This window comes from Roseobacter denitrificans OCh 114, assembly GCF_000014045.1.
In the GTDB taxonomy this organism is placed as follows: Bacteria; Pseudomonadota; Alphaproteobacteria; order Rhodobacterales; family Rhodobacteraceae; genus Roseobacter; species Roseobacter denitrificans.
The window spans coordinates 457439-514948 of sequence record NC_008209.1 but is presented as its reverse complement, the minus strand read 5'-3'; the positions used below and the strand labels follow the sequence as shown (position 1 = coordinate 514948).

Here is a 57510-nt window from a genome sequence, read left to right as displayed (position 1 = left end):
GGCAAACGCCCGATCATCGCGGGCGGCAATTCCGACGGCGATTTCGCGATGCTGGAATATACCACGGCGGGCGACGGGCCGCGTCTGGGGATACTCGTGCACCACACGGATGCGGAACGGGAATTCGCCTATGACCGCGAGGGGCATATCGGCGTGTTGAACCGGGGGTTGGACGAAGGACCGGACCGGGGTTGGGTCATTGTCGATATGGCCCGGGATTGGGAACAGGTCTGGCCAGAATGAGCGCGCGCACCGATATCGACACGCTGATCGAGCGGATGGGCGAGGCCATCATCGGTCAGCGCGATGTGATCGAGCGGTTGGTCATCGGCCTGTTGGCCAACGGCAACCTGCTGGTCGAAGGGCTGCCGGGGCTGGCAAAGACGCGTGCGATCAAGGCGCTGGCCAAGAACCTGCAGTGCGATTTCAGCCGCATTCAGTTCACGCCGGATCTGCTGCCCTCCGACGTCACGGGCACCGAAGTGTACTATCATAAAGAGGGCGGTTCAGAGTTCAAATTCGAACCGGGGCCGATCTTTGCCAACATCGTGCTGGCGGATGAGATCAACCGCGCCCCCGCCAAGGTGCAGGCGGCCCTGCTTGAGGCCATGGAAGAACGGCAGGTGACGGTTGCCGGCACCACCCACCCGATGGAGCCGCTCTTCATGGTGATGGCCACCCAGAACCCGGTCGAGCAGGAAGGCACCTATCCGCTGCCCGAAGCGCAGATGGATCGCTTTTTGATGCATGTGAACATCACCTATCCGCCTGTCGAGGACGAGGTTCTGGTGATCCGTCTGGTCCGTGGCGAAGAGGCGGCGGCCTCGGCCGCACCAGACGACAAGGTCAAGTCCGAGAAACCGGCGCCGATCTCGCAATCGACCGTGTTTGAAGCGCGGCGCGAGATTGTCGCCATCCATGTCTCTGACGCGATGGAGCGGTATATGGCCGACCTCGTGAACGCCACGCGCATTCCGGAAGCCTTTGGCGATGACCTCAAGCGATGGATAGAAATCGGGGCGAGCCCGCGTGCATCGCTGGCGCTGGATAAATGCGCGCGCACCCATGCCTGGCTCAAGGGTCGTGATTATGTCGATCCGCAGGACGTTCGGGCGATCGCGCCCGATGTGTTTCGCCATCGCCTCGGCCTGACCTATGAGGCGCAGGGCGAAGGGGTCTCCCCCGATCAGGTCGTCGCGGAGATACTGACACAGGTGGCTTTGACCTGAGGGGGCCTGCATGAGGGATATTCCGGCACGCATTCGCACCAATACCCTGCCCGACCCTGCACCCGTGCCCAAGGGCTTGGATACGCGCATTCATGTGACACTGCCTCATCTGCGCGGGCTGGAAGGCCCCGCGCGTGGTCTGCATTTCCTGCCGCGACAACCTGCGCGGTCAGTGTTGAACGGGCGGCACACATCGCGCCTGCGGGGCCGGGGCCTCAACTTTGAAGAGCTGCGCGATTACATGCCGGCGGATGACGTGCGTTCCATAGACTGGAAGGTCACGGCGCGCACCGGCAAACCCTATGTGCGCGTCTTTACCGAGGAACGCGACCGCCCCACCCTGATCGTCGTTGATCAGCGCATGTCGATGTTCTTTGGCTCCGTGTTGAACATGAAATCGGTGACGGCTGCCGAATGTGCAGCCCTTGCCGCCTTTGCCATCCTGGAACAGGGCGACCGTGTGGGCGGTATCGTCTTTGGTGACGACTTGCGCGCAGAGATCAAACCAGCGCGCAGCCGTGCCGCGCTCAACCGGTTTCTGAGTGCGCTTGCCTCGGCCAATCAATTGCTGCGCCCCGAGGCCCCCACCGTGCCACCGCAATCGATCAATCAGGTACTGGGCGCAGTCGCCCGGATCGCGCCACGCAACCATCTGGTCATCGTCCTCAGCGATTTTGACGTGATTGATGACCAGACCCGCAAACTCGTGCGCGGTCTGTCGCGCCACAATGACCTGATCCTTGGGTTGGTGACCGACCCTTTTGCCGACAACCTGCCACCGGATGCAAAACTTGTGATCACTGACGGGGTTTTGCAGGCGGCGGTGGATATGTCTGACTCCCAAGTACACCGGGACCTGACTGAATTCGCAAAACGCCGGGTAGCCGAGATTGTTGACTGGCAACGGCAGTTCGGCATTTCCGTTTTGCCGCTGACCTCGGCAGAGGACAGCTTGGTCCAGATGCGCCGTCTCATGGGGCTTGGTCGGCGATGAGTGAAAAGACCCCGTCCACCAACGCACCGACCAGCCTTGTCGATCTCATCAATAAACTGGTTGAACCGGTCGAACCGGCGCCCATTTCCATGGTCCCGCAAACCGGCGGTTGGGTGGTACTGGCAATCGTGTTGATCGTGCTCGCACTTTATGGCGTCCTTCGCATCCGCGCCCATTTGCGGCGCAATGCCTACCGCAAGGCAGCCTTGTCCGCGCTTGAGCAGGCAGGCGATGACGCGGCCGCAATCGCGACCATTCTGCGCAGCACGGCACTGGCCGCCTTTCCACGTGCACAGGTCGCCAGCCTGAGCGGCCCCGAATGGCTGGCGTTTCTGGATCGTTGTGCGGGTATGGATGACTTCACGAACGGCGCAGGGCAGGTCTTGGCCACCGCCCCCTACGCATCGTGCGCGCGCGCCGATCCGGCACTGCGGGAGGCTGCGAAGAACTGGGTGCGACGACACCAAAGGCAGGTTTCAGCATGATCTCATTCGTCTTCCCATGGGCGTTTCTCGCCTTGCCACTACCGTGGCTCATCTGGCGGTTCGTGCCCGCGCATAAGGAAACCGTCCCCGCCATCCGCTTCCCGTTTTTCCGGCAAGTGATCGCCGAGGCGAAACTGACCCCGGCAAAGGGCGCGGTGATCATGCGCCGAAACTGGCTTCAGATCATCGCCGCCAGCCTGATCTGGATCCTTCTGGTGATCGCCATCTCGCAGCCCGAACGGTTGGGCGCACCGATTGAGACCTCGAAATCCGCACGGGACCTGATCCTGGCAATTGACATATCCGGTTCGATGGACACGCGCGATTTTACTGATGCAAGCAACGAAAACCTGCAACGGCTGGCCGGGGTGCGCGATGTGGTGCGGGCTTTTGTCGAAGGGCGCGAGGGGGATCGCATGGCGCTGATTGTTTTCGGCAGCAAGGCCTATCTGCAAAGCCCGCTGACCGAAGACACCGGCACCATCGTCGAATTGCTGGACCAGACCGAGGTGGGCATGGCCGGGCCGCATACCGCCATCGGGGATGCCATTGGACTGTCGATCCGCACGTTCGAGGCCAGCGAAATTGAACAGCGTCTGTTGATCCTCCTGTCGGATGGTGCGGATACCGCCAGCCGGATGAGCCCGTTGAACGCCGCTGAAATCGCGCGCGGTGCCGGGGTGGAGATTTTCACGATTGCCGTTGGTGATCCCGACGGGACAGGGGAAAACCGCGTGGATGTGGCCGCCTTGCAAGATATCGCAAACCGCACGTCGGGCTCCTATTTCTTTGCGGCCGATCAGGCGGCACTGGACGAAATTTATGCACGCATTGATGAACTGGCCCCACGTCTGACCGAGACACAATCGTTCCGTCCGCGCCAGACCCTGCACCACATCCCCCTGATCCTTGCCATGTTCATCGGGATTGGAAGCGTTGCGTTGCTGCAGCTCACCTCACATCGAAAGACGAGCGTCTGATGGGGGATTTTCTGTTCATAACTGTGGCCGAAATGCTGCGGGCGTTTGATTTCATCCGACCCTTTGTCCTGCTGGCCGTTCCTGTGGTTCTGGGGCTGTGGTGGATGGTGCGCAGGGGATCGGTTCGCAAGGATCAAAACACCAAAGGCATCAGCCCCCACCTGAGAAAAGCGCTGACAGTGGGCGAGGCGCAGGGCCGCCGTCTTACGCCCATCGACGGCGTTGCCGCTGCCATGATCCTCACCGTTCTGGCAGCAGCGGGGCCGACTTGGTCGCGCATGCCTGATCCCTTTGTGTCCCCGACAGCGCCCGTGGTCATCGTGCTGAAAAACACCGCCAGCATGGAACAGACGGATGTGGCCCCGTCGCGGTTGGAACTGGCCAAATTCAAGATTCGCGATCTGCTTGAGATGCGGGCGGGAGCGCGCACGGCGTTGGTGGCTTACGCAGGTTCAGCGCACCGCGTTGTTCCCTTTACCGAAGATGTGCAGATCATGGTGCCCTACCTCGAAGGGCTGACACCCGATGTGATGCCGCAGGAAGGCAACAACGCGCAGGACGCGCTGGCTTTGGCGATGGACATTCTGGCCACCGAGGACGCACCGGGGGGTATCCTTTTTCTGCTGGATGACCTTGATGTGCAGGATGCCAGTGCCATCACGCAAGCGGGTGCAAACGCGGTCGTGCTGCATCAGATCCTGCCCAGCGGCACAAACAGCCGTGGCCTTGATATGGTGGACGGCGCCCCGGTGATCCCGGTCAGCGTCGATGATGCAGACCTGCGCCAGATTGATCGCACGTTGAACGCGGCCTATCGCGCTGCCGTTCTCGAAACGAGCACCCAGCCCTGGCAGGATCGGGGTTGGATTTTCGCGATTCCGGCGGCTTTGCTCTGTCTGATCTGGTTTCGCCGGGGGTGGACGATGAAATGGGCCATTGTCCTGCTCATCACGATGACCGGGATAAACCAGCCACAACGCACCGCCGCCGAAGGTGTCGCGGACTGGTTTCTGACCCCGGACCAACAGGGCCAGCTTGCCTATAACCGGAACGATTTCAAACGCGCCGCAGAGCTTTTTCAGGACCCGATGTGGCAGGGGTATACCATGATGCGCGATGGGCAATACGACAAGGCGGTGGAAGTTCTCGCCCGCCTCGAAACCGCAGAAGCCGCGTTTGCGCAAGGCCTCGCGCACATCCGAAATCGCCAGTACCGCGATGGGGTCCGTGCCTTTGAAACCGTGCTGGAGCGCGATCCGGACTATCCGGGTGCGGCAGAAAACCTCGCGACAGCGCGGGAAATTGTCGACTACATTGAAACTGTGCAAGAGCAATCAGATACGGGCGAAGAGGCGGGCATTGGCGCGGATGACACCGTCTTCGACAACGAATCCGGGCGCGGTGCCGAGACCGAAATCGAGACTTCGGACCCCGATGAAATGGGCATGCTTTCAACCGAGCAGTGGATGAATACCGTCGATACGCGCACCGGCGATTTTCTGCGCCAACGGTTTCTGATCGAACAAAGCAGGAGTAGCGAATGATGCAGCGGCGCGCCTTGTTTCTCGCCGTCCTTTTCGGTCTTTGGGCCGGGATGGCACTGGCGCAAGACCCTCTGGTCGAGGTGGAGTTTGAAGAAAACACTACCATCCCCGGCCAGCCGCTGTCGCTTCGTGTAACCGTTCTGGTGCCCACATGGCTGCCCAAACCGGTCGTTTTCCCGACGCTGGAGGCGCCGAACATTCTGGTGCAATTGCCCGAGGGCGCGACCGGTCCGGCCAGCCGCACAATCGATGGCGAAACGTGGTCTGGTGTCTCCCGGCGCTACCGCGTGACGCCCATGGTGCCCGGTCGGGTGCAAATCCCCGCGCAAGAACTAAGCGTGACCTGGGCCGAGCCGGGCAAACCGGACCCGTTGCAACAGACCTTCACCCTAGACCCCATCGTCGTCGAGGGCCGCGTGCCGGAAGGGGCAGAAGACCTGTCCCCCTTTATCGCCGCGCAAAACCTGACGTTGACACAGGAGGTGAGTGAGGCAGACATGCCGCTGCAGGCAGGCGATAGCGTCACCTTGACACTGACCGCCCAGATCGAGGGAACCTCGGCGATGTTCCTGCCTTCGCTGATGCCAGAGATTGATATCAAGGGCGTCGCGGTCTATCCGTCCGAACCGACCATTCAGGATAAGGAAGAACGCGGGAAACTGAGCGGAACGCGCACTCAAAGCGTCACGCTCGTGGCGCAGAGCGGTGGGGGCGGCGCGTTTCCGGCACTTGAACTCGGGTGGTTCAATCTGACGTCACAAGCGGTTGAGATCGCCAGAACCGAAGGGTTTGACGTAACAGTAGACGCGCCCCCCGCGCTGGTCCAGAACACTGATCCGCGTGTTTTGGCTGCCTATGTTGCCGGGGGTTTAGCCGCGCTTGCGCTTTGCCTTTTGGCCCTCCGCCGTCTGTCCCCAAGGTTGCGCGCGATGATGGCCGCGCGCCGGCGTCACATGGAAGCGTCCGAACACTGGGCCTATGCAAAAGCGGTTGAGGCCGCCAAGGCAAGGGATTTCGACGGGCTGCTGCGCCACCTTGATATCTGGGCGGCGCGGTGTCGCGTTGATCCAACTGCACAGGCTACGCTGCAATCAGCACTTTGCGCGCTGGGTGCCGCGCGGTATGGTCCGGGTGGAACGTCACAGAACGATGCGTGGAAAAGGGTGCTGACTGCCTTGCCGCAGGTCCGGGCGGCAGCTCTCAAGGCGGATCGCAAAAAACCAGAACTGCCCCCACTGAACCCGACCGATGCCCAAAGCCAAAGAACGGCCTAACCCGAAAGCGCCCACTGCATGTTCCGATTTAATCTATGCGTTTTGTTGTTTGCGACGCTTGCGACACTGTCCGCCGCACAGGAACAGACGCCCGCCTATGTGGGGTCGGCAGAATGCCGCGATTGCCACACCAAGGCAGCCGAGGCATGGGAAGGGTCACATCATGCCAAGGCATGGACGGCACCTACGGCCGAAAACATCGTGGCCGATTTCAACGATACCGAGTTCCGCCATGACGGCACCCTGACGCGGTTCCGTGTTGAGGATGGCAGGCATTATATCACCGTGACGGAAAAAGACGGTGTGACCACCGATTATCCCGTCCATTCCGTGGCGGGGATCGAACCGTTGCAGCAATATCTGTTGGAGACAGAGCCGGGCCGCATCCAGAGTTTCGATGTGGTCTGGGACACGATCAAACAGGAATGGTTTCACCTCTACCCCGATCAGGACCTGCCGCCGGATGACGGGTTGCACTGGACCGGGCCCTACAAGAACTGGAATGCGCGCTGTGCAGAATGCCACGCAACTGGGTTTGAAAAAAACTATTCACCCGTGACGCGCAGCTATTCATCGGTTCCGGTCGAGATTGGAGTGGGCTGCGAGGCATGTCACGGACCGGGCAGCGCCCATATCGCGTGGGCCACGGGCAAGAGCCTCGAAGAACCTCTGACCGGGCTCAGCGAATATCGCCTGACCATTGATTACGATGCGGGAACGGAAACCGTTTTGCAGCAATGCGCCAGTTGCCATTCCCGCCGCGAGGCGCATTTCGATGGCAACCCCGTGCCTGGCATCCCGTTTAATGACGCCTATGCGCTGGCGCTGCTGCGCCCCGGGGCTTATCACGCAGATGGCCAAATCCTGGATGAAGTCTATGTCTATGGCTCCTTTCTGCAATCAAAGATGTATCAGCAGGGCGTAAGCTGCTCGAACTGTCACGAGGTGCATTCGGCCGAACTCAAGGCGGAAGGAAACGGCGTCTGTACGCAGTGCCATTCTCCAGCGGGAAACCCGAGTTTCACGACGCTTGACTCCAAGAATTACGATGACCCCTCGCACCACTATCACGAGGCAGGGACCGAAGGCGCACAGTGTAAAAGCTGCCATATGATCGAGCGTGTTTACATGGGTGTGGACGGGCGGCGCGATCATAGTTTCCGGATACCACGTCCGGATATATCGCTTGAGACCGACAGCCCCAATGCCTGCACGGATTGTCACAGCGACCAGTCCTCCGCCTGGGCGGCGGCCGCGATCGAGGAATGGTATCCCGACAGTGAAAATCGCGGTTTGCACTACGGGCAGGTGCTGGCCGCAGGGCGCGCCAATGCGGTTGCGGCGCGTGTCCCCCTGACCGATCTGGCCGGTGATACCACACAGCCGGGCATCGCGCGTGCCACCGCGCTGTGGTTGCTGGAACAATCGGGCGACGCAACACTGGGGGCGGAGCTATCATCAATGCTGACGGACACGGATCCGCTTGTCCGTGCCGCAGCGGCCAGTGCGCATGGGCTGTTCCCACCAGCCGAACGCGCCGCCGCTCTGGAACCCGCGCTGGATGATCCACGCCGAATGGTGCGGATCGCCGCCGGCAAAACGCTGCTGGATGTGCCACGCTCCGCACTGACGCCCAGCGCATCCGAAAGGCTTGGTGCGGCGTTGCGGGAATGGCAGGCGGGGCTGCTGAACCGTGCGGATTTCCCGGAGACGCATATCATTCTGGCAGGCACCGCGTTGACGATGCGTAACTTTGAAGGTGCCGAACGCGCCTTTCGCGAGGTCGTCCTCATGGATCCGCAACGCGAAGAGGCTTGGGTAATGCTCGTGCGGATCGCGGATGCCATGCGCGGCCCGCAAGCCGCTGCACAGGTTTTGGATGAAGCGTTACAAGCTGTGCCCGGCAGTGACACGCTGAATTCGATGCGCTCGGAATCGCTCTTGCCACCACAATAGCGGCCAACCTTACATAAAAGTGGTGACATACGGCCGAAAATGACAACACTCCGGTGAAAGCGCCAGACCCGCGTATCTGACAAACTGGCTTGACAGCTGCGCGCCTCTTGGCCTCTATGACTTAAGTAACCGAATGGTGCATTTTGGGAGGACATCATGAAGAAAATGATAAAAGGCGCTTTGATCGCCAGCACATGCCTTATGGGAGCGGCACAGATCGCGCAGGCAGAGGATGTAGAAGTTCTGCATTGGTGGACATCAGGTGGGGAAGCTTCCGCCCTGAACGTCCTCAAACAGGACCTTGAGGGGCAGGGCATCGGCTGGACCGACATGCCGGTTGCGGGCGGTGGCGGTGAACAGGCGATGACCGTTTTGCGAGCACGGGTCACGGCAGGCAACGCCCCGACGGCGGTGCAGATGTTGGGGTTTGATATTCTGGACTGGGCTGATCAGGGTGCATTGGCGGATTTGAACGCGACAGCCGCTGAACAGGGCTGGGATGACGTGGTGCCGGACGCGCTGAAGGCCTTTGCCAAGGTCGATGGAAAATGGGTTTCGGCCCCGGTCAATGTACATTCCACCAACTGGGTCTGGGCCAATAAATCCGTGCTGGATGCCAATGGCATCGCCGTGCCGGAAACATGGGATGATTTCGTCGCAGCGGTCGATACGCTGAGCGCTGCGGGCATCACACCGATCGCGCATGGCGGGCAAGCCTGGCAGGATGCGACCGTATTTGACGCAGTCGTCATGTCCACGGGCGGACCCGAGTTCTACAAAGCTGCCTTTGTCGATCTGGACCCGGAAGCGCTGAACAGCGACACGATGGTCGAAGCGTTTAACCGGATGGCCTTTATCCGCGAGAATGTGGACGATAACTTCTCGGGCCGTGACTGGAACCTTGCCACCGCGATGGTCATGAATGGCGAAGCCGGTTTCCAGATGATGGGCGACTGGGCCAAGGGCGAATTCCTGAATGCGGGTAAAGTACCGGGCGAGGATTTCCTCTGTTTCCGCTTCCCCGGCACACAGGATCAAGTCACCTTCAACGCGGATCAGTTCGCGATGTTTGATCAGGGTGGCGAAGTCTCTGCTGAACAGTCTGCCTTGGCCAGTGCGATCCTGTCGCCGTCCTTTCAGGTGGCCTTCAACAAGGTCAAAGGCTCTGTGCCTGCGCGCACCGACGTCGATGGCAGCGATCTGGACGCCTGTGGTCAACAGGGGATGAAAGACCTTGCAGCCGCCGCGTCCAGCGGCAATCTGTTCGGCTCCATGGCACATGGCCATGCCGCGCCAGCATCTGTGAAAAACGCGGTCTACGATGTGGTCACGGCGCATTTCAATGGCGAATATGATGCGGCCACCGCTGCCGAAGAACTCGCCACCGCTGTAGAAATCGCGCAGTAACTCTAAGGGGCCTGATCCCTGCACGGGGGTCAGGCCTTTGCCAACGGGGGAGCCTATGGCGGACACGTCCAGCCCGGACATGCGCACGCGTTTGCAGAACTGGTTGCCCAAACTGGTTCTTGCGCCGTCCTTTGCGCTCGTCCTGTTCTTTGTCTACGGGTTCATCCTTTTCACGATCTATCTGAGCTTTTCCGACAGCCGGTTGTTGCCATCCTATGGGCTGGTCGGCTGGGAAAACTATTCCAAACTGTTCCGCCTCAGCCACTGGGAAACCGCGATCACGAACCTTGCGGTTTTTGCAACGCTGTACATCGTGATCTGTTCTGTGATCGGGTTGCTTCTGGCGATCCTGCTGGATCAGAAGATACGCGGCGAAGGTGTCTTGCGCCCCATCTACCTCTATCCGATGGCGTTGTCTTTTATTGTCACGGGCACGGCATGGAAATGGATGCTGGACCCTGGCATCGGCATCGAAAACACGATGCATCTGTGGGGCTGGGAAAGTTTTGCCTTTGACTGGATCAAGAACCGGGACTACGCGATTTACACGGTTGTGCTGGCGGCGGTCTGGCAAAGTTCCGGCTTTACCATGGCGATGTTTCTGGCGGGGCTGCGCGGCATCGACAATGAAATCCTCAAGGCGGCGCAAATGGACGGCGCCTCCAACTGGCAGCTATACCGGCGCATCATCATTCCGCAATTGCGCCCCGCGTTTCTGTCGGCATTCGTCATCCTGAGCCATCTGGCGATCAAATCCTATGACCTTGTGATCGCCCTGACCGGCGGCGGGCCGGGCCGCGCCACCGAACTGCCTGCCACGTTCATGTATTCCTATACCTTCAGCCGCAACCAGATGGGCATCGGCGCATCCTCAGCCGTGATCATGCTGATGACGGTCGCGGCGATCATGGTGCCCTATCTCTATGCCGAACTGAAGGAGAAGAAGTAATGGCCATCGCTTCTTCGGAAAATGCCATGCGCAGCGGGCGTTTTGCACGCACACTGATTTACCTGCTGCTGCTGCTCTTTGCGCTCTTCTACCTCTTGCCGCTCTTCGTGATGTTGGTGAACTCACTAAAACCGCTGAGCGAAATCACCGGGGGCAATATGATGGCCCTGCCCGATGTCTGGACGATCCAACCGTGGCTCTCCGCGTGGTCCACCGCACAGATCGGGGTGGATCCCACGGGGTTGAAACCCTATTTCCTCAATTCCATCGCCATGGCCTTGCCCGCTGTTTTACTCTCGACGTTTTTCGGCGCGTTGAACGGTTATGTACTGACCAAATGGCAGTTTCGCGGGCATAATATCGTTTTCGGCCTGCTGCTCTTTTCCTGCTTCATTCCGTTTCAGATCGTCCTGATCCCCATGGCGCAAAGCCTCGGTGTGCTGGGTCTTGCAGGGTCCACCACTGGGTTGATCCTTGTGCATTTTGTATACGGCATCGGGTTTACCACGCTATATTTCCGCAACTACTACGCCGCCTTTCCGACCGAGCTGGTGCGTGCCGCGCAGATAGACGGCGCGGGGTTCTTCCGCATCTTCTGGCGCATCCTGTTGCCGTCGTCAGGACCGATCATCGCGGTCAGCTTCATCTGGCAGTTCACCAATATCTGGAACGACTTTCTGTTCGGCGCCAGCTTTGCAGATGCTGACAGCCAGCCGATGACCGTGGCCCTGAACAATCTAGTCAGTTCTTCGACCGGGGTGAAAGAATACAACGTGCATTTTGCCGGTGCGATCATGGCGGCCCTGCCGACGCTGGTCGTTTATGTTGTTGCCGGGCGCTATTTTGTGCGCGGCCTGATGGCCGGGTCAGTAAAAGGATAAGACATGGGTTTTCTGGATATCGAAAACGTCACCAAATCCTATGGCAGCACTGAGGTTCTGCACCGCGTCGATGTCTCCGTGGCTGAGGGCGAATTTCTTGTGCTGGTGGGCCCGTCCGGCTGCGGAAAATCGACACTGTTGAACATGATTGCAGGGCTGGAAGACATCACCAGCGGCACGATCGCAATCAAGGGTCAGCCGATGAATGGCGTGCATCCGTCCAAGCGCAACATCGCGATGGTGTTTCAGTCTTACGCGCTTTACCCGAATATGACGGTCGCGCAGAACATCACCTTTGGTCTTGAAATGCATGGCGTGCCCAAGGCCGAACGCGCCGCTGCGATGGATAAGGTCGCGGATATGTTGCAGATCACGCCATTGCTGAACCGCAAACCCGGTCAGTTGTCCGGTGGGCAACGCCAAAGGGTTGCGATGGGCCGGGCGCTGGTGCGCAACCCGGATGTGTTCCTCTTTGACGAACCCTTGTCGAACCTGGATGCCAAGCTGCGCGTCGACATGCGTACCGAGATCAAGAAACTGCATCAGCGGCTTGGCACGACCATCGTTTATGTCACCCATGACCAGATCGAGGCGATGACCCTGTCCACGCGCATTGCAGTGATGAACGGTGGATATGTGCAGCAACTGGGCACGCCGAAAGAAATCTATGACAATCCGGCGAATGTCTTTGTGGCCAGCTTCATGGGGTCGCCTTCCATGAACCTGATCCCGGCCATCTTGCGTCGCAAAGGTGCCGCGGCCATGGTCGAGATCACGGATGCCACCGGAGCACCTGTGTTGCTGCCCGTCGCGGTGGATCAGGGCGCAGATGGCGCTGCGGTGCTGTTGGGCATTCGCCCGGAGGCCGTAACGGACCCTGACGGCGCTGACAAAAAGGCCCGCAATGTGGTTCTGGCCCGGAACCGCATTGATGTGACCGAGCCCGCCGGATCAGATACGTTCATCACAACCTGTTTCGCAGGCAAGGACGTGGTCGGTCGCATGCGCGCTGATGCAGAGGCGCATCCCGGTGAAATGGCGGAACTGGCGCTGAATATGGACAAGGCTGTCCTTTTCGATCCGAAGACCGAAAACCGCTTGCGGTGATTGGTTTTTTTCGCGCTCTGGAGCGTCTGACGAAATACCTGAACCATCACGTATCACGTAACAAGTTGAACTTTGATTTCAGGCAGCGTTACGTGATCGAGGTTTTTCGCATGACGCTCTAAAGACCGTCCGCCCGCACCAGCCGCATGATGGTGTCGAGGTTAAAGGCGAGCCGCTCTTCCAATGCGTCAGGCGTCATCAGATCCCGCTCGAACACGATCGCGCCGGTGAACCGGTTGGTCAGGTAGTAATAGCCAATCGCCGCAATCGTGATGTTCAACTGTGTAGCATCAATGCCCGGGCGAAAGACGCCTTCCTGCACACCACGATCCAGCAGGTTTTGCATCATGGATACGAATTTCCGACTGGCAACCGCGATCACTTCGGATTTCTTGAGGTGGCGCGCGCGGTGGAGGTTCTCGCTGTTGACCAGCGTGATGAACTCCGGGTTCTTCAAATAGTAATCCCAGGTGAACCGCACGAGGTGTTCCAACGCTTTTTCCGCGGGCATGCTGTCAAGATCAAGCTTTTGCTCGGCGTTCCGGATGTCGAGGTACGCGGCCTCAAGCACAGCCTTGAACAGCTTCTCCTTGGAACCGAAGTAGTGATAGATCATGCGCTTGTTGGCTTTGGCACGCTCCGCAATCTCGTCCACGCGGGCCCCGCCCAGACCATGTTTGGCGAATTCCTTCTTGGCAGCCTGCATGATACGCAGCCGGGTCGCATCTGCGTCACGTGTTTTGCGCTTCTCGGTCACTTCACTTCTACCCTGATCATTTGTGCGAAACACAGGATTACCCTATGACATCCTGTTTTGAGCGTCAAAGGCCAGAGGTTGTTTCGCGTCGCGTTGCCACGGCGGTATCTTTATGTGCTTATTGCATGAAGAGGTAACTGATAAGTGCGTTGTGCTACGGTGACCGGACTGTTCGGCACAGCGATTGAAGGGGGGACCAGAATGACGCGTGCGGCAGTGTTGAGCAAACCGGGACATTTCGAGATGCAGGAGAGGCCCACCCCGACCCCCGGCAGGGGCGAGGTTTTGATACGCGTCGCGCGTGTCGGCATTTGCGGTACGGACATCCACATCTTCAACGGACATTATGCGACCGACAATCTGCCGATGATACCGGGTCATGAATTCACCGGCACGATCGAGGCGCTCGGCCCTGATGTGACCGGGCTGCGCCTCGGGGACAAGGCGGTCGTTGACACGAATGTTGGCTGTGGCACCTGTTACTGGTGTCGCCGCAGCGAAATTCTGAACTGCCCTGACATGCGCCAGATGGGGATCAGCATGGACGGGGCCTTCGCCGAATACATCGTGGTTCCGGCCCGGCTGGTTATCCCCGCCCCTGCGCATATGCCGTTTGAGGTGCTCGCGCTGACCGAACCGCTGGCCTGCGTTGTGCGCGCTGCGCGGAAAGCCGATGTGAGCTTTGGTCAATCCGTCGCCGTGCTGGGGGCGGGTCCGATCGGGCATCTGCATGTGCAATTGCTGCGCACCATTGGCGCGGCACCCATCATTGTGACGGATATTTCGCCGGACCGGGTGGCGCTTGCGCTCAGACATGGTGCGGATGTCGGGGTCAGTGATCCGGCTGACGTCAAGGCCTGCGTGATGCAAGCGACCGAGGGGCGCGGTGCAGATATCGTGATTGAAAGCGTGGGGCTACCAGCGCTCTACCAACAAGCCCTGCACCTGATCCGCAAGGGCGGCCATGTGGCGGCCTTTGGCCTGACCGGCGCGGGCGAAGTTTTGCCCGTCGACATTCTGACGACCATTCTGCAGGAGAACTCGATCAAGGGGTCCGTTGCAGGCTCCGGGCAGGATATGCATGACGCGCTGAATTTTCTGGTGCATGGTCGGATTGATCCCGCGCCGTTTCTGGGGGCGGAATACCCGCTAAAAGACATTCAGACTGCGTTTGACACATTCGGGGATCGCCCGGATGATCTGAAAACGCAAATTGTCATGTCGGATTGAAAGAGGAACAAGATTATGCCCATCACCACCGAAAGCTACACCTCCGCTCCGAATGGCAAGATCCCCAACAGCCGCTTTCCCTTGCTGGTGCATCGCAATGCAGTGCCGGGCGGCGGCGCCGAGGCGATCAAGACACGCTTTCGCGAGAATGGATGGTCGAACAACTGGGACTATCCGGGCGTGTACGAATATGCCCATTTCCATTCGACGACGCATGAATGTCTGGGCTGTGCACGCGGGTGGATGGAGTTCAACCTGTCGGTGGGCGATGGCGGATGGACAAAGGTGCGTATCGAAGCGGGCGACGTCATTGTCATGCCCGCCGGTGTCAGCCACGAAATGATCGGCCAGTCGGAAGATATTCACATGTGCGGTGGCTATCCCGATGGGCGCGATTGGGATGACATACAAGAAGAATTCCTCAGCAATGAGGATTACAAACGCGCCTGCAAGCGCATCATGATGCTGCCCATCCCCGCCCGCGATCCGGCCACAGGCAAGGCGATGCCTGAATGGCACGGCGCGCCCTCCTCTGTGGATGGCGGGTGGAACGACTGGCGGCACGCGCTCGACAAACGGGAGTAAGCACCGGGCTTGATTATGACCAGCGTTGCCTGTACCAAATAACCATATGGTTACTTATAGGCAGCCCTGATCATGAGCACTTTCTGCATAAAAGGCCGCACAGTGTGTGCAGGGGTCGCCTTGCCTAACCCTGACGCCGACATTGACCTTCAAACGCGCAGTATGGGGGTCGCGTAAGGTGGCGCAGGGCTATGACTATATCATCGTGGGCGGCGGGTCGGCCGGGTGCGTGCTCGCCAACCGGCTGACAGAAGATGCAAGCGTCAGGGTGTTGTTGCTGGAGGCCGGCGGCAGTGATCGCCACCCGTTCATCCACATGCCGGTCGGGTTCGCAAAGATGACGACCGGCCCGCACACATGGGGCCTGATGACCGCGCCGCAGAAACATGCCAACAACCGCGAAATTCCATATGCGCAGGCGCGTGTCATCGGCGGTGGTTCGTCAATAAACGCCGAGGTTTTCACCCGTGGCCACCCCAGCGATTACGACCGCTGGGCGCGGGAAGAGGGCTGCGACGGCTGGGCATTTGACGATATCCGCAAGTATTTCATCCGCTCCGAAGGCAACACGGTTTTTGCCGGCGAGTGGCACGGCACGGACGGGCCCTTGGCGGTATCGAGCCTGAATGCGCAACCGATGACCCTTGCTTTCGTGCGCTCCTGTCAGGAACGGGGCATCCCGTTCAACCCCGACTTCAACGGGGCGGTGCAGGAAGGCGCTGGCGTCTATCAGACCACCACAAGGAATGCGCGGCGCTGTTCTGCGGCGGTGGGGTATCTCAAACCGGTGATGCATCGACCCAATCTGACCGTGCGCATGAATGTGCTGGTCAAGCGTGTTGTCGTTGAAAAGGGGCGTGCGACTGGCGTCGATATCTGGTCCGCCAAAACCGGCAGTGAGACGGTGCACGCGGATCAGGAGGTCATCGTCACGACGGGGGCAATCGGCACGCCAAAGCTGATGATGTTGTCGGGGCTGGGACCTGCGGCGCATCTCAAGGCCCATGGGATAGACGTGCAGGCGGACTTGCCGGGCGTTGGCGAAAACCTCACCGATCACTTTGGTATTGATATCGTGGCAGAGCTGACCGGGCACGACAGCCTCGACAAATACAACAAGCCGCATTGGGCGCTTTGGGCCGGCCTGCAATACTTGGCTTTTCGCACCGGTCCCGTGGCGTCCAACGTGGTTGAGGGGGGTGCCTTCTGGTATGCGGATCCCGACGCCGCAACACCCGATTTGCAGTTCCATTTTCTGGCCGGGGCCGGGGCTGAGGCGGGTGTGCCCTCCGTGCGACCCGGCGCATCCGGCATTACCCTCAACAGCTATACGCTACGGCCCAAATCCAGAGGGACGGTGCGGCTGCGCTCTGCTGACCCAAAGGATACGCCGATCATTGACCCGAATTTTCTGGGCCACCCGGAGGATCTGAAAACCTCTGTCGAGGGCGTCAGAATAAGCCGCGAGATTTTCGCGCAACCCAGCCTGCAAAAGTACATCCGCGCGGTGCGCTTTCCCGATGACAGCGTGCAAACGCAGGCAGAGTATGAGGCCTATGCACGCGCCTTTGGTCGCACCTCGTATCACCCGACGTGCACGTGCAAAATGGGGTCTTCCGATGACCCGATGGCGGTGGTTGATCCACGATTGCGGGTGCGCGGCGTGGACGGTCTGCGCCTGTGCGACAGTTCGGTCATGCCCTCTCTGATCGGGTCAAACACCAATGCCCCGACGATCATGATCGGCGAGAAAGCCGCAGATATGATCCGAGGAAACCACTGACATCGGCAGAGCATCCGGGTCAGTCGAAATCGGGTGCCCATGGCACGATATCCTTGCTGACGATACGGTAATTCATATGCGTCATCCGCTCGATCCGGGCCATGTCAACCGAGGACAGCGTGAAATCCATCACATCGAAGTTCGCCGCGATATTCTCGGGTTTGGTGGACATGGTGTTGATGCTGACACCTTTTTGCAGGATCCAGCGCAGCACGACCTGTGCCGCGGTTTTGCCATAGCCGGCGCCAATCTCGGCAAAGATCGGATGTTTGAACACCTCACCACGCGCAACCGAACAATAAGACGACAGCGGAATACCGGTTTCGGATGCGGCGGCCAGCATGACGTCTTGGTTCAGAAGCGGGTGGAATTCGATCTGATTTGTCACAAGGGGCGTTTCAATAATCCTGGTCGCATCGCGCATCATCTGGACTGTATAGTTGGACACGCCGATATTACGGGCCATGCCCCGTTTATGCGCTTGTTCCAGCAAGGTCAGCGAGCCTTCGATCTGGAAATCCGCAGGCGGCCAGTGCAGCAGCAAAACATCCACATAATCCAACTGCAAGGCTTTCAGGCTGGCCTCAACAGAAGCAAGAAATTTACTTTCGTCATAATTGTCATTCTCGACTTTTGTCGTCACGCAGAGCGTATCACGCGGAATACCCGTTTCTTTCAGAGCGGCCCCTGTCTCGGCCTCATTTCGATACATCTGCGCCGTATCAAACGCGCGATAACCAACCTCGGCAGCGGTGAGAATGGCGTCTCTGCAAGCAGTACCTTTCAGAGGATAGGTGCCAAATGAGCGTTGGTTCGAATGTTTGAAATAGATGTTCATGTCGCGCCTTTCCTGATAGCTCTGATTGTAACCCTTTAGTTACTTAATGGGAAGCATCAAAGAGTCTTGATCGCATGCTGGATTGTGGGCATAGTCTTTTAACCAAACAGTTACTTAAAGTGTGTCGCTGCAATGCCACGGAAGATTCTATGCCCAAGATTATGACAGCACGCGATGCGGCTGACCTCATTCCCGATGATGCAACCGTTGCCGTCAACTCATCCAGCGGGCTGTGTTGCCCTGATGCCGTTCTCAAGGGCATCGGTGATCGTTTTGACGCGGTCGGACACCCACGGAACCTGACCACAATTCACCCCATCGCAGCGGGTGATTTCTTTGGCACCAAGGGCGTGGATCACATCGCCAAAAAGGGCTGTCTATCGAGGATCATCGGCGGCTCCTATCCGTCGGGTCCGACCAAGGCGGAACCCCCATTGATATGGCAGATGATCGTGGCCGATGAAGTCGCCGCGTATAACGTGCCATCCGGTATTGTCTTTGACATGTTGCGCGAGGGGGCGGCAAAGCGCCCGGGTGTCTTGACCAAAGTGGGTATGGAAACCTTTGTCGATCCACGCCTTGAAGGCTGCGCGATGAACGGTGAGGCGCGCAAGACACCAATCGTTCAGCTGCGCGATTTTGAGGGCGAAGAATGGCTCTATTTCAAATCGATCCAGCCTGATGTGGCGATCATCCGCGCCACAACGGCCGATACACGCGGCAACCTCAGTTTCGAACATGAGGGGGCCTATCTGGGGGCGATGGAAATGGCACTGGCCGCGCGCAACAGCGGGGGCACGGTCATCGCGCAGGTCAAGCGGATTGCGGCGGCAGGGTCCATTCGGCCCCATGACGTAACCGTGCCGGGCATTCTGGTCGATGTGATCGTTGAAGCGCCGGATCAATTGCAAACCACCGCAACGCAATATGACCCGGCGATTTCGGGCGAATTGATCCGACCGATGGACAGTTTCGATACCGTTGATTTCAACATCGGCAAGGTGATCGCGCGCCGTGTGGCGCTTGAGTTGCAACGCGGATGGGCGGTGAACATCGGGTTCGGAATATCGGCAAATGTACCGCGTATTTTCGTTGAAGAGGGATGTCATAACGACGTCACCTGGATGATCGAACAGGGCGCAGTCGGGGGTGTGCCGCTGCTTGATTTCAAATTCGGCTGCGCGGCGAATGCCGAGGCCTTTGTCGCCTCACCACACCAGTTCTGCTATTTTCAGGCGGGGGGTTTTGATTGCTCGCTCCTGTCCTTCCTTGAGGTCGGCGCGGATGGGTCGGTCAATGTTTCGCGCTTGTCCGCCGTGCCGCACCGCACTGCAGGGGCGGGCGGTTTTGTGGACATTACCGCGCGCGCAAAGAAAATCGTCTTTTCGGGTATGTTCAATGCCGGTGCCAAAATGCGAGTCGAGAACGGCGAAATCGTGATCGAGCACGAGGGCAAGGTGGCAAAATTTGTTGATCAGGTGGATCAGGTGTCATTCTCAGGCAAACGCGCCATCGCGCAGGGGCAGCATATCACCTATATCACCGAGCGCTGCGTGATGAGGCTGGACGAACAGGGTCTGATCGTGACCGAAGTTGCACCCGGCCTCGATATTGACCGGGATGTGGTTGGTCAGGCGGCGACGCCTCTGCGCGTGGCACCGGACCTCAAGGTCATGGATGCCGGTTTGTTCCGCGACGCGCCGATTGATCTGGCCGGGCGTTTGTCGGCATGATTGATCTAAGTGTTCGGGATGGCATCGCGCGATTGGTTTTGAACCGGCCGGACAAACTGAACGCGCTGACCGCTGAAATGTGCGATATGCTTGCGGCCAGATGCCGGGAAATCGAACGCGGCACCGCCCGCGTTGTGATCCTCTCGGGTGCGGGCAAAGCGTTTTGCGCGGGCGGCGACATCGAAGCCTGGGCCGGTGAAACGCCCGAAGCCTTCGGGGATCATTGGGTGCGGGATGGGCATGCCGCCTTTGACGCGCTGGCCCGCTTGACCGTGCCAGTAATCGCGCAACTGGATGGTCATGCACTTGGTGGCGGCCTGGAACTGGCTGCCTGCGCCGACCTGCGCATTGCCGAGCAGCACATCAAGATCGGCCAGCCGGAAACCGGGCTTGGTATCATCCCGGGGTGGTCCGGCACGCAGCGCGCAGTCCGCCGGTTTGGTGCCCAAGTCGTGCGTCGCATGGCGCTCTTCGGCGAAGTCTTTGACGCTGAAGAAGCCCGCCGTCTGGGCCTCGTCGATCATGTGATTGCCACGGGTGCGGCGCATGTTCTGGCAGAAGACCTCGCCGCGCGTGTGCTGAGCCGTGGGCCGCAGGCGACGAAACTGACCAAGATGCTGATCAATGCCGCAGATCGCGAAGACCCCGAGCGGATCGCCGAGGCTTTGGCAGGGCGCATCGCAGCCGGCACGGATGAATTGCGCGAGGGTCTGTCTGCTTTTCGCGAAAAACGAAAACCGGATTTCTCCTGAAGGGACGCTGCCATGATCCGACATTCTGTTCACCTGCGTTTTCGCGCGGATGTTACCGAAGCTGAAAAAATGTCTCTCTATGATGCCCTCGCGGGCCTTTCGGGTCACATAGACGGCATCGTGGATTTTCAGCACCGCAAGAACGTCTCGGTCGAAACCCCGCTGGTGCGCGGTTTCCTCGACATGTTCTGGTTCGACTTTCGCGACACATCGGTGCGGGACACATATCTTGTCGATCCGGAACATCAGGCCATCGGGGCACGCATCGTCGCAGCACTTGAGGGTGGCCCAGAAGGCGTTTTTGTCTGTGACGTCGAGCTGTAACCGAGCCTAAAGCGTCATGCGAAAAACCTCGATCACGTGACGCTGCCTGAAATCAAAGATCTCAAAGTGTTACGTGATACTTGATGTGTCAGGTATTTCGTCAGCCGCTCTAAAGGTCGAAAATAAGACCGTTTTCGCCTTCCTGAACAATGGCGCCATGCTGGTTCATGGCCTGCGCTGTGATCTTTGTGATGCCGCGCTTTCCGTTTGCGGTCAGGCGTTTTTCGCGGATCACAAACCTTGCAGAAATCGTATCACCGACCAGAACCGGCGCGACGAACCGCCATGTCCAGCCCAGTGAGGCCAACGCGTCAAAACGGGCTGGCGCGTTGTTTTTCAATCCATCAATGACGGCCAGAACCAACAATCCATGGGCGACGCGCCGTTCGAAACCTTTGGCCTGCGCAGCCGCGTCCGACATATGGATTTCGTAGGTATCGCCGCTGACACGCGCAAAATCGTCTATCAACTCTGCCGATATCACGCGTGCGCCTGTCACAAGGCAATCACCGCTTGCCAGATCGTGATACCCGTACCTGCCGGGCGAGAGGTTCATACCGGCACCGGCGCATCGGTGCGCAGCAGCCCTTCGTGTTTCAGTTCGGCCCAGAAATCTGCAGGAATTTCGTGGCGGAACCATTTTAGGTTCTGCTCCAACTGCGCGATGGTCCGCGTGCCTGCGATAAAGGAGGGGATGGAAGGGTGTGCGACGACGAATTGCAAGGCCGCTGCGGGCAATGGCACCTGATGGTCCGCGCATACCGCCTCGATCTTTGCGACGCGCGCCATGATCTCTGCGGGGGCGGGGGCATAGTTGTATTTGGCACCTGCCCGCGCCCCCGTTGCCAGGATGCCGGAATTGAACCCGCCGCCGACAACGACTGCGGCACCGCGCGCTTCACACATCGGCAGGAACGTATCCTGCGCCTCCTGCTCCAAAAGCGTGTAGCGCCCGGCCAGCAGAAAACAGTCAAAATCACGCGCCTCAAGGGCCGCCTGACAGACCTGCCATTCGTTTACCCCGACGCCAATTGCTGAAACGACACCCTCATCGCGCAATTTGGCCAGCGCTTTCCACGCGCCATCCATGGCCTGTTTAAAAACGTCAGGCTGCGCGTCGCCACGGGTGAAAACGTCGATGTCGTGGATAAAACAGATATCCATCCGCTCAAGCGCCAGCCGTTGCAGGCTGTCTTCAAAGGCGCGCATCGTGCCATCATAGGTATAGTCAAATTCAAGATTGAAAGGCGCCGCGTTCGTCCATGGCGCAAAGTCGATATCGCCCCGCCTTGCGGGAACGAGGCGGCGCCCGACCTTTGATGACAGCACGAGATCATCGCGGTTCTTCCACCGCAGCGATTGGCCTGTGCGCAGTTCGGCAAGGCCGTGGCCGTACATGGGCGCTGTATCATAATACCGGACGCCTGCATCCCATGCCGCCTGAAACATGCCGTCGGATGTCGCTTCGTCGATCTCGCGGAAAATGTTGCCCACCGGGGCTGTGCCAAACCCGAACGCAGTGACCTCAAGATCAACCCGGCCGAATTTATTCCTTGTCGCGTGGTCCATCCCATGTCCTTCCGACTAAGTAACTATATGGTTAATCGTGGCGGAGCAGACAGTGCAAATCAAGTCTTGAATCGCTTGACGCCTGTTGGTTGTCTTCCTAATAGTAACTGAACGGTTACTATTTGACGCAGGAAGGGCGCCCTAATGTTTTCGACTGAAGTACACGCCCAGGTGCGTCAGATGACACGCCAGTTTGCCGATGAAGTGATCCGTCCCGTGGCCGAAGAACTGGACCGTGACGAACGATTTCCAACCGAGATTTACGCGCAGATGGCGCAGCTGGGATTGTTCGGCATTTGTGTCCCCGAAGCGATGGGCGGCCCCGGCATGGATACGCTGGCGTATGCAATCGTGATGGAAGAATTGTCGCGCGGCTATGCCTCTGTTGCGGATCAATGCGGGTTGGTCGAACTGATTACCACGCTGCTTGTCACGCATGGCACGCAGGCACAGCGCGACATGTGGCTGCCTGATATCCTCGCGGCGAAAACCAAGGTCGCCTACTGCATTACCGAACCCGAAGCGGGCACCGATGTCTCGGGCATCCGCACAACCGCCGTGCGGGACGGGGAGGGATGGCGGCTCAACGGCGGCAAGATATGGATTCACAACGCGCCTGTGGCCGATCTGGGGTTTGTTCTGGCCCGCACCGATCCCGAAGCCGGGCATCGCGGCATGTCGATTTTTGTGGTGGATCTGCATGCCGATGGCGTGGCGCGCGGCCCCAAGGAACATAAGATGGGTCAGCGTGCATCACAGGTGGGGCCGCTGCATTTCGATAATGTGACACTGCCGGCTCACGCCCTTTTGGGTGCAGAGGGGCGCGGTTTCCACATGATGATGTCCGTCCTTGATAAGGGCCGTGTGGGTATCGCGGCGCTGGCGGTCGGGATCGGTCAGGCCGGTCTTGACGCTGCGGTGGAATACGCAGCACAGCGCCGACAATTCGACAAGGCGATCTCGGAATTTCAGGGGGTGCAATGGTTGCTTGCGGATATCGCCAAAGACGTGGAGGCGGCGCGATTGCTCGCCCATTCGGCGGCCCATAAAATCGACATCGGCGCGGACGCGACCAAGGCCTGTTCCATGGCAAAGTGTTTTGCCGGTGACATGGCGGTTGCACGTTCAGCCGATGCGTTGCAGGTTTTCGGAGGCTCAGGCTACATCAAGGGGTTTGAGGTGGAACGGCTGTATCGCGACGCAAAGATCACCCAGATTTACGAGGGGACAAACCAGATTCAACGCATGATCATCGCGCGTGAGCTTTTGGCAAAAGGGGCGGATGCATGAGACAAGTTGCATTGGTCACCGGGTCATCCCGAGGGATCGGGCTGGCCGCCGCCAAGGCGCTGGCGCGCGAGGGGTTTTCAATCGCCCTGAACGGTCCGGAGGATGACGATGAACTGGCCGCAGCCGTCGCAGCGATCAAAGAGATAGGCGTGCCAAATGTCGCCGTCCCGTTTGATGTCAGCGATCTGACCGCGCATCACGCGGCCCTGACAAAGGCCGAAGAGGCGCTTGGCCCTTTGACGACACTGATCAACAATGCGGGTGTCGGTGTGATCAATCGGGGTGACATGCTGGACGTCACAGAAGAAAGCTATGATCGCTGCATGGCCGTGAACACCAAAGCGGTGTTCTTTCTGTCCCAATGCTTTGCCAAGCGCCTGTGCGCCCGGAGCCGGCCTGCGCAGCTGTTTCATTCCATCGTCAATGTCAGCTCTGCCAATGCCATTGCCGTTGCCGCACCCCGGTCGGAATACTGTGTGTCCAAAGCCGCTGCCGCGATGGTGACGAAAACGCTGGCCGTGCGCCTCGGGCCTGAAAACATCGCCGTTTACGATGTGCAGCCGGGTTTGATTGAAACCGAGATGACAGCCCCCGTGATCGCGCAATATGAGACGCGCGCGCGCGCGGGTCTGACGCTCTTTCCCCGCGTGGGGCAACCCGATGACGTGGGCATGATTATCGCGTCGCTCGCGTCCGGGAAACTTCCCTATACCACCGGTCAGGCGATTTCGGCTGATGCAGGCATGCTCGTTCCCCGTTTTTGAGGTTTTCCATGAAAATTGCGCTTCCCGATCCTGCTGGCACCCTGAGCGATTACGCCCTGCAGGGCACGCCGATCGCACAGGCAACGCTGACACCAGATGCGGCACGCGTGGTGTTTTCGGCGGCGCATGTGGTGGCGGACCCGTTCACATCAAACGATCCAATGGGACCCGCGAGCGTGGATTGGGACGCAACGATGGCATTTCGTCGCCACCTTGCCGGGTTGGGCATGGGCATCGCCGAAGCGATGGACACCGCCCAACGGGGGATGGGCCTTGACTGGCCGGGCGCGTTGGAACTGATCGCGCGTACAAAATCCGAACTGCCCGACGCGCTGGTCTTCAATGGCTGCGGCACGGACCAGCTCGCCCCGCAGGATGCGAATACCCTTGATGATGTGATCGCCGCCTATCTGGAGCAGATCGAAGCGATCCAGAAACTGGATGGCCGCATCATCCTGATGGCAAGCCGTGCGTTGGCGCGTGTCGCGCAAAGCCCAGATGATTACCTGAGCGTTTACGCCAAGGTGCTTGATGCCTGCGATCACCCGGTGATCCTGCATTGGCTGGGGCCGATGTTTGATACGCAACTGGCGGGCTATTGGGGGGGCGCCACGTTTGAAGAGTGCCTTGAAACCTGCCTGAACATGATCGCCGCGAACACGTCCAAAGTGGACGGGATCAAGATTTCACTACTCGACAAGGACAAGGAAATCACCATGCGCAAGCGCCTGCCGGAGGGTGTGAAAATGTACACCGGTGATGATTTCAACTACCCCGAACTGATCGAGGGCGACGAGATGGGGTATTCCCATGCGCTGCTGGGAATCTTTGACCCGCTTGCGCCCGCTGCGGCCTATGCTGTGTCGCAGCTGACGCGGGGCAACGCCGCACAGTTCCGGGCCACGCTGGACCCGACCGTGCCACTGGCGCGCCAGATTTTCCGCGCACCTACGCAGCATTACAAAACCGGTGTGGTCTTTCTGGCGTGGCTGAACGGTTTTCAGGATCACTTCATCATGCTGAACGGGGCGCAGGCAGCGCGCCCCCTGCCGGATTTCGTGACGATTTTCAAACAGGCCGATGCCTGTGGGCTGTTGCAGGACCCGGAATTGGCGGTGGCACGAATGAAAAGACTGCTTGCCATCTATGGAGTCCTGTGATGCGTGATTTTTCAAAAGACCTTTCGGCGCTGGCGCTCAATACGGCCTCGCTGGGCCATAACCTTGACGGTTACGGGGCCGGGTGGTCGACTGAAGCCGTCATTGATGCCTGTGGCGCGCGCGGTTTTGGGGGCATTGTGTTTTGGCGGCGCGAAATTGGTACATCCGCGCAGCAGATCGGTGATCGCGTCCGCGCCGCCGGGCTGGAGGTGGCGGGGCTGTGTCGCTCACCGTTTTTGACCGGGCCTTTGGTGCCGGGTGATGACGCCGCGATCATGGATGATTTTCATGCGTCCATCGACATGGCCGCCGGGCTTGGCACCGAAGTACTGACGGTTGTCACGGGCGGGATCGACCCGGGCACCAAAGGGCCGTTGGAAAGTCAAAAGCGCGTGGCGGATCGGGTGGCGCGCGCCGCTGAATATGCCGCCGCGCGCAATGTGAAACTGGCGCTTGAGCCGCTCAATCCGATGTTTGGTGGAAACCGAAGCTGCATATTCACCGTCAGGGATGCCCTGCACATGTGTGACTGGATCGGATTGGATAACGTCGGGCTTGCGATCGATGTCTACCATGTCTGGTGGGACAGCACGTTGACCGAGACGATGCCGCGCGCAACGGGAAAGGTGCTGGGATACCACGTCTGTGACTGGCTCGCGGAGACGCGCGACACCCTGTTGGATCGCGGTATGATGGGCGATGGTGTGGCCGACCTCAAAGCGCTGCGCCAGCTGGTCGAAGAAACCGGGTACAAAGGATATTGCGAGGTCGAGGTGTTCAGCGCCGAGGACTGGTGGAAACGGGACCCGAATGAAGTGCTGGATGTGATTGCGCAGCGGTTCCGCAGCCTCTGCTAGGATCTTTCCAACGCGTCCTTCGCCCAGACCAGCACTTGCACACGTCCATCGCGTCCGCGAATGGCAACATCAGTGGTATAGGCTGACTCCTGCGGACCGCCATCGGTCAACCCGGCGGCAAAATCGCTGCTCGCAACCACAACGGCCTTTTCCGTTTTGGCCACTTCCATCAAACGGCTGGCAAGGTTCACATTATCCCCTGTCACGGTCACCTGCTGATGGCTTTGCGCGCCCAGACGCGACAGGGTCACGGGCCCGCTGTGCAACCCGATGCGGCAGGACAGCGGCTCGTCAGGCGTTTGCGGCAGCGACTGATGCGACAACGAATGTACCAGATCAAAGGCACTGGCCAATGCATCATCGGCGTGCGATGCGTCCCCGCCCCGTTCCAGTCCGAACACCGCCAAAGCCCCATCACCCATATAATTGAACACACTGCCGCCACGCGCCTCAACCGTTTGGGCCGTCAGTTTGTGAAACATCGCCAGCAGGTTGCGGGTGCCATCCTGCCCAAGGCGCTGCGAATGCCCTGTAAAGCCGGTCAGATCAACAAACAGCACCACAAGGTCCTGTTCGATGGGTTCCATCAAATAATTGGGATCACTTTCAATTTTGGCGGCAAGGGCGGGTGATTGGAACTGTCGCAATGAGGCGACAGACTGTTCAGATTTCCGGGCCTGCAGGTTTTCCTGCATATAGCGCAGGCCGGACGCAGCGATGGCGGGCGGCAATGCGACAGCAAGCGCCAGCGCCCCGCTGAGCCAGAGGCCCGATGCAAACGCCAGCGTGATGGACGCAAGGAACACCAACACAAACCCGGCAGCAACCGGGACCCCGCGCGACAAGGGCCAGACAAGCACACTGGTGACACAGATGAGTGTCAGCGCAACCGCCAACGCGGCGTCCCACTGACGCGTCTGCGCATCGCGCCTCAGCGTTTCGCCTCCGCTGAGTTGCGAAATCGCGGTCGCGATCACCTCCATGCCCGGCGTGTTCTCGTCAAAGGGTGTCGCAAACCTGTCGCCCATGGCAGAGGCCGAAAACCCCAGCACCACCAGCTTGTCGGACAAGGCGTCCGGCAAGGTGCCACTTATCAGATCGCGCGCGCTGTAGGTGGGCACGGACCCTTCTGGCCCGATATGGCGCAGCGGCATGTTAAAGCCGAAATCGAGGGGGACATCCCGTGTACCCAATGTCAGCTGCGTTTCACCGAAAACCGCCTTTTCGCCGCCAAAGGAAAGCGATGCGAGCAGGGGAAGGGAGGGGACGAGGCTGCCTCCTGCATCAATCAGCAGGGGCGCGTATCGCGGTGTGCCGCTGGCGTCCGTGGACAGGTTGACCAGACCCGCCTCGGCCACCTCGCCGAACGCAGCTTGCGGCCAGATGATGCTGTCGGCTGATGCACTGTCCGCTCCGAAACGTGCCGCCGCCGCGATGGATGACGGGATTTCACCCAGCGCCGCCGCGAGCGCTGCATCATCTTCGGCTGGCCCCGGATCAGCAAGCAGTACATCCAAAGCCAAAACACGTGCATCGCTTTGCGCGATATTGGAGATGATCCGCGCCAAAAGCTGCCGTCGGCTTTGCAGTTCCGCCGGTGCTGCTGCGAGCGTTTCATCATCTATGGCGACAATCACGATGTCTGACGCGGCCGCGCGTGGTCCAATCAGGACGTGCCGCACATCCAAAAGACGGTATTCGAGCGGGTCGAAAAAACCCGCGCGGCCCGACATGTAGGGGATGATCAGGGTCAACACCCAGAACAGCGCTAACGTCACAGCACCAAGGGGCAAGGCCCATCGGCGCGCCCGGCCCGATATCATCTGCCAAATCGGGAGAGCAAGGATGCCGCGCGGTCGCTGGGCCACGCGGTAACGGCAAATTCAACCGCATCCCCGACATCAACACCTTCGCCCGGGCCAAGCGTCACGGTCGACGCATCAGACACCTTGCTGACCGACACGCTGCCTTCGATCACGAAAACCGATGTGCTGTCTTGCCTTGCATCCACAACGTAGGTGGTGCCCCGCACAGCAGCGATGGCGTGGGGCGTGCGAATTTGAGTTGGCGCACTGCCGGGCGTAACCTCGATCAGAATTGCGCCGTTCTTCAGCTCGATTGCGCGTGGCGGCGCATCCCCTGCCCGCTCGAAAATGGTAACATCCGTGCCGGGTTCGCGTTCCACCATCAGCGCATCGCCGCAGGTGATCTGTTGCCGGTTGGGACTGGTGAGCGCGGACCACGCGCATGTCTGATCCGCCTGTACCGGCATCGCAGCGATCATCAATCCGATCCATGCCGACGCGAAGGCGATAGTCGGGCGTGCGAGTTTCAATCTGTGGTACATTCGTATTTCCTATAGGCCATTTCAAATCTGTTTACGGACGTGCGAACCCAAAACCCTTTTCGGATTCAAATCCTTTTATCCGTGCAGCCTAGTGCAAAGCGGCCCCGCCAGCCAGTTCAATTCGCGTCATACGAGAAGGGTATCCGCCAGTTGGGCATCTAGAGCGTCTGACGAAATACCTCAAGCATCGAGTATTACGTAACGCGTTGAAATCCATGATTTCAGGAAGCGTTACGTTATTAAGGTTTTTCGCATGACGCCTTTATCAGCATGTCCTTCGAAATCGCAGGCACGGCGTGTATAGATCGCATAGCGCGTGGCCTTGGAGACAGATTTGACCGGATCAGAGAAAAAACCACTGCGCGTTCTGAGCTGGAACGTTTTCAATGAAAACCCGGATCCTGCGCGCATTGCCGAGGCACTGGCGACGCTCAATCCTGACATCGCACTTTTGCAAGAGGCCCTGCCCGCGCATATCGACGAGATCAAAGCCAGTTTTCCGCATGTCAGTGTCGCGCGGGATTATGCGCTGAAAGGTGAGTTATGCCACCTCGTAATCGCAAGCCGGTTTCCCACGAGACGCGAAACCACCCTGTTTCACGCAGATACGTCCAAACCTGCGCCAACCCGTTGGGCGCGCCATGCGGGCTGGGTCGAGTTTCTGGACAGCCTGTCGGTCGATGTGGTGGTCCCCGGCACGCGCCCCTTCAGGGTCGTCAATCTCCACACCAGTGCGGGGGTTTCACCCTCGGTCAGGCAAGCGGAACTGGCCGAAACGCAACGGCATTTCGATCACGAAGGCCCCTGCCTCGTCGCAGGTGATTTCAACAGTTACGCGGTGCCATGGCTCGCGCCGCTTCTGGCCATCCCGTTGCACTATCGTCCCAAGGACTGGCTGATTTTCGAACGCAGAGCGCTGAACGCGTGGTTTCGGCGGCGGGGTTTCGCGCCTGCGCTACATGGGGTCACGTTTCCCAAATTCCGCCTGCAAATGGATCAGGTGTTTACGCGCGATATCATGGTGGAAACCGCGGCCATAGAAAGACGCCTGTGGGGGTCCGACCACAGACCCATCCTGCTCGATATCAGCGTTTGACGGCAGTGCCTCACCCCTCAACCTCACGGCCCAGCCGCCCCTTGAGCATCTGGATCAACATCAACCCCGCCCAGATAAACGCCACCTGATAAAGCACGAAACACACCACACCCAGGATCAGCATCCTGATGGATTGCTGCATTTTCGGCCAACTCAATGGCCAGACTTTCATATCACCAAGTTTGTCACGCAGCGCTGCCTCATCAAGGCCATAGAAATCAATCACGGCCTGCTTTTTATCCGGATCGTCCAGCGCGCGGCTTACCCTGTCACGTGCCTCCTTCGCGGTATCGCGCAGAATGACCGCAAGAACGACCGTGACCATCGACAAAACGATCAGGACGAGAGGGCCGCCAACAAGGGAATTGGGGTCGCGAAAACCGGTCACATCAATCGCTGAGGTAAAGGTTTGGATGTCCCCGAAGAGATCGGCGAAAAAACCAGCGAAACTGTCAACGGAGGGTGTGAACATATCCCTTAAAGCAAGGATGAAGTCCTGAAACAGGAACTGGTAGATGTTTTCAAAATCGGTCTGGCGCAGAAACTCATTTTGGATCCGCATCGCAAAGGCGACCAGAAAACTGATGATGGTGACGTAGATGCAGGGGCGAAAAATCTGCTCAAGGTTCTCAAAACCCATGCGCCCGTTCGGATCCTGCGACGACAGCTTGGGCACCAGCCACAGGTCGAACGCACCGTTTCTGAGCCGTTGAATGGTCAGCGCGAGCGCCAGCACATAGCAATAATAAACCATCAGAAGGCACAGCTCGATCAGCATCACGGCGTATACATAAGCGGAAAACCCCCAGTTCATCGCAAATGAAGGGCTGCGCATATCCGCAGGCGCTGTGATCTGCGTGGCTTGTGCGAAAATCGCTGCGATGGACCAGTCGACCTCCTGCCCGGAGGTATCCTGACACACAGCAGGAATCGTGACCCCCGATGCCGTGAGCAAATCGCCCGTCATCAGCGGCATATGCACCACGCAGTACCAGTCCAGAACAACGACCGTGCCGACCAGCAGCGCGACCACCAACCCCGCAAGCGAAAAACAGGTCCAGATCAACCGCACCATCCGGAACACACCCCGGTTCATCTCACTGGATTGGTCCGTCAGGTCAAAATGCCAGTCGCGGTTACAGAACATCCGGTCCTGGATCATCTGACGGAACGTGCGCTGGAGGTTTTGTACAGAGGTGAAGGCAAAAAAGAAGGCCAAAGGCATCATGATGGACAGGCTGGGCCACCAATTCAGCGCATGACCATAGCCGACCTGTTTCTCAAGGCATTGGTCGCTTCCAACAAGATCGACAGGACAAGGGGCGGCCTCAGCGGTGCCCCTGAGGATGAAATGTGTCACATCTCCAAGGTTCAGAACGTAAACAGCAGCAACGATCGGCACTACGCCAAGAAACAGCGCAATGAACAGAACAACAAAGGGGTCCATCCCCCAGAAACGACGCCCGATCCGCACAAACCATGGCTGTGTGTCAAAGATTTCTTGCAGCGCGTCCATCTGATCCTTGCTCATCTCGCGACCCCCGCGGCACACCTCATCACCGCCCTAGGGCCACAGAAGTCTGAAGCCAGCTTTGCAAGGCTTGCCACGTGCAAGTTCAAAGCAAGCAGCGGCTTGGGCAGAAAGGAACATATTGTCATAGGGTCGGAGCAAAATGTCGTGACATGCAGCTATTGTCTTAGGATTGAAATATTTTCTCGTAATACACCCTGAAGCTTAGCACAGATTTCGATCAGGTGTTTATTTTTTGCCTAAACTACCGGAACATGTCGGAAATTCTTGACGGCTGGGCACGAGGCTTTGATAAACAACTTAGTATTTGAATATAAATTGAGTAATGCAAGACAGCGCAGCTGAATCCATTGCCGAAGAGTTGCTCTACATCACAGGGAAGGCCTTGCTTGAGGCCGATTTTCGGATGTTCAGTGAGTGTTTCAGGCTCCCTCAGATGATGGAGACAGTCGACGGGCGGCGGCTGATCGCGACGGAGTCCGAATTTCTCTATACCTTCAATTCAGTGCGGCGCCATTTGCACAAATGCGGCGTGGTTGATTTCGCCCGAACCGTTGTATCGGCAAAGTTCCTTGACGCCGACACGATCGGATCAACCCATGTCTCCATCCTGCTCGGTGCGGACGGACAAGAACGGGGGCGGCCCTATCCTGTCTATTCCGTGATCCGGCGGCATGGCAATATATGGCAGATTGTCTCGTCTCTTTATGCGATCCTCGACAACCCGGCCTACAACGAAGCCCTTATGGCCACGCCCGGTTTTCATTCCACCGATCACTAAAGCGTCATGCGATGAACCTCGATCACGTGACGCTGCCTAAAATCAAAGATTTCAACGCGTGACATGAGACATGATGTTTCAGGCATTACGTCAGACGCTCTGGGCGAATGTTTGTCGAAGGTGACCACCGGGGGGGCAACGTGACCTTAGAGTGACCGGCAAGGACACGTGCCTCACCCCCTAATCCCACACCATTGTTTGAAACAATCCTGCAGGACTGACCCTGACATATCCCGGACGCTTTTGAGAAAGTTGCGGGACGCTGCCAAAGACTTGTGAGTATCAGACAAATGGCAGGTTTTGACGCGCACCCCACGCGCAGGGAATTCGCCATGGACCGCGCACAATGAAAAAATCCGAAGCTCCGCAAGGAAGCTTCGGCAAACAAGGGTGATTATGATGCGCAGGCTCGCCGCATGGCGCAGAATGGCCACGCAACGCACGCACAAAGTCATGCCGATGTCTAAGGCATGACGCTGTCGTCAGCTTGGCAGCAAAACACCGTCGATGACATGGATGATACCGTTGGACGCCATCACATCCGGCGTGATCACGGTCGCCTTGTTGATCTTGACGCCGTTGCGCCCGTCATAGTGCAGGTCACTGCCTTCGACAGTAGTGACCGAACCGCGTTTGCCAACGATATTGGCAGCCGGAATACGCCCTGCAACGACATGATAAGTCAGAATTTGAACCAGCTTGTCCTTGTTCTCGGGGAGGAGAAGGTCTTCGACCGTACCCGCAGGCAAAGCGGCGAACGCCTCATCTGTCGGTGCAAAGACGGTGAAAGGACCGGGTGATTTCAACGTATCGACAAGATCTGCGGCCTGCACTGCGGCAACAAGCGTTGTGAACGATCCGGCAGCCACGGCAGTATCCACGATATCGGGTGTCCTGCCAGTGGCCATACCGCAAGCCGATAGCCCTGCGAGCCCTGCAAATCCAAGCCCTGCCTTGAGCGCCCCGCGCCGTGAAATCAAATGTGCCATTCGTCGTTTCCTTTCATTCCCGCTGCTTTCAGCTTTTCGTGTGTATTTTTCACACGTGGATAGATAACGCGCTCAAACCATCAGTCAATAAACTTGTGGAATTTTTTTACACAAAGTAGGATGGCCTTATGAATGCGACCGGATCAGATGGGTTTTTATTGCTGCTCAAAGGGCTGATGCGCCCGCTTGTGCGCACGATGATCAACCGTGGCATCACGGCCCCCGCCTTTTATAAACTGCTCAAGACAGTGTATGTTGACGTCGCCTATGAAGAGTTTCGCCTTGACGGTACGGCCCCGACAGACAGCCGCGTCACGCTTTTGACCGGAGTGCATCGACGCGATGTGCGCGCGATTTTGTCAAACGAGGACGACGCGTGGAAAACCGCGCGCGGCAAATCCGCGGCCTTTGCGACAGTGCTGAGCCAGTGGATGACACGACCCGAGTATCAGGACGACGCCGGCCACCCCATGGGCCTGCCCAGGACATCCGATGACAGTCCAAATTTCGAAACCCTCGTGCGCGAGATAAACACGGACATCCGACCGCGCACGATCCTTGATGAACTTATGCGTCAGGAACTGGTCCATGAAAGCGATGATGGCCTGTTGCGGATAAGTGATGGCGCGTTTAGCGGGCCTGTATCGGATCACGACAAGCTGGTATTTTTTGCCTCCAATGTCGGTGACCACCTCGCGGCGGCCTCGCAAAACCTGCTGTCGGAGGACGCGCCCTTTCTGGAGCGGGCGGTGTTTTACAATCGCTTGTCGCCCGGATCAGTGGACCAGATTGAACAACACGCCGGACAGTTGGCGCAGAACATGCTGGAAACGCTCAATGCGCAAAGCAGTCGACTGCAGCAGGCCGATCAGAACGAGACAGAGCCAAAGGAACGGTATCGCCTCGGCGTTTATTTTTACCGGGAATCGACAAACGCCGGTCTCGACAGAGCAAAGGACGAAACAGGTGAAACAGAAAACTAGAAGGGACATGCTTTCGCTTCTGGGTTCAACGGTTCTGTTGGCCTCTTGCGCTCCGGCTGTGGTGACGCGTTCCAGCAATGATCCGTTCGAAGGTGGTATCGGCGGCACGGGTATTGTGGGCGTTCTCACCGGTTTTGGCAGCCTGCGGATCAACGGCGTCACGGTCGATGTAACCCGCACGACCAGATACTCCACCAGCTTTGGGGCAACCGCCGTGGAGGCGTTGAAGCCGGGCATGTCTCTGACAATTTATGCACAGCGACGTGGTGACGGGCTTGTGGCAAAAGACGTCTTTGTCGACCACCTTTTGATCGGCACGTTGCGCGGACATCCGGGTGATTTGCGTGTGAACGGCATCTCTTTGCAAGCGCCCGACACTGCGCAGACGCTAATCGGCACCCGTGTCGCTGTCAGCGGCGTGTGGTCCACAACCGGCGTCATTGCCAGCCGGATTGATCCAACAGCGCTGGACAAGGACCTGATCGCGGGCACGCTCACCCGTCTGGACGATGGCCATAACGGAATCGGCGGGCTACGCCTTGATGCGCAGGGGGTCAGGCTCGCCACAGGGCAATATGCGGCGGTTTTGGGGTCTTCCGATGCTGACGGCTTTCGGGTCCAGAGCATTGCTAACGGGCGTTTCGCCCGCGCGCGCGACCTGCGCAACCTGTCTGTTGAGGGGTATCTTGAACCCATAGATACGCAACCCGGCTTCCGGATTGCGGGGCTCGGTCACAGTTTTGCCCGCGATCTGTCACTTGCGGCCATCGGGGCGCGGCGCGCGGTGTATTTTGGACGCTACGATGGTCTGTTCGGGGCGTCCAAAGGATATGTCCTGCCCGAGGACAGTGCTGCACGGCGCGCGATTCTGAACCGGGGTATTTCTGACGGCTTCGAGGGGCCGGTTATTGAGGTGTGATCGCGCAGACCTTGGGAGTTTCATCAGCTGCCAAGCGGTCCCATCAACAAATGGTGACGACGCACCGGACCCGGTTGCTGTATCCGGGCAAGACCGCCACACTTCGCGGGGTATACATGGCATGTGCGCCAGTAACCCCATGTAACGGACAAAGACACGCAAAAGGAAATACAATGACCAAACCAATCCCGGGCACCGCCGTTGCACAGATGACACTGCCAACCGTCGATGGCGGCACCATCACGCTGGGTCAGCCCAAGGAGCGTTGGAGCATGCTGTTCATCTATCGCGGACGTCACTGCCCCCGGTGCAAGCGGTTCCTCAACAAGCTGAACGCGGTGTTGCCGGCCTGGACCGACCGAATGGATGTGGCCGTTGTTTCTGCGGATACCCGGCAAAAAGCGCTGGAGGATCAGAAAGAATTCGGCTGGAACTTCGAACTGGGTTTCGATTTGAGCGAGGATCAGATGCGCGCCCTGGGCCTGTATGTCTCGGAGCCGCTGTCAGGGACCGAAACCGACCGTGTCTTCGCGGAGCCGGGCGCGTTTGCAATCCGGCCCGACGGCACCCTCATGCTGGTTGAAATTTCCAACGGCCCCGCTGCGCGCCCGGATCTCGAAGAATTGCTGGATGGGATGATCTTCAACATCGAAAACGACCGGCCCGTGCGGGGTACGGCCTGATCCAAAACCACCGAAGCGCACTTCTGTGTGATTGGCGTTTCTGCCCATTCCACAATTGATTTAGCCGGTGTAAATTATTTGCGTCTACACCGGCGCAGAGCTTTCATCAGGGGATATTGATAAATGCTGACACGGCGACATTTTCTGCAGACATCCGCGGCGTTGTTTTCGACGTCCGTCTTGGGGGCGGGCACCGCTGCATCGGCAAGCAGCAACTGGGCCGTGTGGGATGCACGGGTCACGCCCGCGAATTACGACCCGGCCACGACGAACCCATGGGGGTTGCATCCGCGCTTCTTGCCCGTTCGGGTTGAAGCAAACAGCGGGCTTGTTCCCGGTGACATCCATGTTGATGCGGTTGCGCGCTATTTGTACCACGTGCAGGGCGATGGCACCGCCATGCGATACGGTGTCGCGATTGCGCGCGGCAATCTGTATGAACCGGGTGTCTTTACCATCCGGCGCAAGGCGCGCTGGCCGAAATGGACACCGACCGCCGAGATGATCCGCCGAGATCCCGAGCTTTATACCGAATTTGCCGATGGCATGCCGGGCGGGCCGGACAATCCGCTCGGCGCGCGGGCGCTCTATTTATACGAGGGCAACCGCGACACCTACCTCAGAATTCACGGCACCCCATCACCCCGATCCATCGGCAGCCGGGCCAGTTCGGGCTGCGTGCGGATGGTGATGGCGCATATCATCGGGCTTTACGACGAGGTCACACCCGGCGCTACTGCGCATCTCTACCCTGCGGAAAGCTATGTAACGGCCAACAGCTAAGGCAACCTGAGATACATGAAACAAATGGCACACCGCCAAGGTTTCAAAGCGTCATGCGAAACACCTGAATCACGTAACGCTGCCTGAAATCAATGATTTCAACGTGTTACGTGTGAATCGATGTTTCAGGTGTTTCGTCAGACGCTCTAGGTCTGCGGCCGGGTGCAAATGGGCCGTCCCTCTGCTGTGCGCAGCGGCAACATCGTCGTCTCGACCGGGCCGGTATGCCGATACCAATAGCAGCCGTCATCCTCTTTCAGTTGAACAGCAGTCAAATCCTGATTTGGCGCGGCCATCGCCACGATCTCTTCGGGCAGGTTTCGGATAAACCCGGCATTCCCGCCCGTTGTGGCGGTGCAGGCTCCAAGACCCCACACAGCAATAATCATCAAAATCAGCCTGCTTTTCATTGCGTTTTCCTGTAAACGTTCCACGAGCAGAGTACCCGCCCGACATCAGACTACCAGCCAAAATCAAGACACTTGCCTACCAAGGGCCATTTTGACACAAAATTAGTTAATTTTGAATTGTCGGCCTGCCTGACACAATGACACCGTGCGCTAAAGGGTGCGCCACGCAAGGCCAAGACCGTCATCTTTGAAACGAGCGCCCAAGCTGTCCAGCACCGACGTCAAGTCCCCGACGCATGTCGCATCCGCGCCCGATGCACGGTTTTCTAAGGCAAAGGGCGCAGCGTACCTCTTTCGATGATGTCGCATGCAAAAAGCCGCGCCTCAGGCTGGTGGTCCGGCTTCTCCAGCAGCGCCATGACCAAATCAATCGAACTGTCGATAATCTGCGGTATAGGCTGGCGAATCGTTGTGAGATTGATGTTCTGCCAGCGCGACATCTCCATGTCGTTCAGACCGATAATTCCGATATCCTCCGGGACCCGCAGACCCGCTTCGCGGATGGCGCTCAATGCGCCGATGGACAAAACATCGTCACCGCAGAAATACGCATCCGCAGGGGTGTTTCGCAGCAAGGAGAGCATCTCGTTGCGCCCCGCGTCAAAGGAATATGCGGTGGCAAAACTGTCTGACACGGTGACATCATCCACAGCCTCGATCACTTCCAGAAAGCCCGTGCGGCGATCCACGGTCGAGGTGGCATCGGCTGGGCCACCGAGGAATCCGAGACGATTGTAACCGCGCGCGATCAGGGTACGCGCCGCCATGCGCCCACACTCGATATTGTCGATACCAACAACATGCACGCGCGGCGCATGGGCGAATTTTCCAAAGGAATGCACAACAGGTATCCGCGACGTCTGAAAGGCCAGCGGGAATTCCTGCGACAGCGTGGAGGAGGCCACAATCACCCCATCAACCGAGTATTGCTGCAAAAGCCGCAGCGAATTTTCCGGGTCCGTTTCATCGGTGAGATTGACCAGCAGCGGGCGCAGGCCGCGATCCTGAAGGCACCGGGTGAAGAGGTCAAATACCTCCAGAAACACCGGGTTGTGAAAGTTGTTCGAGATCAGACCGATCAGCTTCGTGCGCCCCGTGGTCAGGGAAGAGGCCAACGCGTTCGGGCGATAACCCAGATCATCGGCGGCCTTCTCAACCTTGGCCCGCGTTTTCGGCGAAACAGAGGCGCCCGCCGTAAATGTGCGCGACACCGCAGAGCGCGATACACCCGCACGTTCGGCCACATCCTTTAAAGTAACGGTCATTCCAGCCTTTCACACTCAGCAGCACAACGTGATCTGAACACAGGATTTGATTTCTTGCAACCGGTTGCAATAATACCGAACCTGTGCTTTCTTCCTGCCGAAGGCGTAGGAAAACGTCCTTTGCTAAGGCTCAAAATTGCCAGTTCTGGGAGGAACAATGAAACATTTCTTGAAATCTACACTTGCGGCGGCGGCTCTGGCCATTGCGACGCCCGCACTCGCGACCGATATCATCGTCGTCAGCCACGGTCAGGCCTCTGATCCGTTTTGGTCCGTTGTCAAAAACGGTGTCGAAAAAGCCGCTGCCGATACGGGTGCGAATGTTGAATATCGCGCTCCGGAGACATTCGACATGGTGGCGATGAGCCAGTTGATCGACGCGGCGGTGAATCAGGAACCCGATGGCCTCGTGGTGTCGATCCCTGATGCGGACGCGCTTGGGCCCTCGATCGAAAAAGCCGTTGCGGCGGGGATCGCCGTGATCTCCATGAACTCCGGCTCGAATGTGTCCAAAGGGCTGGGCGCGCTGCTGCACGTCGGTCAGGAAGAGTTTGACGCAGGCAAGGCCGCCGGCGAAAAGATGGCAGAAATGGGCGGCACCAAGGCGCTTTGCATCAACCACGAAGTTGGCAACGTGTCGCTCGATGATCGTTGTGCCGGATTTGCCGAAGGTTTCGGTGGCGAAGTCATCGTTCTGCCGACCACGAACGATCCGTCAGAGATCGAAGCGAAGGTGAAAGCCTCGCTTGATTCCGATGAATCCATCGACACGGTAATGGCACTGGGCGCATCCCTGGCCGGTGAACCCGCAGTCGCGGCCGTCAAAGCCGTTGGCGGTGAAGGGTCGATCCGTGTTGGATCGTTCGATCTGTCCGCCGGCTTCCTTGAGTCCGTCTCGGCAGGCGAAGCGGCCTTTGCCATTGACCAGCAACAGTACCTGCAAGGCTATCTGCCGGTCGCGTTTCTGGCGCTGCACGCGCAATACGGTCTGGTGCCGGGCGGCAACGTCCCATCGGGCCCGAACCTGATCACCGCTGACAAAGCCGCGCAGGTGGTCGAACTGTCTGCGAAGGGCATTCGCTGAACGCAACTGAGGCGGGGCCCATCGAGGCCCCGCTTTTTCCATAGGTTTTTCGGGAGGGAAAAATGCCCACAGATGCCGCCGTTGACGAGCGCATAAAGGAAGAGCCGTTCTTTTCGCGCATGATGAAACGTCCCGAACTCGGTGCGATTGCCGGGGTCATTCTGGTCACGGTGTTTTTCCTGATTACGGCTGACCCTGCGATGTTCACGCTTGCGGGCTTCATGAACTTCATGTCCCCCGCAGCCCAGCTTGGCATCCTCGCCATTGGCGCGGCTCTGCTGATGGTGGGCGGTGAGTTTGACCTGTCTGTCGGTTCGATGGTTGCCTTTACGGGTCTGTTTTTCGGGGCCTGTGTCGTGACCTTCGGGCTGCCGCTGATCATCGCCATTCCGGCCACGTTGATCTTTGCCGCCGCCGTGGGCGCATGCAACGGACAGATCGTTCTGGCAACCGGGCTGCCCTCCTTCATCGTGACACTGGCGTTTCTGTTTATCTTTCGCGGGCTCTCGCTGGTCGGTCTGAAGTGGGCGACCGATGGGTCCACCCAATTGCGCGGTGTGCGCGATGCGACCGAAAACGACTGGCTGACGCCGATCTTTTCGGGCGACGCCTTTCCCGGCTTTTTCACCAAGCTGGCGGAGATGGGCATGATCGACACCTTCCGCAACGGTACGCCCAAAGTCACCGGTATCCCGGTTGAGATCATCTGGTTTGTCATCATCGCCCTGCTGGCGACATATGTGCTGCAAAAGACACCTTTCGGAAACTGGATATTTGCATCCGGCGGGGATGCCAATGCGGCTTCCAATTCCGGCGTCCCGGTCAAGCGGGTCAAGCTGATCCTGTTCATGGTCACTGCAACCTGCGCGGCGCTCGTGGCCATCATCACCGTGCTGGACAGCGGGTCGACCGACGCGCGGCGCGGCTTCCAGAAGGAATTCGAGGCGATCATCGCCGCTGTCATCGGGGGCTGTTTGCTGACGGGCGGGTATGGTTCGGCCATTGGCGCCTTCTTCGGGGCGATCATCTTTGGCATGGTGCTGATTGGGTTGACCTACACGGATATCGATCAGGATTGGTATCTGGTATTCCTCGGCGGGATGCTGTTGGTTGCGGTTCTGTTCAACAACATGATCCGCAAACGCGTCACGGGAGAGCGTTGATATGAATACGCAAGCCTCCCCCGCGCCCATCGTGCAGATGGAAGAGATCGAAAAACACTTCGGCAACGTGATTGCTCTTGCGGGGGTGTCCTTTGACATCACACCCGGGGAATGCCACTGCCTGCTGGGCGACAATGGTGCCGGCAAATCGACCTTCATCAAGACCATGTCCGGCGTTCACAAACCCACCAAAGGCCGGATCATGTTCGAAGGGTCGGAAATGAGCTTTGCCAGCCCGCGTGATTCGATGGAGGCAGGGATCGCAACCGTCTATCAGGATCTTGCGATGATCCCCCTGATGTCCGTGACGCGGAATTTCTTCATGGGGCGGGAGCCGACGAAAGGCTCCGGGCTGTTCAAGCGCTTTGACACAGATGCAGCCAATGACATCACCATGGCGGAGATGAAAAAGATGGGCATCAACCTGCGCGCACCTGATCAGGCGGTGGGCACCCTGTCGGGCGGGGAACGCCAGACGGTGGCGATTGCCCGTGCGGTCTATTTCGGAGCCAAGGTACTGATCCTTGATGAACCCACATCCGCGCTCGGGGTGCGTCAGACATCCAATGTTCTGGCGACCATCGACCGCGTGCGCAAAGACGGGATCGGTGTGGTCTTCATCACCCACAACGTCCGTCATGCCATGGCGGTCGGTGATCGTTTCACGGTGCTGAACCGGGGCAAGACTCTCGGTACGGCAAAGAGGGGCGACATCACGGCGGATGAGTTGCAGGATCTGATGGCGGGCGGTCAGGAGATGGCCAAACTCGAAGGATCGCTTGGCGGCACGGTATGAGCACGCTGCTTCACAAACCAACGGGCCGTTCCGGAAAGGTGCATGACATCACGCCGGAACGCGCGGGCTGGGGCTATGTTGGCTTTGGTCTTTACCACCTGTCTCGCGGGGAGACTGCGGCAGAGGAAACGGGTGATCGGGAAGTTATTATCGTCCTGGTCGAAGGCAAAGCCCGCCTCTCTGTCGCGGGGTCCGCTTTTGGTGAAATGGGCGCGCGGATGTCGGTGTTCGACCGTACGCCACCGCATTGTCTTTATGTGCCGGGCCAAATTAACTGGACCGCCACAGCCACAACCGACTGCGTGGTGGCCATCTGCAGCGCGCCTTGTATCGAGGACTATCCGGCGGCGCGCCTGGGACCTGAGGGGATTGAACTCACCCCGCGCGGCAAGGGCCAGAACACACGGTACATCAACAACATCGCCATGGAAGGGCGTGACGTTGCCTCCAGCCTTCTGGTCACCGAAGTCTTCACCCCGGCGGGCAACTGGTCGTCCTATCCCAGCCACCGCCATGACGAAGACGACTATCCCCGCATGACCTACCTCGAAGAGACCTATTACCACCGCCTGAACCCCGCACAGGGATTTGGCGTGCAGCGGGTCTATACCGACGACCGCAGCCTCGATGAAACCATGGCTGTCAGCGATGGCGATGTGGTCTGTGTGCCGCGCGGGCACCATCCCTGCGGTGCGCCCTATGGCTATGACATGTATTACCTGAACGTGATGGCAGGCCCATTGCGCAAGTGGCGGTTCGAGAATGATCCGGACCATGACTGGATCGCGCAAAGGGACGCCGACGACTGAAAAGCGAGCCGAGCGATGAACAAGACGCCCAAAGATGCCGCCGGTTTTTATACTGAGGCGGGTTGTGACCTCAGCGATTTCGTCGCGCTGACGCGCCAGCAGACCGCGCCTGAAACGGTGCCGATGGCCGCTGAGGTATCGCACAAAATCCCCGTTTATGACATGGCGCAACGGCGCGACATGTTGGAAAAGCCACTGACGCGCCGTGCGTTGATGGCGGAATGGGCACAGGTTTTACAGCATGGGGCCGGGGTGTTTGTTTTACGCCATGCCTATGCCGACACATCGGTGATTGACGCAGCGACCGCACTTTATGACCGCATCATTGCGGATGAAAAAGTCGCAAAAGGGACTGCGGCGGATCACTTCGCGGCCGCAGGGTCCAATGATCGGATATGGAATTCGCTGCAAAAGCTCTGCGAGGCGGACCCGGATGTCTTTGTGCGGTATTTTGCGAACCCCACGATTGATGCCGCCTGCGAAGCGTGGCTGGGTCCGAACTATCAAATGACCGCACAAGTCAACGTCGTGCACCCCGGCGGGTCGGCACAACAGGCCCATCGCGATTACCATCTGGGCTTTCAGACAACACAGGCCTGCGCCGCCTACCCGGCCCATGTGCATGACCTGTCCCCGTTGATGACACTGCAGGGCGGCATCGCACATGGGGCGACCCCATTGGAAAGCGGGCCGACCAAGCTGCTGCCCTTTTCGCAGCGCTACCGTCCGGGCTATACCGCCTGGCGGCGCGATGATTTCCGCAGCTATTTCGAAGAGCACCATGTGCAATTGCCGCTGGAAAAAGGGGATGCGCTGTTTTTCAACCCGGCCCTGTTTCACGCCGCCGGGTCCAACAGCAGCCGGGACATCCACCGCATGGTGAACCTCCTGCAGGTGTCATCGCCGTTCGGACGCGCAATGGAAACGGTTGACCGCACAAAGACGAGCTTGCTTGCCTTCGGGTCCTTGAAAGACCTGCCGTTGGCGGATGCTGAATTACATGCGGCAATCGCAGCCACCGCCGAAGGCTACCCCTTTCCCACAAATCTGGACAATGACCCGCCCGTTGGCGGGCTGGCACCGCCAAGCCAGCAGGATGTCCTCAAAACGGCGATTGCGGAAAGCTGGGATCAACCGCGGTTAGAGGCAGCGCTCAAGGCGCAAGAGGCGCGAAAAACGGCCTGACGTACGGGTCCGCGTGCCGGCTATCAAACATCGGTAAATCCGGCCAAAACCGCCGCTGACCCGTCAAATGGCAGGCGACCCTGGCGCGGGGTTCTATCAGCATGGGCTGGTCTGGCCGCGCGTCACTGCATCTTAAGGCCAATGGCATCCAGGTCACATGTATTGCCATTTGGCATTAGTCTGTGTATAAGATGCCAATGAGGTGTTGATATGTCGTTGCAGCCACTTGAAACAAAAGCACAGGAATTCGCGCCACAGCCGATCACTGCTGAGGAAGGGGCCGCCATGTTGCGCGCCGTTCTGCGCTTGTTTGGCAAATGGGCGATCACGGATGAAGACGCGGCAACGCTGCTGGACCTGCCTGTGCGCACCTACCGCCGCTGGAAGGCGGGGCAGCCAGGCCGGTTGGGCCGCGATACAAAGGCGCGGCTTTCCAACATCCTCGGCATTCACAAGGCACTCCGCATTATTTTTCGGGACACGGAAAGGGTTTATGCGTGGGTCAAGGCCCCGAACACAGCCTTCGGTGGACACTCTGCGCTGGAGATCATGCGGGGGGGCGAGTTGACGGATTTGATGCGCGTGCGCCGCTATCTGGATGCGGAGAGAGGTGCTTGGTAGAGCCGGCCATCACGCGTGTTGACTGGCCGCGCGGCGTGCGCATCATCCGCAGCACCTATCCCCCCATCGACCTGTTCGAAGACATCGCAGACCCCGAAGACTGGCCGCTGCTGATTTCGGCTGAGCAAAAGACAAACCCCAGGCTGATGGAAAGCATCGGCACCCTTGACCTTATTCCGCCGGACAGGCGTGTTGGGGGACCCGGTGCCAGCTATCTGATGGCCCCGTTCACGCACAGCAGTCCCGACCGCCCAAGCCGGTTTTCCGATGGCAAGCTGGGCGTGCTTTACATCGCCAGCGATTTTGAAACAGCGGTCCATGAAACGGCCTACCATCATGCGGCTTTCATGTTGGCCACGGGCGAACCCCCGGGCTGGACCTCCCAGTTTCGGGAATTGTTCATTGGCGTGCATGCGGACCTGCACGACATTCGCACCGTGAACGACGCGATCGCGCCCCTGTTGCATCCTGATGATTACCTGCCCGCACAGAATTTTGCCGCGCAACTGAGGACGTCAGGCAGTCAGGGGATCGTCTATCCCAGTGTGCGCGGTGACGGGGAATGCGTCGGCCTGTTCTATCCTGACCTCGCCCATTCACCCGTTCAGGGACGTCACCTTGATTATCACTGGAACGGCGACTGCGTCGATCTGGTCCGCGATGCGGGCAGTGGTGACGTCTTTCGCATAATAAGATAAGTCATGCGCTCCCATGGCCGGACGTTTGAGACAAGCACTGGCAGGGACATCTGAATTTCAGCAAGGAACTGCTGAAATTGCGGGCCGACACGCATGAAACCTGCCTGAAACTGCCGGGATTTCAACCTGCCAAGCAATAATCCGCCCCTTGGGAAATGCATGGGTTTGCCAAAACAGAATTCCCGTATTACGGGAACTCGCATCCATAAAACAAATTGACGCTTGGTCTTGTCAAAGGACGCAAGCGCGCGTGCATGCAGGGAGAACAACAATGGCAATCGCAGTGACCGGCACAGACTTCAGGGATACAGCGCGCATCGGCAGCGGCGCGCAGGTCGTTGAATTGGGTGCCGGAGACGACCGCATCATTACCTATGGCGATAGCGGCGAACCTGATCCGGCGCAAACAACTGGGGCGCAGGGGCGCGTGACGCCGCCGAATGCACAACCCGGCAACGATATTCTGACCGGCGGTGCCGGCGCTGACCTGTTCGAATTCAGAGCCTTGCTGAATGCCACACCGGAAGTGATCACCGCCCACAGCCGACCCTCAGGTCAGGTGGATTGGGCCGGGGTCGCGGGCGAAAACGACGATGTGCATGACCATTGGGTCGAGAGCTTTGGCCTTGATACCATCACCGACTACAGCAGGGCCGAAGGGGACCAGATCAAGATCACCGGCCATACGATGACGCTGGAGAGTATTACCTATGGCGCAGATGCAGGCGGTTCCTATTCGCTGATCACGTTGTTCAGCCAGCAAGGCAATGGCGCAGCGGGTGGGGCCAATACAGCAACCGGCGCCCATGACGAGGACCCTCTGGGTCAGATCAAGGTCTATGGCGATCGCGTTTTCCGCGGGGATCTCGATATTGAACGCACCAATGACGGCATTGATCGGCTGACCCATACCGACAGTGTTTTTGCGCCTCTGAACGCGGGCGTGACCCGGGTTGTGGCGAGCAATACCGACGACACCAACTATACGGGTTCCGCATTTAAACAGGTGGACCGCGTGACCATCGGTGAGGGCTCGCAGGTCGTGGATACCGGCGGCGGAAATGACGTGATCTTCAGCTTTTCCGACGGGGGTGAGCCTGACCCGGCACAGACAAATGGGGCGGCCGGGCGGGTGACCCCAGCGATTGGCGCGGGGCAGTCAAACGACGTGATCTCCGGTGGTCAGGGGCAGGATACCTTTGCCTTTCGGCTGCTGCTGAACGCCAAGGACGATGTGCTGGACGCTTATACCCGCGCGGATGGCTCCGTGAATTGGCGCGGGGTCGCGGGCGAGAACGACAATGTGCACGACCACTGGGTTGAGGGGATCGGCAAGGATGTGATCCTTGATTTCTCGGATCAGGATGGGGACAGCATTAATATTCGCGGCCATACGGTCGAGGTCGCGGCGATCACCTACGGCGCTGACACGCTTGGCGATTTCAGCCTGATCACCCTGCGCTCCCAACAGGGCGACGGGCGCGCAGGTGGGATCAACACTGCAACCGGCGCCCATGATGAAGACCCCTTGGGCACAATCAAGGTCTATGGCGACAAGGTGACGATGCAGGACATCACCGTCAGGGCAAATGTGTTCTATGGCATCGACGCGCTTGAGGATATCAAAGCCTCCGAACGCGACGGGTTTGCGGATAACTCCACGCCAGACCTGGCAAATCCGCTGTGGGGGCTGGACAGCCCATGGACCATCAACAGCACATTCACCGGCACACAGCACAGCAATCAATTTCACGCCGGGAGCGGGACGCAAACCGTTCTGGCAGGCGACGGAAATGATCGGATCATCTCATACGGCGATGCAGGCGAACCCGACCCGGCACAGACAGTTGGCAGCGCAGGTCGCGCGAACCCGAAACTGGGCAGCGGCGCGTCGGATGACTATCTCACCGGGGGTGGGGGTGCTGACCGTTTCGAGTTTCACGCGCTGCTGAACGCGACCGCAGAGGTCATCGCACAGCACACGTCAGTGACCGGACACATCGACTGGCGGGGCGTGACGGGTGAAAACGATAACGTGCATGACCATTGGGTGGAAGGGTTTGGTCGCGATACCATCCTGGATTTCTCCAGGAGCGAAGGCGACACCATTCTGATACGCGGGCACACGGTTGAGCTGGACAGCATTACCTATGGGCAGGACGCGCGCGGCAGCTTTTCGACCCTCACCGTGATCAGCCAGCAGGGCAACGGCGGTGCAGCAGGTGCCAACACGGCCACCGGCGCGCATGACGAAGACCCCCTTGGCACCATCAAGGTTTACGGAGATCGCGTGACCCAATCGGACGTCACTGTCCAGCGTGACGGTATTTTTGACGGCGGTGAGCGCCTGACGATGGCTGACCGGCTGCTGGAGTACAACGGTGGCGCGCAAAACTTCCAAAGTGCGCGGCATCAGGAAGTGATCATCACAGCACCGACGGATATCAAGACGGTTGACCGGGTCGAGACAGGCTCCGGCGCGCAACAGGTTTACGCGGGATCCGGCAATGACGTGATCCGGATTTACGCCGATGGTGGCGAACCCGTCCCGGCACAAACAGGCGGTGCAGGGCGCGTCACAATCCCGGTGGCCCCTGCCCTGTCCAGGGATGTGGTGAGCGGCGGGCAAGGCAGCGACACGTTCATCTTCAACTACCTGCTGGATGCCACGGATGTTGTTCTGGCCCGCCACACGCGGGACGATGGCACCATCAACTGGCGGGCCGTGGCGGGTGAAAACGACGCCTTGCACGACCATTGGGTCACAAGCGGTGGCAATGACGTGTTGCTGGATTACTCAAAGCAGGATGGTGACGCGATCGAACTGCGCGGCCACACGGTCGAACTTGCGCGCATCACCTACGGCGAGGATGGCGGCGGTGACTTTTCAATGCTGCACGTCCGCTCACAACAAGGGCCCGGCGGCGGCGCACATGACGAAGACCTGCTGGGCACCGTCAAGGTTTACGGTGACAAGGTCACCAAATCCGATGTCAAAGTGACCGCCAAGGGCGTGTTCGATGGGGTCGATCTCTTTGAACCGATCCCAAACCAGCCCAACCACGTGGTCGGCAACGACGGTGCAAACAAGCTGTCGGGCACCGGAAATGCCGATAACATCCATGGCAAAAGAGGCAGCGATTTCATCACCGGGGGGGATGGGAATGATTTTATCTTTGGCGGTGCCCAGAACGATAGGCTGTTTGGCGGGAACGGCAACGACTGGATCGAGGGTGGACAGGGTATGGACGCCTTGTTTGGAAAGCTGGGGATAGACACGCTTGTGTCAACCAATGGCCGTGACGACATGACCGGCGGGGGCGGGTCCGATACGTTCATGTTCATGGAAACGTCACGCGGTGGGCAAATTCTCGACTGGGAAGATGGCGCGGACACGATAGACTTTTCGCGCATGGACGCTGTTCAAAGCCTCGGCGATCTCAAGTGGGACCGGCTCTCTGACAGTTCCATTCGAATTGAGTTCACCAATGACGCTGGCGTTGACAGTGGCGTCACTGTTTTCAGCACGAACAATTTCTCCCTGACCGCAGAGGATTTTGCGTTCTAGAGCGTCTGACGAATCATCTGAAACCTAAAGTATCACGTAACGCATTGAAATATTTGATTTCAGGCGGCGTTACGTGATTCTGGTTTTTTTGCATGACGCTTTAGAGTGATCGACCCTGCGGTGGTTCCGGGGCTGAAATGTCATGCGCGGTCATGTGAATTCATCGGCATGTGCCACTTGATCTGTTCGCATATTTGCCTTGATGGCCGTTTTCGCCGCGTCATAATCGGCGAGCTGGTCGTTGATAAATGCATCATCAAAAACCGCAGGCGTCGCAGCACCGGGTGTTTCCAGTTTAAGCGCCTTAGACCGGATGCGGTTCAGGATATTCACGGCCTTGGCGAGATCGGTCCACTTGCCTGCGGATATCCTGAAATCGTTACGCGTCGCGGCTGCACCGTTGTTTGTCCATTTGCTCCATTGTGCCGCAAGCTGGTCGGCGCCAGCGGTAATATGGGTCTTCAATTGCGAGAACTTGATAGAAGTAAATGGCAGATCGCCGCCCGGGTTGACGGTGGGAATCGCGAATAATGTGTTTTTCACCCCTTCATGAAAGCGCACCACGTCGTCAAAGGTCGGACCTTCTCCATCGGGATCATAGGTCAGCATCAAATTGTCAAAATTCGCACCAGCCGCCAGCTCAAGATCTGCATTGAACGCGCTGACGATTTGGTTGGCCTTAAGCTTGTTTTGCGCAAGATCCTCATTGCTTACGGCACCAATAGTCCATATCTGACTGGCTTTGTGATGCTTCACAAGATAGTTCTTGATCGGTGAATTCACCAAAGCCGCCGTCATGAAACCCGATGTGATCGTAAAGTGGTAATCCGGCGTAACGGCATTCTGCGCATTCAGGGCACCATGGGTCAGACCCCCGGCATTGATGAGACCGGCGCCTGCCATTTTGATTTTCTTTGTCAGGTGGACCGGCGCGTATTTCCCGCCGTGGGACCTGCCGGGTTCCAGAAAGGCCAGAGTTTCCGGAGCACCGCTTTGATCGGCGCTTACGGTCTGATCCCCAAGCTTTGTGCTGACGCGGTCACGTTGCAGAACGGGCTGAGATGACACGTGCCGTTGTGCGACCGGCTGTCTCGTGGTTGGAAATCGGGAAGCTGCGCCGTGGTTGGCGCGCGCTTGCAGCATCTCAAGACGCGACACTGGCAGGCTGGAATTGGCCCGGCCTTGCAGGGCTGGCAATGCGGACGGTGCCACGCATCCATTCTCACCGCCCGATTTGGAAGGTGTCCGCTTCGTCAGTTGCAGGGTGGCTTTTTGCGTATCTCTTACAGTCGCATGCATTTGACGTTCATTATGCGCCCGCCGTAATACAACGCAAGCATCAAGTTATGGTTGAGTGACCTCAAGGGTTTGCATGTCAGAGCAGAAAACCGGCGTGGGAATCCTAACAAAACCTAAAACCTTCGGGCGTTCGCATAAGCGGGCGGCAAGGCTTTTGAGGAAGGATGCAGGCTGTTCAAACCTTTCTAATGGGAATTCACATGGCCGATATCTCAAGCAGCTTGTCAATGCCGTTCATCCAGCCAAGCCAAGCCCAAAAGCACGTTACCCATAATGAAGCGCTGCGTATTCTTGATGTCGTAACGCAACTGGGCGTCGCGGCCGATGATCAGACAACACCGCCAACATCGCCGGCAGATGGGACGCGGTACATCATTGATGCAGGCGGGGTGAATGAATGGGCCAATCACGAAGGCGAAGTAGCCCTGTTTGAAAACGGAGTCTGGCGCTTCTTTGTCCCGCGCGCGGGGTGGCGCGCCTATGTGATCAACCGCGATGCGCTGGTGGTTTATGACGGCGCGGAGTGGATCGATCTGGACAGTCCGGAACTGGAAGAAATCGAAACCTTCGGGCTGGGCATGAATTCGCTTCCCGACACACCGTTTTCCGCCAAACTGAATGCCACGCTCTGGACCGCTCTTTACCGGGCGGATGGGGGCAATGGCAGCCTTTTGAAAACACTCAACAAGGAAGCCAGTGCCGATGACAACGGCTTTGTCTTTCAACAGGATTTTCAGACCCGCGCATTGCTGGGCCTGTTTGGATCGGACAATCTGCGGCTGGCCACCACGCCGGATGGCACCAACTTTGTGGATGCCCTGATCGCGGATAACGCCACTGGCATCGTTGATCAGCCGCGCCTGCCCCGTTTCAAAGGTGTGACGAATTTTGACAACTTCTGCCCTGCCGGAACATGGACCAAGATTGCCATCAACGATCTGGAATACAATGAACAGGCCGTGTTTGACGCTGCAACCAATCAGTTCATCGTGCCGGTGGATGGCACCTATCAACTCGGGGCCTTGCTGACGTTCAAGGCCGATTCCAGCACCGCGGCCCGCATGGGCGCGCAATTGCTGATTAATGGTGTCACCCCCATCTCAGGGTCGCAGGTTGAAAACACCGCCGCCCATTTCAACGGGCGCACAACGATTTCGATCCAGACACTGGCCAGCCTGAGCGCGGGCAGCACCGTGGAACTGCACGGGATCATGCGGTCTCAGCCCGGGTATTTCATGGCGGACCGTACGGATTTCTGGGGCTTCAAGGTCGGCTAACCCATCAGGTTTGAGCAGAGCGTGGCGGGTACACAGGCAAAAAAATGCCCGCCATGCGACGTTTGAGGCCTATTCGCCGGTCCAGTCCGGCATCGGCTTTTTGTCGATAAACGCGTTGATCCCTTCGGTCGCATCCCGCGCCAGCATGTTTTCCGCCATGACAGCGCCAGCATAGGCATAGGCCGCATCAAGGGGCATGTTGCACTGTTCATAAAACGCTTTCTTGCCGGTTTTGATCGCCACGGGTGATTTGTCGACGATGATCTGCGCCATCGCGGCGCTCGCCGTTTCAAGGTCGGCGGCGGGCACGACGCGGTTGATCAGTCCCATCTCCTCGGCTTTTGACGCGGGCAGAAACTCGCCCAGCAGCAGCATCTCCATCGCTTTTTTGCGCGGGACGTTGCGCGACAGCGCGACCATCGGCGTCGAACAGAACAGTCCGATATTGACGCCTGACGTGGCAAAGCGCGCATCCTCCGCCGCAATCGCCAGATCGCAGGTTGCAACCAGCTGACACCCGGCGGCGGTGGCGATACCCTTGACTTCGGCAATGACGGGCTGCGGCAGGTCGACAATCGACATCATCATTTTCGAACAGGTCCCAAAGAGCGCATTGAAATACGCGGATCCCTTGTCGGCATCTGCACGGCGCGCGGTCATTTCCTTGAGGTTGTGACCGGCGCAAAAGTGGTTGCCTGCCCCGCGTAAAATCACGGCCTTTACATCACGGTTCACGGCAATACCGTCCAGGGCGTTTTGCAGTCCCGTCAGCATATCTTCGGACAGCGCATTCAGAGTTTGCGGGCTGTTGAGCGTTATCGTCGCAATACCGCCCTCGATCTGCAGTTCGACGAGCGTGTTCTGGATATCTTTCATGGATGCCTCCCTGACGTATACCGACATCAAAGCGGATCATCCGGTCAAGTTGCAAGCAGTGATATCGCGCGCCGCCGTGGTTTTTTGCGGTTTTTGCGGCTGAGGCACCTGTTCATGCCCGCTACTCCATTGGCTATGCGGCACAGGATCCTTGGCTTTCAGCAGGAACAGCCCCGCGATCTGCATGTAGGATCTGTAAACGTAGCCACCATTGCGCGTCAGAACCACAGCGCGTCGCTTATCATAAAACCCCTGTAACCGATACCACGGCAGCGTCGGATGAGCATGGTGCACCGCATGCAGGTTGTTTTTCAGAAACAGGACAGACAGCGGCCCGCGATCTTCGATGATCACACTGCGGCAACGCGCCTTTTCATGGGCCTGATGCTCCAGAAACGTGCGGATCTTGAGGATAGCGAGGCTGGCATAGACAGCGATTGCATATAGCCAGAATGGCATCTCGCTCATCCAGACCAGCCAAAACACAACCGGGATCAGCCCCGCAAAATGAAACAGATAGGCCCGGATGACATCACGGTCTCCCTGCCTGATCCGCCGTGCATCGCCCTCGTAAAAAGTGAGCAAGCCGATGATTGGCCCGATCAACATGCGTCCCAGCAAGGTGTTGTTCCATGCATAAACCCTGCGGCGTGCGACTGACCATCTGCACCATACAGCAGGATCAACGTAATTCGATTCCGGATCGTCATAAGGGTCGGTCAGCGACGGATCATGATGATGCGCCAGATGTGTGTCCCGAAACCGCATATAGGGGATTACCAGACCCATCGCCGGAAAAACCAGCGCCGTATTTGCGTGCCTGCTGCGAAACGGATGACCATGGAGCACCTCGTGATTGAAGGAGGAAAAAAGCGTCAGGGAAAGCGTCAGGACCAGCCCTGCCAAGACTGGACCAAGTATCTCCGCGTAAAGCGTAGACCCTGCAACACCGCCATAGCAGCAAAGACAGACAAGCAATGTGGGCCACTGAACGTGGGTTTTTCGAGGCGTCACAACAGCCCTTTCGCAGCACAGGTTTTCCGATATCTGCGGGATATCTTTTGAGAATCCGCGTGTTCGAACAAGCGCGTGTTTGCGCATGTTTTGTATAACAAACGCATCACTTTCAGAATTTTGTTGTGTTTCTACGACATATGGTGCCATTTTTACCCAATGGATAAACGTGATCTTTCCCGACTGTTCAAAGAAAGGCTCAGCAGCGTCATAAACTCGCACAGCGAGGGGCGCGGCCACTTCATGCGCGCAGTGGGCATTGACCGCTCTGCCATGAGCCAGTTTTTGAACCCCGACACGGATCGTTTGCCGCGCGCGGAAACGCTGCGCCGCATTGCAACGGTCAGCGGGGTGTCCGTCGATTGGCTGCTTTGTCTGGAGAATGCGCAAGAGGGCCGACAAGAGGTTGCCGAAAGCGTTCAGATCGAAAAGGAGATACAATCGGACGGATCGACCCCTTTGGACCAGTGGCGCAATGAGGCGGCGGGTTTCAAACTACGCACGGTGCCCTCGACCCTGCCCGATATCATCAGCATGGCGCCGGATGTTTCGGACCGCGCCAGCCTCGAAGACGCCCGTGGTGGTGGCGTGGAAAACGTGCTGGAGCGGATATCGCTGAATGACATGGATGTTGAGGTCGCGATGCCGCTGCAAACGCTGCAGGATCTGTCGGCGCGCAGCGGTCTGTGGCGTGGCACGTCACGGGATCGGTGTCACAGGCAGCTGACCCATATGGCACGGATTTGCGCCGACCACTACCCGGCCCTGCGCCTGCACGTTTATGACGGGACGAAAACCTTTTCAGCGCCGTTTACCGTCTTTGGCAATCAGCGCGTGGCGCTGTACATCGGTGACGCATATCTGGTCGTCAGCAGCGCGGATCAGGTGCGTGGGTTTGCCCGACAGTTCGACCGCCTGGTGCGGCGCGCGGTCATCAGTTCCGACAAGATACATGTCACCCTAAGGCAACTGGCAGACGCCGTTTAACGGGTGCCATGCATCAGGGTTTGAAACACCGGCTCTGGCAGCGGGTGTTCTTCAGGTCGCCTTGCTCGGCTCCGGCGCGGCGCTGTCCATGCTGTCAGGAATGATTTCGGCGTCTTCGATGATGTCGCCCGAGGTTTCGTCGGGTTTTTCTTCCAAAGCACCCACGATCAGCGGCAGCATCTGCATACCGCCCGGCATCGCCATCTCCGACATCGGCGGTGTTTTCCACGCCAGGGTATCAAAGCTCTCGCAGTTCTCGCAGAATGGACCCCATTCCCGATGGATGTGTTGGCAATTATCGCAAATCCACTGCGGACCGCGCGACACGGTGAGCGCCTTGGCCAGCCATCCACGCACGACGGTATCGGGTGCCCCCTCTCCCCGCTCGATCGCGGCCATCAAGGTTACGGAACGCGCCGTTGCATCGGTTTCGGCCAGATCACCCAAGGCACGCCGCGCCTCGGGGAAGTCCTCGTTGGCGATATGAAGCTCCGCCAGCAGCATCTTGGTTTCGGGGTTTTCGGGTTTGATCCGCGTGATCGCCATGAACCGCTTGATCCGCTCAGCAGGTGTTTCATTCGGCTCGATCGCAGCGAAAGCGGCAGCAAGGTCGGGATGCGGATGCACCTCCCAGGCCTTTTTCAACAGACGTACGGCAAGGCGCGGACGGTTCTGTTCAACATAACCGCCAGCGGCCATCACAGCCGCCGGGATCAGATCTGGTGACAGCTTGTTGGCCTCAATGGCCTTTTCCTGCACGTCGATGGAACTGGCATCAGACAGGATATCCTTGGCCTCCGACAAGGCCAGCACTGCATCGCGCCTCCTGTGCACATCACGCGGCAGGTTTCCGTATTTCAGCTTGGCGCTCAATGTCTTGCGCGCACCGGACCAGTCTTCTTTCTGCGCTTGCAACCGCAGCAAAACGTCCTGGACTTCTTCGTGCTTTGGCTTGATCGCAAAGGCTTTCTCCGCCAGTTGCAACGCAGTATCCGTGTCACCATCCGCCAGCTTTTGTTTCATGATACCGCGCACACCCACAAAGCGGGTCGCATCAGTCGTCACCAGTTTCTTGTATGTTTCCTCGGCCTTGCGGCGATCCCCGGCCATCTCAGCCGCCTGCGCCACAAGCAGGTTCGTGAGTTCCGGCTTGTTGAGGTACCGCTCAGCCTTCGCCGCTTTGTTCATCGCAACGCGGCCCTCACCGCTGGCCAGCGCCATCAAACCTTCGGACAGTGCCTGAAACCCTTTGCGCTCCCGGCTTCGGTCGAAATAGCGTGAAATCGCTGTCTCATCGCCGGACAGAAACCGCAGGCACGCCACCAAGAGCGACAGAAGCTTGAGGAACAACCAGACTACAAAGATCAGGACGACCGCGGCAATCACAGATTGGATCGGGCTAAAGGTAAATTCGGTGCCCATCACCTGAACCTGAACGCCGCCTTCGCTTTCCAAAAGATAGACCGCGCCCATCGCCAGAGCGGCGACCGCGACCACGAACAGGATAATCTTTATCAGGGACCAAAGCATCAGTGTCTTCCTTAATTGCTGTTCAGGCTATCAGCCAATTCGTTTGCCGCATCCTGAGCAGCTTTGCGCGACTGCGCCGCATCCAGCCAGTCCGCCATGACCGCCTTGGCCGCGTCGGGCAGCGTTTCCGCTTCGGTCAGCGCCGTTTCAAGATCGCCGTTTTCGACAGCGGCCTGTACCCGGGACAAGACCGCATCGGGGTCGGACCCTTCGCGCGGCGTGACCGAACGCATGTTCAACTGACGCTGGAAAAAGCCCGTGATTCCGACAACCTCGGATTCGGGCGTCTCCGCCCGTGCCGCCATCAGGGCCGAGCGGGCAACATCGGGAAAGTCCTCTCTGAGAACCGCCATCGTTGGGACGCCATTTTCCGCTGCCTCTTGCAACGGTGCGGGCACCTCAACAGGTGTCACCGCCTCCAGATCGGCCAGTGCAGTGCCAAAGGGCTGGCCACTGTCCACCGCCGTCACGACACGGGTCAAGGCGGCGCGCGCCAATATCTGCGCCGCTTCCCGCGCGGCACCTGCCTCGGCAGCCGCTGCCCGTTCGGCAAGTGCTTCAATTTCTTCGTTTTGCGCCTCAAGCGCCGTTTGCAGGGACGCAATGGCCTCGTTTGCTTCCGAATTGTCGGCCTGGATCGTCACCGGTTCCTGATTTTCCAAGGCCGCGACCATGGCCGTCAGCGCAGCGATATCTGCTTCCAACTCGGCCACAATATCCAGCGTGTCCGTCGGTTCCACCGCTTCAAGCGCATCGAGCCGTGCCGCTTGCGCCTCGATCAAGGCGGCCTGCGCCGCTGCACGCTCTGATGCCTCAGCCGCCGCTGCCTCAAGCGCGCTGATGTCAACCACAGGACGCTGCATGGATGCCGGCAAATACGCATCCAACGTATCACCGCGCCCGGCGATAAAGCCGATCAATGCGGCAATCACGCCGCCGAACACCGCAGGCCACATGCTGCCGCGCACGACTTCGGGCTGCGGCTGCGCAACGGGCTTTTCCGCCACAGCCGGCTCAGGTTCCTGCGGTTTTTCCTCGACTGGCTCCGCATCAGATTCCTTGTCCCACGGGCTATCGGGCTTCTCGGCTGTATCCGCATCCGGCGCTTTCTCGTCGGGTGTGTCCTTGTCGAGCCAAGGTTCACCATCGACTGCATCGGATTTTTCTTCCGGTTTGTCCTCGGCCTCGTGTTCCTTCAGCGCCTCAACTGTCTCAGCAGGTTCAACCGTGTCGTTTTCGATCTTCTCTTCGGCAATATCAGCAGGTTTTTCATCAACAAGCCCGTCATCCTTGGCATCTGTATCCGACGGGATTGTGTCTGCGTCCGCATCTTTTTCGGCGGAGTCCTTCGCCTCCGGTTCCTCTTTCAAAACACTTTCCGCGTCTGGAGTCTCTGTGGCAGTGGTGACGATTTCCTCCGCCTCGATTGGTTTTTCGGCGCCTTGGTCAACGGTTTCAGTTGCCTTGTTGGGCTTTCGTGATTTTGCCAAATCTTCCACCTTTTCGAATCTTCACAGGCGTGTGCTGTTAAGGAACCTTACCCCTGCGGCTCTGGCCCCTCAACCCAAGCTGTGGTTCAGAACAAGGTTTTCCACACAGAGAGCCATGGATTTTGCAGTGGGCTCTCGCGCAATGATCAGCCTTGCAGGGGACATTTCATTGCAGGAATCCGCGACTGCCGTGCTCATGGCGACAACATATAACTGTGGATGCGCCGGTGCGATTGCTGCGAAATGAGCAGCCGTCCGCGGTGAAAAAAGCGGCACCACAACAGGTGCTCTACGCTCCAAAACCGACAATGCCTGCGCCGAAAAGGGCAAAAGGCGCTGCTCATAAAGCGGGATATTCGTGACACGCAAACCCGCAACCGACAAATCCTCGGCGACATTGCCGCGCACGAAAACGCCTGAATAGTGATGGATTTCACCTTGGGGACGGTTGATCAGAACATGGTCTTTCAGCGCCAAAACGGTCGCACCGGCAAACACCGCGTCCCATCCATGCGAACGTGCCAGTTGCGTCGTTTTCTCACCGACACAGAATGCGCGTCGCCCGTTTCCCTTGGGCGCATATTTCACGCCATTGGCCGATGTGAAAATTGCATGATCCGCGCCCGTCGAGTCATACCCTCCATCAATCGGCACGATTTCAAGCAGCGGGCTGTGAATGAAATCCACATGCTGGCGCACCTTTGGCGCAATGTCCGCTTCGAAGACGGCGTTCGACCCCTTCGGTCGCGTCAGGATGAGCGGAATCTTTTGCACCAGTCTTGCCACCCCCCGGCATTGTTTGCGCCCCGCTTCGGTGTTACCTGCCAAGTCAAAGGCATGCAACGGGGGCTTGAATGGGCCGCACTCAGACAGTTCTT

At 58.6% G+C, this 57510-nt stretch carries 55 protein-coding genes (2 of these 55 only partly in view); 39 read left to right on the top strand and 16 right to left on the bottom strand.

The genetic code is table 11. The features are described from left to right. The 12 genes from RD1_RS02450 to RD1_RS02395 all read left to right on the top strand — a co-directional run. A protein-coding gene (locus RD1_RS02450; RefSeq protein ID WP_011566857.1) for an HAD family hydrolase crosses the window boundary here: on the top strand, window positions 1–243 show its 3' portion. It extends 714 nt beyond the left edge of the window; the window shows 243 of its 957 coding nt (coding positions 715–957); its start codon lies beyond the left edge, outside the window; it ends in the stop codon at window positions 241–243. Next, window positions 240–1229 (top strand): AAA family ATPase, encoded by a 990-nt coding sequence (locus RD1_RS02445; RefSeq protein WP_011566856.1) that lies wholly within the window; start codon window positions 240–242, stop codon window positions 1227–1229. Before RD1_RS02450 ends, RD1_RS02445 begins: the two co-directional genes overlap by 4 nt. A 10-nt stretch (window positions 1230–1239) precedes the next feature. Continuing rightward, window positions 1240–2223 carry a DUF58 domain-containing protein gene (locus tag RD1_RS02440; protein ID WP_011566855.1) on the top strand — a complete coding sequence of 328 codons (984 nt, stop codon included), beginning with the start codon at window positions 1240–1242 and terminating at the stop codon, window positions 2221–2223. Next, window positions 2220–2708 (top strand): DUF4381 domain-containing protein, encoded by a 489-nt coding sequence (locus RD1_RS02435; RefSeq protein ID WP_011566854.1) that lies wholly within the window; start codon window positions 2220–2222, stop codon window positions 2706–2708. The genes RD1_RS02440 and RD1_RS02435 overlap by 4 nt, the downstream gene beginning before the upstream one ends. Further along, window positions 2705–3688, top strand: coding sequence for a vWA domain-containing protein (locus tag RD1_RS02430; protein ID WP_011566853.1), 984 nt, complete (start codon window positions 2705–2707; stop codon window positions 3686–3688). Before RD1_RS02435 ends, RD1_RS02430 begins: the two co-directional genes overlap by 4 nt. Beyond that, entirely contained in the window at window positions 3688–5232 is a 1545-nt protein-coding gene (locus RD1_RS02425) for a VWA domain-containing protein (RefSeq protein ID WP_011566852.1), read from the top strand. The genes RD1_RS02430 and RD1_RS02425 overlap by 1 nt, the downstream gene beginning before the upstream one ends. After that, window positions 5229–6506: a BatD family protein gene (locus RD1_RS02420; RefSeq protein ID WP_011566851.1), complete on the top strand. Its 1278-nt coding sequence runs from the start codon at window positions 5229–5231 to the stop codon at window positions 6504–6506. Before RD1_RS02425 ends, RD1_RS02420 begins: the two co-directional genes overlap by 4 nt. 18 nt (window positions 6507–6524) lie before the next feature. Next, window positions 6525–8462 carry a multiheme c-type cytochrome gene (locus RD1_RS02415; protein ID WP_011566850.1) on the top strand — a complete coding sequence of 646 codons (1938 nt, stop codon included), beginning with the start codon at window positions 6525–6527 and terminating at the stop codon, window positions 8460–8462. Between the two features lie 156 nt (window positions 8463–8618). Continuing rightward, a complete protein-coding gene (locus tag RD1_RS02410; protein WP_011566849.1) occupies window positions 8619–9869 on the top strand; it encodes an ABC transporter substrate-binding protein in 1251 nt (416 codons plus the stop codon). A gap of 55 nt (window positions 9870–9924) precedes the next feature. Continuing rightward, window positions 9925–10818 (top strand): carbohydrate ABC transporter permease, encoded by an 894-nt coding sequence (locus RD1_RS02405; protein ID WP_011566848.1) that lies wholly within the window; start codon window positions 9925–9927, stop codon window positions 10816–10818. Next, window positions 10818–11699: a carbohydrate ABC transporter permease gene (locus tag RD1_RS02400; RefSeq protein WP_011566847.1), complete on the top strand. Its 882-nt coding sequence runs from the start codon at window positions 10818–10820 to the stop codon at window positions 11697–11699. Before RD1_RS02405 ends, RD1_RS02400 begins: the two co-directional genes overlap by 1 nt. Before the next feature lie 3 nt (window positions 11700–11702). After that, window positions 11703–12806: an ABC transporter ATP-binding protein gene (locus tag RD1_RS02395; RefSeq protein ID WP_011566846.1), complete on the top strand. Its 1104-nt coding sequence runs from the start codon at window positions 11703–11705 to the stop codon at window positions 12804–12806. Window positions 12807–12924: 118 nt separating this feature from the next. Here RD1_RS02395 and RD1_RS02390 read toward each other — a convergent pair whose 3' ends face one another. Beyond that, window positions 12925–13563: a TetR/AcrR family transcriptional regulator gene (locus tag RD1_RS02390; protein ID WP_044033310.1), complete on the bottom strand. Its 639-nt coding sequence runs from the start codon at window positions 13561–13563 to the stop codon at window positions 12925–12927. Between the two features lie 201 nt (window positions 13564–13764). Here RD1_RS02390 and RD1_RS02385 point away from each other — a divergent pair, with 201 nt between their 5' ends. The 3 genes from RD1_RS02385 to RD1_RS02375 all read left to right on the top strand — a co-directional run bounded on the left by RD1_RS02385 (window position 13765) and on the right by RD1_RS02375 (window position 17161). Next, a complete protein-coding gene (locus RD1_RS02385) occupies window positions 13765–14793 on the top strand; it encodes a zinc-dependent alcohol dehydrogenase (protein WP_011566843.1) in 1029 nt (342 codons plus the stop codon). Between the two features lie 15 nt (window positions 14794–14808). After that, window positions 14809–15378: a hypothetical protein gene (locus RD1_RS02380; RefSeq protein ID WP_011566842.1), complete on the top strand. Its 570-nt coding sequence runs from the start codon at window positions 14809–14811 to the stop codon at window positions 15376–15378. 142 nt (window positions 15379–15520) lie between these two features. Beyond that, window positions 15521–17161 (top strand): GMC family oxidoreductase, encoded by a 1641-nt coding sequence (locus RD1_RS02375; protein ID WP_245897164.1) that lies wholly within the window; start codon window positions 15521–15523, stop codon window positions 17159–17161. A gap of 19 nt (window positions 17162–17180) precedes the next feature. Here the strand turns inward: RD1_RS02375 and RD1_RS02370 are convergent, their stop codons facing one another. Continuing rightward, the gene (locus RD1_RS02370; RefSeq protein ID WP_011566840.1) at window positions 17181–17999 is read right to left on the bottom strand and encodes an aldo/keto reductase; all 819 of its coding nucleotides are present in this window, start codon (window positions 17997–17999) and stop codon (window positions 17181–17183) included. A 149-nt stretch (window positions 18000–18148) separates the two neighbouring features. On the opposite strand from RD1_RS02370, the gene RD1_RS02365 reads away from it, so the two are divergent. Genes RD1_RS02365 through RD1_RS02355 form a run of 3 tightly spaced genes read left to right on the top strand, consistent with a single transcriptional unit; the run spans window position 18149 to window position 20808 of the window. Next, window positions 18149–19732: an acyl CoA:acetate/3-ketoacid CoA transferase gene (locus RD1_RS02365; protein ID WP_011566839.1), complete on the top strand. Its 1584-nt coding sequence runs from the start codon at window positions 18149–18151 to the stop codon at window positions 19730–19732. After that, complete coding sequence (locus RD1_RS02360; RefSeq protein WP_011566838.1) at window positions 19729–20484, top strand: enoyl-CoA hydratase/isomerase family protein; 756 nt, start codon at window positions 19729–19731, stop codon at window positions 20482–20484. Before RD1_RS02365 ends, RD1_RS02360 begins: the two co-directional genes overlap by 4 nt. A 12-nt stretch (window positions 20485–20496) precedes the next feature. Further along, window positions 20497–20808 (top strand): Dabb family protein, encoded by a 312-nt coding sequence (locus RD1_RS02355; protein ID WP_011566837.1) that lies wholly within the window; start codon window positions 20497–20499, stop codon window positions 20806–20808. A gap of 109 nt (window positions 20809–20917) precedes the next feature. Here the strand turns inward: RD1_RS02355 and RD1_RS02350 are convergent, their stop codons facing one another. Together RD1_RS02350 and RD1_RS02345 are read right to left on the bottom strand one after the other, a co-directional pair. Beyond that, the gene (locus RD1_RS02350; protein ID WP_011566836.1) at window positions 20918–21364 is read right to left on the bottom strand and encodes a (R)-hydratase; all 447 of its coding nucleotides are present in this window, start codon (window positions 21362–21364) and stop codon (window positions 20918–20920) included. Further along, entirely contained in the window at window positions 21361–22377 is a 1017-nt protein-coding gene (locus RD1_RS02345) for an aldo/keto reductase (RefSeq protein WP_011566835.1), read from the bottom strand. Before RD1_RS02345 ends, RD1_RS02350 begins: the two co-directional genes overlap by 4 nt. A 180-nt stretch (window positions 22378–22557) precedes the next feature. On the opposite strand from RD1_RS02345, the gene RD1_RS02340 reads away from it, so the two are divergent. The 4 genes from RD1_RS02340 to RD1_RS02325 are packed head-to-tail and all read left to right on the top strand — an operon-like array spanning window position 22558 to window position 26448. Then, window positions 22558–23667, top strand: a complete 1110-nt coding sequence (locus tag RD1_RS02340; RefSeq protein ID WP_245897162.1) for an acyl-CoA dehydrogenase family protein — start codon at window positions 22558–22560, stop codon at window positions 23665–23667. Beyond that, window positions 23664–24431: a 3-ketoacyl-ACP reductase gene (locus tag RD1_RS02335; RefSeq protein WP_011566833.1), complete on the top strand. Its 768-nt coding sequence runs from the start codon at window positions 23664–23666 to the stop codon at window positions 24429–24431. Before RD1_RS02340 ends, RD1_RS02335 begins: the two co-directional genes overlap by 4 nt. Before the next feature lie 8 nt (window positions 24432–24439). Then, window positions 24440–25591, top strand: a complete 1152-nt coding sequence (locus RD1_RS02330) for a dihydrodipicolinate synthase family protein (RefSeq protein WP_044032898.1) — start codon at window positions 24440–24442, stop codon at window positions 25589–25591. Then, a complete protein-coding gene (locus tag RD1_RS02325; protein ID WP_011566831.1) occupies window positions 25591–26448 on the top strand; it encodes a sugar phosphate isomerase/epimerase family protein in 858 nt (285 codons plus the stop codon). The genes RD1_RS02330 and RD1_RS02325 overlap by 1 nt, the downstream gene beginning before the upstream one ends. Here the strand turns inward: RD1_RS02325 and RD1_RS02320 are convergent. Next, window positions 26445–28226: a CHASE2 domain-containing protein gene (locus RD1_RS02320; RefSeq protein ID WP_253186780.1), complete on the bottom strand. Its 1782-nt coding sequence runs from the start codon at window positions 28224–28226 to the stop codon at window positions 26445–26447. The two genes, RD1_RS02325 and RD1_RS02320, sit on opposite strands and share 4 nt — an antisense overlap. Window positions 28227–28267: 41 nt before the next feature. Then, complete coding sequence (locus RD1_RS02315) at window positions 28268–28795, bottom strand: FecR domain-containing protein (protein ID WP_011566829.1); 528 nt, start codon at window positions 28793–28795, stop codon at window positions 28268–28270. A 334-nt stretch (window positions 28796–29129) separates the two neighbouring features. Between RD1_RS02315 and RD1_RS02310 the strand changes: the two genes are divergently transcribed. After that, window positions 29130–29891 (top strand): endonuclease/exonuclease/phosphatase family protein, encoded by a 762-nt coding sequence (locus RD1_RS02310; RefSeq protein WP_011566828.1) that lies wholly within the window; start codon window positions 29130–29132, stop codon window positions 29889–29891. A 10-nt stretch (window positions 29892–29901) separates the two neighbouring features. Here RD1_RS02310 and RD1_RS02305 read toward each other — a convergent pair whose 3' ends face one another. Next, the gene (locus RD1_RS02305; protein WP_011566827.1) at window positions 29902–31422 is read right to left on the bottom strand and encodes a hypothetical protein; all 1521 of its coding nucleotides are present in this window, start codon (window positions 31420–31422) and stop codon (window positions 29902–29904) included. Window positions 31423–31747: 325 nt separating this feature from the next. Between RD1_RS02305 and RD1_RS02300 the strand changes: the two genes are divergently transcribed. Continuing rightward, window positions 31748–32203, top strand: coding sequence for a hypothetical protein (locus tag RD1_RS02300; RefSeq protein WP_011566826.1), 456 nt, complete (start codon window positions 31748–31750; stop codon window positions 32201–32203). A gap of 482 nt (window positions 32204–32685) precedes the next feature. Here RD1_RS02300 and RD1_RS02295 read toward each other — a convergent pair whose 3' ends face one another. Next, window positions 32686–33192 carry a fasciclin domain-containing protein gene (locus tag RD1_RS02295; RefSeq protein ID WP_011566825.1) on the bottom strand — a complete coding sequence of 169 codons (507 nt, stop codon included), beginning with the start codon at window positions 33190–33192 and terminating at the stop codon, window positions 32686–32688. 128 nt (window positions 33193–33320) lie between these two features. Here RD1_RS02295 and RD1_RS02290 point away from each other — a divergent pair, with 128 nt between their 5' ends. The 4 genes from RD1_RS02290 (at window position 33321) to RD1_RS02275 (ending at window position 36560) form a co-directional block, all read left to right on the top strand. Beyond that, window positions 33321–34175: a DUF6502 family protein gene (locus tag RD1_RS02290; protein WP_011566824.1), complete on the top strand. Its 855-nt coding sequence runs from the start codon at window positions 33321–33323 to the stop codon at window positions 34173–34175. 7 nt (window positions 34176–34182) lie between these two features. After that, entirely contained in the window at window positions 34183–35094 is a 912-nt protein-coding gene (locus tag RD1_RS02285) for a DUF5666 domain-containing protein (RefSeq protein ID WP_011566823.1), read from the top strand. Window positions 35095–35267: 173 nt separating this feature from the next. Continuing rightward, the gene (locus RD1_RS02280; RefSeq protein WP_011566822.1) at window positions 35268–35777 is read left to right on the top strand and encodes a peroxiredoxin family protein; all 510 of its coding nucleotides are present in this window, start codon (window positions 35268–35270) and stop codon (window positions 35775–35777) included. Between the two features lie 123 nt (window positions 35778–35900). Then, entirely contained in the window at window positions 35901–36560 is a 660-nt protein-coding gene (locus RD1_RS02275) for a L,D-transpeptidase (protein WP_011566821.1), read from the top strand. A 146-nt stretch (window positions 36561–36706) separates the two neighbouring features. Here the strand turns inward: RD1_RS02275 and RD1_RS02270 are convergent, their stop codons facing one another. Next, window positions 36707–36970 carry a hypothetical protein gene (locus tag RD1_RS02270; protein ID WP_044032897.1) on the bottom strand — a complete coding sequence of 88 codons (264 nt, stop codon included), beginning with the start codon at window positions 36968–36970 and terminating at the stop codon, window positions 36707–36709. Window positions 36971–37236: 266 nt separating this feature from the next. Next, entirely contained in the window at window positions 37237–38235 is a 999-nt protein-coding gene (locus tag RD1_RS02265) for a LacI family DNA-binding transcriptional regulator (RefSeq protein ID WP_011566819.1), read from the bottom strand. A 157-nt stretch (window positions 38236–38392) separates the two neighbouring features. Between RD1_RS02265 and RD1_RS02260 the strand changes: the two genes are divergently transcribed. The 8 genes from RD1_RS02260 (at window position 38393) to RD1_RS02225 (ending at window position 48159) form a co-directional block, all read left to right on the top strand. Beyond that, window positions 38393–39319: a sugar ABC transporter substrate-binding protein gene (locus RD1_RS02260; protein ID WP_011566818.1), complete on the top strand. Its 927-nt coding sequence runs from the start codon at window positions 38393–38395 to the stop codon at window positions 39317–39319. Between the two features lie 62 nt (window positions 39320–39381). After that, window positions 39382–40482, top strand: coding sequence for an ABC transporter permease (locus RD1_RS02255; protein ID WP_011566817.1), 1101 nt, complete (start codon window positions 39382–39384; stop codon window positions 40480–40482). 1 nt (window position 40483) lies between these two features. Beyond that, a complete protein-coding gene (locus tag RD1_RS02250; RefSeq protein ID WP_011566816.1) occupies window positions 40484–41278 on the top strand; it encodes an ATP-binding cassette domain-containing protein in 795 nt (264 codons plus the stop codon). Further along, a complete protein-coding gene (gene iolB / locus RD1_RS02245) occupies window positions 41275–42087 on the top strand; it encodes a 5-deoxy-glucuronate isomerase (RefSeq protein ID WP_011566815.1) in 813 nt (270 codons plus the stop codon). The genes RD1_RS02250 and iolB overlap by 4 nt, the downstream gene beginning before the upstream one ends. Window positions 42088–42102: 15 nt before the next feature. Next, on the top strand, window positions 42103–43272 hold the full coding sequence (locus RD1_RS02240; protein ID WP_011566814.1) for a phytanoyl-CoA dioxygenase family protein: 1170 nt from the start codon (window positions 42103–42105) through the stop codon (window positions 43270–43272). A gap of 210 nt (window positions 43273–43482) precedes the next feature. After that, a complete protein-coding gene (locus RD1_RS02235) occupies window positions 43483–43893 on the top strand; it encodes an MbcA/ParS/Xre antitoxin family protein (RefSeq protein ID WP_044032896.1) in 411 nt (136 codons plus the stop codon). Beyond that, the gene (locus tag RD1_RS02230) at window positions 43887–44591 is read left to right on the top strand and encodes an RES family NAD+ phosphorylase (RefSeq protein ID WP_044032895.1); all 705 of its coding nucleotides are present in this window, start codon (window positions 43887–43889) and stop codon (window positions 44589–44591) included. Before RD1_RS02235 ends, RD1_RS02230 begins: the two co-directional genes overlap by 7 nt. A 271-nt stretch (window positions 44592–44862) precedes the next feature. Then, window positions 44863–48159: a calcium-binding protein gene (locus RD1_RS02225; RefSeq protein ID WP_011566811.1), complete on the top strand. Its 3297-nt coding sequence runs from the start codon at window positions 44863–44865 to the stop codon at window positions 48157–48159. Between the two features lie 150 nt (window positions 48160–48309). Here RD1_RS02225 and RD1_RS02220 read toward each other — a convergent pair whose 3' ends face one another. Further along, window positions 48310–49062 carry a hypothetical protein gene (locus tag RD1_RS02220; protein WP_245897160.1) on the bottom strand — a complete coding sequence of 251 codons (753 nt, stop codon included), beginning with the start codon at window positions 49060–49062 and terminating at the stop codon, window positions 48310–48312. A gap of 596 nt (window positions 49063–49658) precedes the next feature. Here RD1_RS02220 and RD1_RS02215 point away from each other — a divergent pair. Continuing rightward, window positions 49659–50735: a DUF2793 domain-containing protein gene (locus RD1_RS02215; protein ID WP_011566809.1), complete on the top strand. Its 1077-nt coding sequence runs from the start codon at window positions 49659–49661 to the stop codon at window positions 50733–50735. Window positions 50736–50804: 69 nt separating this feature from the next. On the opposite strand, the gene RD1_RS02210 is transcribed toward RD1_RS02215, so the two are convergent. After that, the gene (locus RD1_RS02210) at window positions 50805–51611 is read right to left on the bottom strand and encodes an enoyl-CoA hydratase (RefSeq protein WP_011566808.1); all 807 of its coding nucleotides are present in this window, start codon (window positions 51609–51611) and stop codon (window positions 50805–50807) included. A 36-nt stretch (window positions 51612–51647) separates the two neighbouring features. Then, complete coding sequence (locus tag RD1_RS02205) at window positions 51648–52625, bottom strand: fatty acid desaturase (RefSeq protein WP_044033308.1); 978 nt, start codon at window positions 52623–52625, stop codon at window positions 51648–51650. A gap of 159 nt (window positions 52626–52784) precedes the next feature. On the opposite strand from RD1_RS02205, the gene RD1_RS02200 reads away from it, so the two are divergent. Beyond that, the gene (locus tag RD1_RS02200) at window positions 52785–53612 is read left to right on the top strand and encodes a transcriptional regulator (RefSeq protein WP_011566806.1); all 828 of its coding nucleotides are present in this window, start codon (window positions 52785–52787) and stop codon (window positions 53610–53612) included. A 51-nt stretch (window positions 53613–53663) separates the two neighbouring features. On the opposite strand, the gene RD1_RS02195 is transcribed toward RD1_RS02200, so the two are convergent. Genes RD1_RS02195 through RD1_RS02185 form a run of 3 tightly spaced genes read right to left on the bottom strand, consistent with a single transcriptional unit; the run spans window position 53664 to window position 57406 of the window. Continuing rightward, window positions 53664–55142, bottom strand: coding sequence for a heme biosynthesis protein HemY (locus tag RD1_RS02195; RefSeq protein WP_011566805.1), 1479 nt, complete (start codon window positions 55140–55142; stop codon window positions 53664–53666). An 11-nt stretch (window positions 55143–55153) separates the two neighbouring features. Then, window positions 55154–56641, bottom strand: coding sequence for a mitofilin family membrane protein (locus RD1_RS02190; protein ID WP_011566804.1), 1488 nt, complete (start codon window positions 56639–56641; stop codon window positions 55154–55156). A 60-nt stretch (window positions 56642–56701) separates the two neighbouring features. Continuing rightward, a complete protein-coding gene (locus RD1_RS02185) occupies window positions 56702–57406 on the bottom strand; it encodes a uroporphyrinogen-III synthase (protein WP_011566803.1) in 705 nt (234 codons plus the stop codon). 80 nt (window positions 57407–57486) lie between these two features. Here RD1_RS02185 and tsaD point away from each other — a divergent pair, with 80 nt between their 5' ends. Then, window positions 57487–57510: the beginning of a tRNA (adenosine(37)-N6)-threonylcarbamoyltransferase complex transferase subunit TsaD gene (tsaD, locus tag RD1_RS02180; RefSeq protein WP_011566802.1), read on the top strand. 1074 nt of this gene lie beyond the right edge of the window; the window shows 24 of its 1098 coding nt (coding positions 1–24); the start codon lies at window positions 57487–57489; the stop codon falls past the right edge of the window.

Bases quoted from the DNA above. Each gene is read 5' to 3' on its own strand.
- RD1_RS02445 (WP_011566856.1), top strand. From the start codon at position 240: ATGAGCGCGCGCACCGATATCGACACGCTGATCGAGCGGATGGGCGAG.
- RD1_RS02440 (WP_011566855.1), top strand. From the start codon at position 1,240: ATGAGGGATATTCCGGCACGCATTCGCACCAATACCCTGCCCGACCCT.
- RD1_RS02435 (WP_011566854.1), top strand. From the start codon at position 2,220: ATGAGTGAAAAGACCCCGTCCACCAACGCACCGACCAGCCTTGTCGAT.
- RD1_RS02430 (WP_011566853.1), top strand. From the start codon at position 2,705: ATGATCTCATTCGTCTTCCCATGGGCGTTTCTCGCCTTGCCACTACCG.
- RD1_RS02425 (WP_011566852.1), top strand. From the start codon at position 3,688: ATGGGGGATTTTCTGTTCATAACTGTGGCCGAAATGCTGCGGGCGTTT.
- RD1_RS02420 (WP_011566851.1), top strand. From the start codon at position 5,229: ATGATGCAGCGGCGCGCCTTGTTTCTCGCCGTCCTTTTCGGTCTTTGG.
- RD1_RS02415 (WP_011566850.1), top strand. From the start codon at position 6,525: ATGTTCCGATTTAATCTATGCGTTTTGTTGTTTGCGACGCTTGCGACA.
- RD1_RS02410 (WP_011566849.1), top strand. From the start codon at position 8,619: ATGAAGAAAATGATAAAAGGCGCTTTGATCGCCAGCACATGCCTTATG.
- RD1_RS02405 (WP_011566848.1), top strand. From the start codon at position 9,925: ATGGCGGACACGTCCAGCCCGGACATGCGCACGCGTTTGCAGAACTGG.
- RD1_RS02400 (WP_011566847.1), top strand. From the start codon at position 10,818: ATGGCCATCGCTTCTTCGGAAAATGCCATGCGCAGCGGGCGTTTTGCA.
- RD1_RS02395 (WP_011566846.1), top strand. From the start codon at position 11,703: ATGGGTTTTCTGGATATCGAAAACGTCACCAAATCCTATGGCAGCACT.
- RD1_RS02385 (WP_011566843.1), top strand. From the start codon at position 13,765: ATGACGCGTGCGGCAGTGTTGAGCAAACCGGGACATTTCGAGATGCAG.
- RD1_RS02380 (WP_011566842.1), top strand. From the start codon at position 14,809: ATGCCCATCACCACCGAAAGCTACACCTCCGCTCCGAATGGCAAGATC.
- RD1_RS02370 (WP_011566840.1), bottom strand. From the start codon at position 17,999: ATGAACATCTATTTCAAACATTCGAACCAACGCTCATTTGGCACCTAT.
- RD1_RS02365 (WP_011566839.1), top strand. From the start codon at position 18,149: ATGCCCAAGATTATGACAGCACGCGATGCGGCTGACCTCATTCCCGAT.
- RD1_RS02360 (WP_011566838.1), top strand. From the start codon at position 19,729: ATGATTGATCTAAGTGTTCGGGATGGCATCGCGCGATTGGTTTTGAAC.
- RD1_RS02355 (WP_011566837.1), top strand. From the start codon at position 20,497: ATGATCCGACATTCTGTTCACCTGCGTTTTCGCGCGGATGTTACCGAA.
- RD1_RS02350 (WP_011566836.1), bottom strand. From the start codon at position 21,364: ATGAACCTCTCGCCCGGCAGGTACGGGTATCACGATCTGGCAAGCGGT.
- RD1_RS02345 (WP_011566835.1), bottom strand. From the start codon at position 22,377: ATGGACCACGCGACAAGGAATAAATTCGGCCGGGTTGATCTTGAGGTC.
- RD1_RS02340 (WP_245897162.1), top strand. From the start codon at position 22,558: ATGACACGCCAGTTTGCCGATGAAGTGATCCGTCCCGTGGCCGAAGAA.
- RD1_RS02335 (WP_011566833.1), top strand. From the start codon at position 23,664: ATGAGACAAGTTGCATTGGTCACCGGGTCATCCCGAGGGATCGGGCTG.
- RD1_RS02330 (WP_044032898.1), top strand. From the start codon at position 24,440: ATGAAAATTGCGCTTCCCGATCCTGCTGGCACCCTGAGCGATTACGCC.
- RD1_RS02325 (WP_011566831.1), top strand. From the start codon at position 25,591: ATGCGTGATTTTTCAAAAGACCTTTCGGCGCTGGCGCTCAATACGGCC.
- RD1_RS02315 (WP_011566829.1), bottom strand. From the start codon at position 28,795: ATGTACCACAGATTGAAACTCGCACGCCCGACTATCGCCTTCGCGTCG.
- RD1_RS02305 (WP_011566827.1), bottom strand. From the start codon at position 31,422: ATGAGCAAGGATCAGATGGACGCGCTGCAAGAAATCTTTGACACACAG.
- RD1_RS02300 (WP_011566826.1), top strand. From the start codon at position 31,748: ATGCAAGACAGCGCAGCTGAATCCATTGCCGAAGAGTTGCTCTACATC.
- RD1_RS02295 (WP_011566825.1), bottom strand. From the start codon at position 33,192: ATGGCACATTTGATTTCACGGCGCGGGGCGCTCAAGGCAGGGCTTGGA.
- RD1_RS02290 (WP_011566824.1), top strand. From the start codon at position 33,321: ATGAATGCGACCGGATCAGATGGGTTTTTATTGCTGCTCAAAGGGCTG.
- RD1_RS02285 (WP_011566823.1), top strand. From the start codon at position 34,183: ATGCTTTCGCTTCTGGGTTCAACGGTTCTGTTGGCCTCTTGCGCTCCG.
- RD1_RS02280 (WP_011566822.1), top strand. From the start codon at position 35,268: ATGACCAAACCAATCCCGGGCACCGCCGTTGCACAGATGACACTGCCA.
- RD1_RS02275 (WP_011566821.1), top strand. From the start codon at position 35,901: ATGCTGACACGGCGACATTTTCTGCAGACATCCGCGGCGTTGTTTTCG.
- RD1_RS02270 (WP_044032897.1), bottom strand. From the start codon at position 36,970: ATGAAAAGCAGGCTGATTTTGATGATTATTGCTGTGTGGGGTCTTGGA.
- RD1_RS02265 (WP_011566819.1), bottom strand. From the start codon at position 38,235: ATGACCGTTACTTTAAAGGATGTGGCCGAACGTGCGGGTGTATCGCGC.
- RD1_RS02260 (WP_011566818.1), top strand. From the start codon at position 38,393: ATGAAACATTTCTTGAAATCTACACTTGCGGCGGCGGCTCTGGCCATT.
- RD1_RS02255 (WP_011566817.1), top strand. From the start codon at position 39,382: ATGCCCACAGATGCCGCCGTTGACGAGCGCATAAAGGAAGAGCCGTTC.
- RD1_RS02250 (WP_011566816.1), top strand. From the start codon at position 40,484: ATGAATACGCAAGCCTCCCCCGCGCCCATCGTGCAGATGGAAGAGATC.
- iolB (WP_011566815.1), top strand. From the start codon at position 41,275: ATGAGCACGCTGCTTCACAAACCAACGGGCCGTTCCGGAAAGGTGCAT.
- RD1_RS02240 (WP_011566814.1), top strand. From the start codon at position 42,103: ATGAACAAGACGCCCAAAGATGCCGCCGGTTTTTATACTGAGGCGGGT.
- RD1_RS02235 (WP_044032896.1), top strand. From the start codon at position 43,483: ATGTCGTTGCAGCCACTTGAAACAAAAGCACAGGAATTCGCGCCACAG.
- RD1_RS02225 (WP_011566811.1), top strand. From the start codon at position 44,863: ATGGCAATCGCAGTGACCGGCACAGACTTCAGGGATACAGCGCGCATC.
- RD1_RS02220 (WP_245897160.1), bottom strand. From the start codon at position 49,062: ATGGCAGGCGCCGGTCTCATCAATGCCGGGGGTCTGACCCATGGTGCC.
- RD1_RS02215 (WP_011566809.1), top strand. From the start codon at position 49,659: ATGGCCGATATCTCAAGCAGCTTGTCAATGCCGTTCATCCAGCCAAGC.
- RD1_RS02210 (WP_011566808.1), bottom strand. From the start codon at position 51,611: ATGAAAGATATCCAGAACACGCTCGTCGAACTGCAGATCGAGGGCGGT.
- RD1_RS02200 (WP_011566806.1), top strand. From the start codon at position 52,785: ATGGATAAACGTGATCTTTCCCGACTGTTCAAAGAAAGGCTCAGCAGC.
- RD1_RS02195 (WP_011566805.1), bottom strand. From the start codon at position 55,142: ATGCTTTGGTCCCTGATAAAGATTATCCTGTTCGTGGTCGCGGTCGCC.